This window comes from Microbulbifer agarilyticus (assembly GCF_020171345.1).
In the GTDB taxonomy this organism is placed as follows: Bacteria; Pseudomonadota; Gammaproteobacteria; order Pseudomonadales; family Cellvibrionaceae; genus Microbulbifer; species Microbulbifer agarilyticus_D.
Genome location: NZ_JAIUZM010000004.1, coordinates 286761 through 344431 on the forward strand (window position 1 = coordinate 286761; position 57671 = coordinate 344431).

The following is a 57671-nucleotide window of genomic DNA, read 5'->3' on the forward strand; positions in this document are numbered from 1 at the left end:
ACCTGCCAACCAAACCAGGCACCGATGGCAGCCAGAATCTTGAAGTCTCCGGCCCCCATACCTTCCTTGCCGGTAACCAGCTTGAAGACATGGAAAATACTCCACAGCACCAGATAGCCCGCAATCGCCCCGATCACCGCATCCTGCAACGGCGCAAACACACCCCATAGGTTGATCAGCAGGCCCGCCCATAACAGCGGCAGGGTGATACTGTCGGGCAGTAGCTGCTTGTCAAAATCAATCCCGGTTAATGCCACTAACGCCCAGGTGAACACTACCCCGGCCAGTGCCTGCCAGGTAAAGCCCAGCTGCCAAACCACGATCGCGGTCAAAATGCCGGTTGCCAGTTCTACTAGCGGGTAGCGCTTGGAGATCGCCGTGCCGCAATTGCCACATTTACCGCGCAGCAGCAGGTAGCTGATGATCGGGATGTTCTGCCAGGGTTTGATTTCCTGGTTGCAGCTGGGGCAGTGGGAGTGGGGGAGAACCAGATTGTAGTTCTGGCCCAGTAGCTGCTCTTCTGCCGCAGGTGGCGTCTTGTCAAAGTAAGCGTAGAAATCCCGCTGATATTCCCGCTCCATCATGATGGGCAGGCGGTGGATAACGACGTTCAGGAAACTGCCGATTAGCAGGCCTAAAATAAAAGCGCTGCTAATAAGCAGCGCTGGGTATGTTTCAAGATATGCTAGCACTTGGATTGTCGTTCTCGATTAAACCACTTGACCGATTTGGAATATTGGTAAGTACATCGCCACCATCAGGCCACCTACAAGAATACCGAGAACAGCCATAATCATGGGCTCCATCAGGGTGGTTAAGTTATCCACCATATTGTCTACAGCTTCTTCGTAGAAGTCCGCAGATTTGCCTAGCATTTCATCCAATGCACCCGACTCTTCGCCAATAGCGGTCATCTGCACCAGCATGATTGGGTATAGGCCTGAGCTGCGCATGGCGCCATTCAGTGGAATACCGGTCGCTACAGCATCTCGAATTTTTAGCGTTGCCTCTTGGTAAACCACATTGCCGGTTGCTCCAGATACCGATTTTAAGGCATCGATTAGTGGAACACCTGCCGCAAAGGTGGTTGCGAGTGTGCGTGCATAGCGGGCACAAATTGAGTTATAAGTAATTTGGCCCAATATTGGCAGTCTTAGCATCAATTTATCGAAGAAATTGGCTACATTCTTATTGCGTTTCTTCGCTTCCAGAACTCCGCCTATTCCTACGACGAGTACCAACAAAGCAATAAACCAGTTTTGTTGCATCCATTCAGAAATGCTCAGAACGAACAGGGTAAAGGCTGGCAGGTCAGCGCCAAAGCTGGAGAAAGTTTCAGCGAACTGGGGGACGACTTTGACGAGAAGAATGGCTGTTACAACCACCGCAACGACGATTACCGCAATTGGGTAGGTCATGGCCTTTTTAATTTTGGCCTTGAGCGATTCGGTTTTCTCTTTGTAGGTGGCGATACGGTCCAGCATTGTTTCCAGTGCACCGGACTGTTCTCCGGATGCCACGAGGTTACAGAACAGATCGTCAAAATGAAGGGGGTGTTTGCGCAATGCGTCGGCAAAAGCGGTACCGGAGGCGACGTCATCGCGGATCTTCAAAATGAGTTCTTTTAGGCCCTCGTTGTCGAGGCCATCAGCCACGATTTCAAAGCTCTGTACCAGCGGGACACCGGCCTTCATCATTGTCGCCATCTGGCGGGTGAAAATCGCAATGTCTCCGGGCTTAACTTTCTTTTTACCACCAAATAGCGGTTTGGGCTTTTTTTGCACCTTATTGGCAATAATGCCCTGACGGCGCAATTGTGCTTTGATCAGGGCCGGGTTGTTACCACTGATCTCACCTTCTACTTTATTTCCCTTGGCATCCACGCCCTTATAAAGGTAGGGGACTGCTGCTGCGGCGGCTTTGGCCATGGTGTTGTTCCCGAATTCTTATTGTCGATCGAAAAAATTAGTCTTTGGTGACCCGGTTGGCTTCTTCTAGGCTGGTTACTCCCATCACCACCTTGCGCAAGGCGGAGGTACGGAGATTGTTAAACCCTTCCTGCTTGGCCTGGTCGGCAATCTGAATAGAGTTGCCGCCTTCCATTATAATGCGCGAGATTCCGTCGGTAATGCGAACCACTTCATACACACCCACGCGTCCCTTGTAGCCTTTTGAGCAGTGTTCACAGCCTACCGGTTGGTAAATTTGCCATTCGGATTTAGGGATTGTGACCGCGTCAAAACCTTCGTCCTTTAAAACCTCTTCAGGCAGTTCCGCAGGTTTCTTACACTCACCACACAGGCGTCGTGCCAGTCGCTGGGCAATAATCACACTGACGGAGGTGGCGATGTTGAACGTGGGAACACCCATATTCATCAGTCGGGTCAGGGTTTCCGGTGCGGAGTTGGTATGCAGGGTGGACAATACCAGGTGGCCGGTCTGCGCGGCCTTGATGGCAATCTCTGCAGTTTCCAGGTCCCGGATCTCACCCACCATCACAATATCCGGGTCCTGACGCAGGAAGGAACGCAGCGCCTCAGCGAAATTCAGGCCGACCTTGTTAGAGACGTTTACCTGGTTGATGCCCTCGAGGTTGATTTCCACTGGGTCTTCCGCGGTGGAAATATTCCGCTCGGAGGTGTTAAGGATATTCAGGCCGGTGTATAGCGATACGGTTTTACCGGAGCCTGTAGGCCCGGTTACCAGAATCATGCCCTGAGGTTGCGCGAGGGCATCCAGGTAAATCTGTTTCTGCTCTTCTTCATAACCGAGCGCATCAATACCCAGTTTGGCCGAAGATGGATCGAGAATCCGCAATACGATTTTCTCACCCCACAGGGTGGGAAGGCTGTTCACGCGGAAATCGATGGCCTTGGTTTTGGACAGCTTCATCTTGATACGGCCGTCCTGTGGGACCCGACGCTCGGAAATGTCCATTTTGGACATGACCTTTAAACGTGCGGAAATTCTTGTGGCCAGCTGAATCGGTGGACGGGCGACTTCGTGCAGTACACCATCGGTGCGCAGGCGCACCCGGTAGGATTTTTCGTAAGGCTCAAAATGGATGTCGGAGGCCCCGGTGCGAATAGCGTCAAGTAACACCTTGTTTACAAAGCGCACAACCGGGGCTTCGTCACCGCCTACGTCGCCATCGTCTTCCCTGGCCTGATCTCCGCCTTCCACGTCTAGGCTATCGAGATCTTCGTCGTCCAGGCCAGCCAGTCCACCACCGATATCACCGCTATTGGAGAGATAGCTCTCGATGGCTTTGGCGAGCTTGTCTGTTTCAACCAGTACCGCCTCGGTATTCAGACCGGTATTGAAATTAATTTCGTCGAGGCCGGCGAGGTTAGTGGGGTCCGCTACCGCTACAAATAGCCGATTGCCTCGCTTGTAGAGCGGCAAGGCGAAGTGCTTGCTAACTAGCTTTTCACTGAGTACATCTTTGGGCAGCAGGTCAAAATTGTAGCTAGACAGGTCAAACAGTGGTGAACCGAATGCCTGACTGGCGATATTAGCCAGCTCTCGGCTTTTAACCAGTTTCGCTTCCACCGCGTGCTGGGCGAAACTCTGGCCTTCTCGCTTGGCGGCCTTCAAAGCGGATTGTGCGGTGGGCTCATCAATGGCCTTGTCGATGACCAGGCGCTTGGCCAGTCCGCTCAGGGGAATGCTGCTCATGAGAAATTATTCGCGTTTCGGGTGTACGTTTTTTGTTCTGATTGTGGCGGATTATTGGACTGATTACGCCAGTACACCAATATAGCGAATTCGCCGCTGACCGCCAATTGCTGAAAAGCTAATTACATCACAGTGTTAAGTCGGAAAGCTCAACGACTCTGTGAGCAAAAGTAAGGTGCTTTTATCCTGGTCAGTTCCTTTGATGTTGTTACAGTGACAATCTGTGTCACTAACGACTCAGGTTCGTTTAAAGTTTGTTCAACTTGTGCGTCTCGTGTTCACCGGGAGTCGGAAATATCTCTCATTACCGATGTTTTGCGGAGCTTTCCCTGTTGCGCGTTTTGCCACAATCCTTGTATGGTAACTGCCGACTTCCTCACGGGATTTCGTCCAAAGAACAACAGTCTGTATGGAGACGGTTACAATGAAAAAGCAACAGGGTTTTACTCTTATTGAATTGATGATCGTGGTTGCGATCATCGGTATTTTGGCTGCAATCGCGCTGCCTGCCTACCAGGATTACACCGCGCGTTCACAGGCTGCGGAAGCGCCGAAAGTTACCGCCGGGCTGGCGACTGACATTGCGGTTTACATCTCTGAAAATGGTGAGGCTGGCGTTGAAGCTGATGCGAATGTAATTGCATCCGCTGCGGCCCTTAATGGCAAATATATCACTGATGCTGCCGTAACTGTCGCAGTTGGTGGCATTATTAGCGTGCCGTTTGATGCTGGCGTTCTGGCTGGCCAAACCATGACTTTGTCGCCGACCATCAATGGCGGCCAGATTTCTCAGTGGACTTGTGCTGGTCTGGACAACCCTAACCACCTGCCTTCTGGTTGTACGCAGTAAGTTGTAGGTACTAGGCTTCAATCGAGTCGAAGATTTTTGATTGCTAGCCAGGTAAGAGCCCCACTGTGGTGGCAAAGTTTTCACTAAAGCTTGAATAGCCAAGTGCGGGCTGCAAAAAACCGGTTTCCCGAAAAGGAAACCGGTTTTTTTATGTGGGGATTCTTCTTCTTGGAGCTGGAGTGGATTGTCTCGTTTACGAGTAGCTGCTCGTTTTAAACACTGCTGGAAAAGGGGCTTAATTTGTCTACTTTAAGGTCTTCGGCATTTTCCCCCTCAGTAAGGTATGCGTTACTGGTGAGTAATTACTCCGACACTAGAATAAGGAAATGAGCCACCAAGAACGAGGAGTCAATGCCAATGGCTATCCCTTCCCACGTCCTCGAAACCGAGTTCCCCGACCTCGCCGACAGCATCCGCCACCTGGTCCAAGACAGTATCCAATACAAGAACGACCACGATAATTACCACAAGCTCGACAAGGCTATCCGAGGCCTGGAGGAGCGTGGGGTGGCGACGGATGACCACCACTTCAGAGAATTGAAAACCAAGCGCGCGCGACTAAAAGATCAGCTGTATTCGCAGGCCAAGAATTACCGCCCGCACTGAGGCTGGCTCGCGCTCTAGTCAAGGGAATGGGGGAGGCGAGTCTGCCGAGTCAGAATCGAGCCAGTTCGTCGCGCAGGTTCTGTTCCAGATCTTTTGGCTCGCTGATCCAGACGCTGTTGTCGGCGCCGGGAAAGACGCCGACTTCGATGCCGTCTTTGTCGAGTCCCGGTAGCCAGCGGTTGAGAAACTGGGGCAGGGGAATGCTCTTGGGCGTTAGTTCGTTGCTGTCTTCGGCACAGTCTTGGGAATAGTGCTCGGCGAAGTCGCTGCTGGGCCAGATGGGCAGGTATTCGAAGCCGCCGTCTTCCTCTCCATGCAGTTTCAGAAAGTGCTCGTCGCTATTGATCAGAATCCAGATCTCTCGCTCTTCACCCACGGCATCCAGAAAGTATTCAAAGCGTTCCTCGGCGGTCTGTGCCAATACGCTTTGCAGGTGATCGTTGCTCATTTTTTCTCTCACTTCTGTCCGTTCGCATGTCGGCGATACGGCTACTCGCCATTTACTTGATTCGCAGTTTACGGGTTTTACCGCTCAATTACTTCGCACTGTTTGTCCCGTATCAACTTCTTGGCATCGCACTCGCGGGCGTCTGCGGAAGATGGCGTGGCACTTGGTGCGACGCGCAGGAGCTTGAAGGTGGCTACAAGAGGTGGCCGGGTGCGTGTGCTTGTATGGGGAGCCCCGGAGCCTGACAAACTCTGATATACGATGCGGTGCGATGACCGGGGTGTGCATCGGGTGGCAGCCGCTCTTACCCGGCTTTTACGTCGCCGGAGGGTTGTAGCTGCTGGGCCACCAGTTCCGCGGTTTTGGTGGCGTTGTAATCCATGATCAGCTGCGGTTCATCGGTAAACACGCCGTCGGCGCCCATGGCGGCGACCAGGTTCAGGTCGTGTGGATGGTTTACCGTGAATACGTAGCTTTTCAGGCCGCGTTTGTGCCCGTCGGCGATAATCTCCGGGCACACAAAGTTCAGGCTGTGGTGCAGTGAATAGGCTTCCAGCGGCTCGGCGCAGGCGGCCAGGTCCAGTGGCACGCCATCAATGAGTACGCCTCTGCGTACCTGGGGAATCAACTGCAGGCATTGATAAACCTGGCGGTGGTCGAACGATGACAGGATGTACTGCTCGTAGCTGGCGCCGTTATCGTGGACGTAGGCTTCCAGTTCTTTTGCCGCCAGTGCTGCACAGTTGGGGCCCTTGAGTTCGATATTGAGCTGCGCGTTGTTGCCGATCAGCTCCAGCACCTCCCGCAGGGTGGGGACCTTCTCACCGCCGGGCAACAGCATTTTGCGCAGGGCGGCGGGGGCCATATCCGTCAGTAGCTCCTGGCCCGCGAGCAGGCGCCCCAGGCGACGGTCGTGTTTGACCATCAGCTCTCCCCCCACATTCCACACATCAATTTCCACACCGTCGATATCGAACTCCAGTGCGTGAGTGATAGCCTGCAGGGTATTTTCCGTGGCGCGCTTGGGGTAGCCACGGTGCGCAAAGCAAAAAAGAGTGTCGCTGGTTCGCATCTCGACGTCCACGATGGCGGAGGTCTCCCAAGGGTGTACCAGAAGTATGACCACGAGGTGACAGCGTGCCAAATACCCGAGGTAGAAAGTGCCGGAATTTTTTAGATCATTTAACGAAACACGAAGGCACGTTTATAACTGAACGGCTTTACGGTGGCTCGGAAGGGGGTGTTGTCGAGGTTTTACGAGGGGGAGGAGGAAAGCGGGCGCCGCGAAGCGCCCTGAGAGGGGCGGCCAGTTTACTGGCCGGCAAGTGCCCGGTATTGACCGCAGTGGAAGACCAGTGGCTCACCACCGGCGGCGGAAAATTCCACTACCTCGCCAAGCAGGATGGTGTGGTCGCCACCTTCAATGTTCTGCATGCGGCGGCAATGGAAGATGGCTGCGCAGTCATCTAGTTGCGGCACGCCATTGGCGTTCTTGTGCCATTTCACCTGGCCAAACTTGTCGGCGCCGCGGCCCGCAAACAGGTTGGATACGTTTTGCTGGTCGCCTTTCAATATGTGTACCGCGAAGTACTCACCTTCGGTGTAGGCCGCGTAGCTCATGCAACCGCGGTCGATGCTCCACAGGATCAATGCAGGGTCCAGGGACACGGAGTTAAAGCTGTTGACGGTCATGCCGACCGGCTCACCCTGCGCGTTCAGCGCGGTGATTACGGTCACGCCGGTGGCGAACTGCCCGAGGGTGTCGCGCAGGGCGCGGGCACGCTCGGCCTTGGCCTGAGCGTCTGCGGCAGGATTTGCTGATTCCCCGGAAGGGGTAGGTTGGGTGGATGCCGTCATACTTCGTTCAAATTGTGTACAAAAAATGTGCGGGCGGCCATTCTACGGGAAAAGTGCCGCCGGCGCGTGATTTTCTTTCGTTGCCCTACTGGAGTTCCTGGTTAGGAGTCCATCAATGGCACACAGCGCTTGCTCAGGTTGTCGCGCTGGGCAATGCCACTGCCGGTGAGGGCGAAGCCGAGCAGTTGGCCATCGTTGCTCAGGAATTCTGCGACGATGCCGTCTTCGAGTTCGGTGACCTTCCAGTCCGCGGTGCCTTCGACAAAACTGCCGGCACGCGGCGGGCACACTACCGTGGGGCGCAGGGTGGTTTTCACCGCTACTGGCAGAGTGCCGTATTGCACCTCGGTGTGGTTGCCGGCAAGGGTTTGTGCCAGCGCGCGTGCACTCTGGGTCAGGGGCGCGACAAAGAACAGGTTGTGGCCATCGACTTCGGCGCAGTCGCCGAGTGCGAAGATATCCGCGTCACTGGTTTGCAGCGCGCGATTGGTGGCGATCCCGCGTTTGATGGTGAGGCCGGCGCTTTCCGCCAGCCCCACGTTGGGCTTGAGGCCCAGGGCGGCCAGAGCCAGGTCCGCTTCGATGATACTGCCATTGGCCAATTGCGCGCGAATACCGCCTGCGTACTGCTCGAGCTTGGTGACGCCTGCGCCGAAATGGAAGCGCACGCCCGCCTGCTCAAGCGTATTCTGGATGTCGTGGCCCGCGGCTTCTGGCAGCAGGGTGGCTAGCGGCCATGCCTGTACATCTACCACATCCACCGAGTAGCCCGCCTGAATCAGGTCATTGGCGAATTCACAGCCAATCAGGCCCGCGCCGATCAGCAATACGCGCTTGCGGTTGGCCAGTGCGGTGCGGAAGCGGTGATAGTCGGAAAGGTTGTTGACGCGGAACAGGCGCGACATGCCGTTGCCTTCCATTGGCGGCAGCGGCGTGCAGTTGGCACCGGTGGCGAATACCAGGCGGCCATAAGGCAGCTCGGCGCTGATACCGCCGTCGGAAACCAGCGACAACAGTTTGGCATCGCGATCCAGATTGGTGACGTGGGTGTGCACCAGAATCTCCGCGTTCAGTTCCCGCGCCATGTCTTCGGCGCTGGCGGTCGCCAGCTGTTGCGGGGTCTTGCCATGGGCGAGCGAGGCGGACAATAGCGGCTTGGAGTAAAAGGTGCCATCGTCGCCGGTGATCAGGGTCAGCGGGGTGCGCTGGTCCAGTTTGCGGAACTCTTTTGCCAGGTGGTAGCCGGCGAGACCGGTGCCAATAATGACCGTTGGCAGGGTGTCGTCCAGAACGAGCGGTGCGGTTTCTGCCTGTGCCGCCGGGGCTGCTTCCGGCGCGGGCTGGCTAATCAGCACCATATCGAAATCTTCTTTACCCACGCCACATTCCGGGCAGGTCCAGTCATCGGGGATATCTTCCCAGCGGGTGCCCGGGGCAATGCCTTCTTCCGGCGCACCTTTGGATTCGTCGTAGATCCAGCCACATACCATGCACTCCCAGATGCGGTTGGCGGAGGTCTGTGCTGAGGCAGTTGGTGCGGGAGCGACGGCAGCTTGTGGGACGGTGCTCACTTCAGATTGCTGGGTGGGTGCATTGCCAACCACGGCCAACATTTCGAATTCATCTTTGCTGGCGCCGCACTCCGGGCAGGCCCAGTCGTCGGGCACGTCTTCCCAGCGGGTGCCCGGCGGGATGCCGTCATCCGGTGAGCCTTTGGCCTCGTCGTAAATCCAGCCACAAATCTGGCATTCCCACACGCGGAAGTTGGACATGGTTACCCCTGGAAACTGCTTTATTCATTAAGGTGACCAAGCACTGGTCAGACTTTCGTGGCAGAGGAGTGTAGGGAAAAACGGGGGGAAAGTTAAGGAAGCTGAGCCGGTGCTGGTGGAGTGCTTTAATCTTTGTCGCGCTGGGCGATGGTGGTCAGGGCCCGGTGGTAGATGTCATTGACTTGCTCGGGGCTTTCTATGGTCAGCTGCAGGTCTTTGATCAGCCCGTTGCTGAGGCGATATACCCAGCCGTGAACCGCGACTTTCTGCCCCCGATCCCAGGCATCCAGAACCGGGGGCGACTGGCACACGTGAATCACTTGCTCCAGTACATTCAGCTCACACAGTAGATCTCCACGCTGGTGCTGCGGGAACAGCTCGATCAGGGTGTGGTGCTTGTCGCGTACATCCTTGACGTGTCTTAGCCAGCTTTCGATGAGTCCCATGCGGGTATCTTCCAGCGCGGCATTGACCCCACCACAGCCGTAGTGCCCGACCACGAGGATGTGCTTAACCTGCAAAACTTCCACCGCGTACTGCAGTACGGAAAGGCAGTTTAGGTCGGAGGGTGCCACGACGTTGGCCACGTTGCGATGCACAAACAGTTCACCGGGCATCAGTCCAACGATCTGATTGGGCGTAACGCGGCTGTCCGCCGAGCCGATCCACAGGTAGTCGGGCGACTGCTGCGCGGAAAGGTCGCGGAAAAAGTCCGGCGCCTGCGTACGGGTAGTTTCCGACCAGTGGCGATTTTTCTCGATAAGGTCTTGCAGTTCAGGCAAGGCAATCAATCCGTTGGTTAGCGTCGTTTTGGCAGAATATCCTGTTTATGATCACTGGGGAATACGTTGAATTTCCAGCCGCGGATGCATCTATGCCCTCAGCGGCTAGCGGCCGCTTTATGCCTTCTGCTAACCTGCCTGCTTGCGCTTCAGGCAAAGGCTTTATCCAGCCGCGTATACCGGATCAACAAGGAGACCGAGCCATGGGGCTTCGCAGTGCCAAAATTCGCAGACCACGCCGCTTTAACCGACACAATGCAGTGCAGTCGCGGCGCCGAAAGAAAGTGCTTTGGCTCGCGGCCCAGCGGGCACGTATCCGCAATTACCGCCGCTTCTTCGCCGAGCAGGAGGAGATCGTGATCGAGGCCGAAGCCGGTCAGGTGGATCAGTAATTTATACGCCCGGAAGCACTCTGTTGAACCGCGTTTAAAAAACAACCATGCGACCGACTAAGGATGTGAGAATTGGGAAGTTCCGAGAATGATATTGTCACGGTGATCGCCGATTACCGTGACAGCAAACAGGGCGCTGATTTGCTGGCCCTGTTGAATGAATATGCTCTGGACCCCTGCGGTGGGGGTGAACCACTGCCAGAAATTTGTAACGAGCAGTTGCTGGCGCGTTTGGCCGAGTTTCCCGGAGCCTTTTCGATTCTGGCTTATCGCGGCGAGCAAGCCGTTGGCTTAACGAATTGTTTTATGGGGTTTTCCACCTTCGCGTGTAAGCCACTGGTGAACATTCACGATGTGGTGGTGAGTGCGTCGGCACGGGGTGCGGGGATATGCACCAAGATGTTCGAGCATGTGGTGGCAGAGGCCAAGGCGCGGGGGTGTACCAAGATCACCCTTGAGGTGCTGGAGAAAAACCTGCCGGCGCAGGCGGCGTATCGCAAGTGCGGGTTTAAACCCTATGCCCTGGATGAAGAGTTTGGCCAGGCGGAATTCTGGCAGCGCTACCTGTAACCCGCGATTGGGTCAGTGAGCGCCACCAGATTCACATTGAATTGATCAGCGGTTAAGCAGTCCTTTTACCGCATTCGGCAGGTCGGCCGGGAAGATAATGTTCTTGGCATTGTCAGAGGTCGACAGCCCTTCCAGCGCGTTGATATAGCGCTCACCCAACAAGTACATTACCGGCATTTCTTTTTCGCCGATCGCCTGGGTTACCCGCTCAATGGCCTCGCGGCTCGCATCGGCCAGTACTACCTGGGCTTTCGCGTCACGCTTGGAAGCTTCCAGACGGCCATCGGCCTCCAGGATCGCCGCCTGTTTTTCACCTTCCGCACGGGTTACCGTTGCCCGACGCTGGCGTTCCGCGGCAGCCTGTTCTTCCATTGCCTTCTGCATGGTCGCAGACGGGTTGATGTCCTGGATTTCTACCGTCTTGAGGTTGATACCCCAGTCGGCAATATCGTCGGAGATGGCCTCTTTCAGCTTCGCCTTGATCAGGTCGCGGGAGGACAGGGCGGAGTCGAGGGACATTTCACCGACAATGGAACGCAGTGCCGTTTGCACCAGGTTCTGGATCGCGATTTCGTAATCCTCTACCCCGTACACCGCCTTCTCCGGGGAGACGATATTGATGTACGCCACGGCGTTGGCAATGATGGTGGCGTTGTCGTGAGTAATCACTTCCTGTGAAGGAATGTCCAGCACGATGTCTTTGGTGGTTACCTTGTAGGGCACCTGGTCCACGTAGGGAATGATGATATTCATGCCCGGGTTCAAGGTGCTGTGGTATTTACCCAGGCGCTGCACGATGTGCTTGGAACCCTGTGGCACGATGCGGACGCCCATGCCGATGGTAATAATCACCAGCACAACCAGTGCCAGTACTACGGATAATCCTTCCATTTAATTTCCCCAGTTAGGTCTTGTTAGCTTCTTATTTGGTGTTGTGTTTTTGGACTTACAGTGGGCCGACAACCAGCGTGTTGCCGGAAATATTCAGCACCTTCACCCGTTCGCCCACAGCAATTTCATTGGTGCTCATAAACATCCATTCGTCCTCGCCCAAAATTGGTGCGGGAAAGCGCAGGCGCCCACGGGGTTTGCCAATATTGGTCTCAATTACCGAGCCCACCTGGCCGGTGAGCGCTTCCAGCGCCATGCCCGAGGTAGTGCGGTCTTTCCAGTTGGGCTTGATGAATTTTTGCCAGAGAAATACCAGCGCGATGGATAGTCCTGCCCAGATCACCAGTTGCGCGGTAATTGGCATGCCCACCGCCATCAGCAAAACGCCCATAAACAGTGCGGCCAGGCCGAACCAGAAAAGAACAAACCCGGAAACAAAAATTTCCGCGGTAACCAGCAATAAGCCCAGCACCAGCCAGTGCCAGTAGGCGATATGTGTATTGAGCCATTCCAGCATGATGGCCATCTCCTCGGTAATGCGTGAATTTCCTAACGCCCACAATGTGTGCGCATGCAAGCGGGAGATTATGCCCCAATCCAATGTGGCGCGCGCACTATTGCTCAAGGTAGCAAATTTTGTGATTACTTTTTCACCATAACTCAGGGCAGTATTTTTCGAATAGCAGCGAAGTCTGTCGAAAAATGACGAGCGAAAAGTTCGCGAAAACTTCATCAAAGCGCAGCAAAAGTGAGGGGGTGTGCAATACTTTCCGCAGACGACTCCAAGGACGGACTCCCGATGCGAATGACCGCTAACCTGGCCCAGGGCCGCTACCAATACAGTTGCGATGGCAGAACCATGCCGGTGCAGGATGACTGGCAATTGGGGCGCGATGCGCAGGGCCGCCAATTACTGATCAGCCGCCGTCTGGTGGGCGAGCAGGGCCACGGGATAGAGGTGCGCGCGCTGATGGATGCGGGTCTGGTTACCGAGTGCCGGGTTACCTGGAAAGACGAGATGGATGAGGTAAATGCTCACTACCGTCTCGTCCCTAGTGATGGCGAGGTTGCCTCTCTTGGCGATCCGATCGAAGTGGACTGGACCGGCCCTAACGGACCGCAACAGAAGTTGTTGGAAGGCGAGAACCGCCTGTTGTTCCCGCTGATGCGGATCTTTATGGGGCCGCTGCTGTTGCGCCTGTGCGATATGGAGTTCGGCTGTGAAGTGGTAGCGCCGGACATTGTGGACCCATCGCAGCGGGGCAAATTACTGGCACCCAAGGTAAGCCACCGGCGCGCGTCGGTTATGCCCGGCGATGCCAACATTCAGGGGGTGCACGATCTCGGCCCGGACGTCACGGTATTCTCCTATCAGGGGGACGAGGCCGAGCGCGATGCCCACTGCTTTGTGGATCAGCGCGGACTGCTCGTGGGCTACGACTGGCCCAGTAGTACTGGGCGCCTGTGGCAGGTGCGCTTGCGCGAACTGGAATGGTCCCCGGAGCTGGAAAGCCTCGTCTGAGCGGTCAGCAATAGCTGACTCAACAACGAATCTCGGTATCTATTCCGTGTACACTGGCGGCCTTACGGTCTTCAGGAGTACGTTCCTTGCCATTCTCCCGCTATCTTACTTCCCGTCTGCGGATTCGCCGCTTGTGGCCTCTGTTGTGTCTGCCCTTTGCGATTGCCGTTAAGGCGCAGGAGGCGCCACAGAAAGCTCGGGAGGCTGCAGAAGCGAACACGCTTATCCCTGAAGATGAGCAGACCGCAGCGCCCGCAGAGGGCGGTTTCATCGCACTGTGGCAGCTGGACGACAGTGGACAAAGTGCGGCCATTCGTCAGGATAACTGCCTGCGCGAGCAGTTAGTCACGGCACCGGCCAACATTACGCTCGAAGAAATGCGTATTCGCTGTGAGTTGCGGGTGCTGCGCGGTGACGAATATCAGGACGACACGCCCATTTTCGCGACCACGCCGGAAGCCATCGAATCACGGGATGACCCGCGGGTTAGCCAGCGGGCGCAGGCTATTCGCGACGCGGCAGAAAACCCTTTCACCCTGGCTTCGCATAAAACCAACTACCTGCTGCCCATCACCTATAACCCCTCTCCCAATAAGGGGGGGATTGCGGACTACGATCCGGACGGACTGATCGACCTGGACTCCATCGAGATTCAGTTTCAGCTGTCGGTACAGGTCCCCGTATGGCGCGGTTTTCTCGGCAAGGCGTCGTTTATGAGCTTCGCCTATACCAACCGTTCATTCTGGCAGGCCTACAACTCCGATGATTCCGCACCGTTTCGCGAGACCAATCACGAGCCGGAGTTGATTATGACCTGGCTGAATGACTGGACCCTGTTCGGTATGCAGAACGTGGCGAACCAGCTGGCGATTAATCACCAGTCCAACGGCCGTAGCGAGCCACTCTCGCGCAGTTGGAATCGCATTTATGCGAACTTTGTCTTTGAAAAGAATGACTACTATCTGGCGTTCAAGCCCTGGTATCGTATCAAGGAAGACCGGGAAGAAGATGACAACCCCGATCTTGAGCTTTATCTCGGTCACTTTGAGATGACCGGCGGGTTCGAAAAGGGCGCGCACAATGTGTCGCTGATGCTGCGCAATAACCTGCGGTCCGATAACAAGGGGGCTGCAGAGCTGCGCTGGAGCTTCCCCATGGGCCGCCGGGTACGCGGCTATGTAAAATACTTCAACGGCTTCGGTGAGAGCCTGATCGACTACGATGAATCTGTACAGACCTTGGGCATCGGTTTTGAACTGGCCCGCAGTACCGGAACTTGATTGAAACGACCTTGCACGGATCGATCCACGGATGGGATTTGACGACACTTACAAGCTGAGCGCCCACGCGGTGATCGCCAATGAGGCCGGTGAGGTACTCCAGCTGCGCGCTACCTATGCGGATAAAACCTGGGGCTTGCCTGGGGGCGCGCTGGACCTGGGGGAAACCATCCACGAGGCGCTGCGCCGCGAATGCCGGGAGGAGCTGGGTCGGGAAGTTGTTATCGATTATCTAAGTGGCGTCTATTATCACCGAGTGTACAATTCCCATGTGTTTATTTTCCGCGCCCACCTGAAGGGGCGAGGCGACATTGTCCTGTCGTCGGAGCATTCGGACTTCGACTATTTCAACCTCAAAGACCTGACGCCCGTCCAGCGCGTGCGTGTTCAGCACTGTTTGCAATTTAACGGCGAGGTTCAGAGTGCAAAATTCTGAAGCTGAGTAGCTAAACCACTTTTGATATCACACTTGTGCGAAATTTTGGTGGTAATTGCCAAATATAAATTCGCCGTCAAATTCGCTGTCCGCCTCATTTAGTATCCGCCTTTTATGCTGAACTATAAGAAGAAGTATTATGGGTGTGGAACTGACAATGCCTGACCTGGGCAACCTGAGTGAGCGGCGCCAGCCGCTGGAGTGTCGAGTCGCTCTGGTAAGCAATGATCGAGATCTCAGTCACAATTGGGTGAATGCCCTGAACACCACTGCCGCCCAGCACGAGAACCCCTTTGGCTTGTGTTTCGAGGCGGTAACGGTTGCTGCAATAGAGTCACGTTTACGCGAAGACGAGCGCCTGCAGGCGGTCATTATCGACGCCGGTTGTTGCCGCGATGAGCTGAAAAGCGCGGAAACGCTCTCCGATCATATGCACAAGCTGCGTTCCCAGTTGAATGTCTTTTTGGTGGCGCAAGATTCCTTCTTGAGCGAGGAAGGCGGGGCGCCGGCATCGGTGCGCAAGCGCTTTGACGAGTTGTTTGACCGGCGCGAAGGCAACTTCAACCAGATGTTCCGCCTGGTGCAGGCCTTTATCGCTCGCCGAGCCTCCACGCCGTTTGCCGACACCCTGAAAGAGTACGTATTTTCTGCCCGTGACGCATGGCATACCCCCGGCCACTCCGGCGGTGACAGCCTGCGCAACAGCCCCTGGGTCGGTGATTTTTACCGTTTTATGGGCGAGCACGTGTTCAACACCGACCTGTCGGTATCGGTACAGGTACTCGATAGCCTACTGGAGCCGCACTCGGTTATTCAGGAAGCCCAGGACCTGGCCGCGCAGGTGTTTGGTGCCCGTCATACCTTCTTCCTCACCAACGGTACTTCCACCGCCAACAAGGTGGTTATCCAGCAGATTCTTGGTGGCGGCGGCAAAATCATTGTGGACCAGGCCTGTCACAAGTCCGTGCATCACGCCATTGTGATGAACCGGATCGAACCGGTGTACCTGAAGTCTACCCTGCATCCACAATTTGGAATCTACGGCCCTGTTTGCCGCAAGGACATCGAGCTGGCGCTGGATGCACACCCGGATGCAGCCTTATTGGTGATTACCTCCTGTACCTACGATGGCCTGCGTTACGATTTGAAGCCGATTATCGACTACGCCCACGAGCGTGGCGTCAAGGTGCTGGTTGACGAAGCCTGGTACGCGCACGGTTATTTCCACAACGAATTGCGGCCAACCGCTCTGGAATGTGGCGCCGACTATGTGACCCAGAGCTCGCACAAAATGCTGTCTGCGTTTTCGCAGGCCAGCATGGTGCATGTGCAGGACCCGGACTTTGATGAGTTCCGCTTCCGTGAAAACCTCAATATGTATGCGTCCACCAGCCCGCAATACTCGATGATTGCGAGCCTGGATGTCGCGCGTAAGCAGATGTCGATGGAGGGCTTCGGGCGTCTGCGCAGCTGCTTGAAAATGGTAGAAACTTTGCGCCGTGAGGTCGACGCCACCGGCGTATTCCGTGCACTGACCTGTGACGATTTGATTCCTGCGCCTCTGGCCAAGGACAACATCAGCCTGGATCCAACCAAAGTCACCATTGATGTAACCGCCAGTGGTTATTCCGGTAAAGAAATCCAGGTGAAATTGTTCGACCAGTTTGGTATTCAGGTGGAGAAAACTACTTACAACACGGTGACCGTGCTGGTTACCCTGGGTAGTACCGAGAGTAAATTACTGCGCCTGGTACACGCGCTGAAACAGTTGGCAAAACACCCGCGCAAGCGCAGCCATGTGGGTACCGCACGTCAGTTGCCGGAGTTTACTCATCTGAATTGCCTGCCGGCAGACGCCTACTTTTCTGAAACGGAAGAGTTGCCGCTGATGGACAATGGTGTGGCAGCAGAGAAAAAGCTGGTAGGGCGAACCTGCGCAGACGAGATCGTGCCTTATCCGCCGGGTATCCCTGTGCTGGTACCAGGGCAGGAAATTTCCCCCCAGATTGTGCAGTTCTTGCAGCAACTCCTGCAGGGGCAAAATAGCACCGAGATCCACGGGCTTATCTTCCGCTCCGACGAGCCGATGATCCGAGTGATGAAAGAACCCGTGGCTTCTTCAGGCGAGGGTGCCGCAAAGTCCGGCAAGGCAAAAAAACGCAAGTAAGACCTTAGATCTAGATAAGGTCGAGGCAACAACTATGGCAGGGACGCCAGCGCTCGATACCAGTACTGAATCGCCGCAGTGCATTTTACTTGCCGGTGCCCATGGCGGTGTCGGCGCGGCGTTGGCGCAAACCTTGTGCGCGCGTTTCCCGCAGTCCACACTCCTGACTATCAGTCGCCACGACATTCCCCGTCTTTCGCCCGCCCATCAGCACCTGAAAAGCGAGCTGGAAAATCCGAGTAGCGTCTCTGCTATACAGGACTGGTTACTTCGCGGCCCATTGCCCAACTGGGTGGTGAGCTGTTGCGGCACCCTGCACTGGCAAGAGCATCGCCCCGAAAAAAGCCTGCGGGAATGCGACGACCGCGCCATGCTACACAGCTTCTCCATCAATGCCCTCACACATCTGCATCTGGCCCAGGCGCTAGACCCGCTCTTAAAACGCCGCTCGCCGCTTACCTGGGCGTCCCTCTCCGCGAAAGTCGGCAGTATCGAGGATAATCATCTGGGTGGTTGGTACAGCTACCGTATGAGCAAGGCCGCGCTGAATATGCTGATACGCAACCTGTCGATCGAGTGGGGGCGCAAAGTAGACAGCTGCAAGGTGGTGGCGATTCATCCGGGCACCACCGATACACCGCTGTCCAAACCCTTCCAGGCCAATCTGGCAGAGGGAAAACTCTTCTCCCCGGAGCTGAGTGCGTCACGGATTGCTGATGTGATTCAGAACCTGGCTGAGGATGATACCGGCAGGCTCCTGTTCTGGGACGGCTCGCCGATTCCCTGGTAATACAGGCTCGCTAATTACTATCGCCCAGGCGCGTTTCGAGCCAGATGCGCCAGTTTAAAAATGGATCGTGTGTAGACTACTGCCGTTACCTCGAACGGGTCGGGCAAAGTTTAGCCGGTGAGTGGGTTGCCGCGTTCAATCAGAATGTTCAGATCTGCACCCAGTGGGATAGTGCCAACGCTGTGGCTGTTGTGCCGGTGCAGCCGCGACTGGATAAACGCATCTGCCACCGGCGCTGGGCTGCCCTGAATCAACAGGTGGGCCTGCATGGTGAGTGCCAGTTGGTCGGCAATATCACGGGCGCGGTATTCCAGGTCATTATCTTTGCTGAGCTCTGCTTTCAGGTGAGTCAGTGCGCGGTCAAAACAGAGGTCTGAGCCGGAGCTCTGTGCCAGTTCATCGATCCAGCTATCGAGAATTTCTGGCTCCTTGTGTTTGGTGCGCAGAATATCCAGAGCCTGAATATTGCCCGAGCCCTCCCAGATGGCATTCACTGGGGCATCCCGGTATAGGCGTGCGGTAATGAAGTTTTCGATCAAACCGTTGCCGCCGAGACACTCCATGGCCTCGTAGTTATGGTGCGGTGTGCGTTTACAGATCCAGTACTTACCCACTGCCGCCCCCAACCGCAACAGGTGTCGCTGGTGTTCCTCATTCGGGTGGTCCAGTGCCTGGGCCATGCGCATGCTGAGTGCCAGTGAGCCTTCCACTTCCAGTTGCAGGTCTGCCAGCACATTTTGCATCAGCGGTTGGGCGGACAGCTTTTTGCCAAAGGCGCTGCGGTGTTGCGCGTGGTAGATGGCCTGCAGTGTTGCCTGTCGCTGGGCTGCGGCTGAACCGATCATGCAGTCGAAGCGGGTCAGGGCCACCATCTCGATAATGGTTTTTATCCCCGCGCCTTCATCGCCCACCAGCCAACCTACGGCATCGCGCAGCTCCACTTCCGAAGAAGCGTTGGCCACGTTACCGGCCTTATCTTTTAGCCGCTGGATCTCAATTGGGTTTTTACTTCCGTCTGGCCGCCAGCGCGGTACCAGAAAACAGCTCAGGCCTCCGGCGGTTTGTGCAAGCATCAGGAATCCATCGCACATGGGTGCCGACAGGAACCACTTGTGGCCACGGATTGTGTAGAGGCCTGCGGCCTCGCCCGGCGATGGCGTGGCTTGGCTGGTGTTGCTGCGCACATCGGAGCCCCCCTGCTTTTCAGTCATGCCCATGCCGATGGTCAGCGCCGGCTTTTCGAAATAGGGCCGATTGCTGTGGTCGTAGGCCTGTTCCGTGATTTTGGGCAGCCAGTTGGCGGCAACTGAGGGATTTTTCTGTAGCGCGGGCAGGCAGGCAAAGGTCATGGTTACCGGGCAGCAGTGTCCCGATTCCAGCTGACTGTGGAGGTAGTACTTGGCCGCGCGCACAATGTGTGCTCCCGGCTGCGGGCCTGTCCAGGGGGAGGAGTGCAGCCCTTCGCTTTTCGCTAGCTGCATCAGCTGATGATAGGCGGGATGATAGTTGACCTGGTCGATGCGGTTGCCCACGCGGTCGTGGGGCTCAAACTCCGGTTTGTGCGCGTTGGCTTGAAAACCGCGTTCGATCCATTCGGGCCGCCCGCAGATTTCACCATAGCGCTGCAGATCATCCTCGCCCCAGTGCCCGCCGTAGCGTATTACCGCTTCTTTGAGCGCGTTGTCTCCGGCGTAGAGATTATGACCCTGCAGAGGCTCAGGTTGGTTAAAGACCTGGTGCGTACCGGTTTGTGCTGGAGCGTTATTATTATTTTGCATAGTCGCTGGATCTGGCCGTTATTTGGAGCGCTCTCAAGGCGGTATGTAAGTCCTGAGAGCGGTAACGGATATCCTAGCGGTTTATCTAATGTGAGGCTTGCCTTCTGGCGCTGAAAGCATCGCGCCTGTGCAATGTTGCATGGAGTCAGATGCTGCGCTTGCCAGAAAGGTTCAGGGTGAGCTCCAGCAGGCCGGCCCAGGGGTCCATCTCCTTGCCGCCTTTGATGGCGTTATCCACGGCACGGGCACGCATTAGGAAGTTCTCCAGGTGGCGGGGGCGCAGGCGTTGGCAGGCGGCCTGGATAAGCGACTGACGCTTCTGGATGCGCACCAGGCGGCTGATTGGCTGGCCTTCTGATAGTTTCTGCTGGGTTTCCAGCAGGGTACGGATTTCCCGGGCGATGGCCCACAGAACGATGGGCGCTTCGACACCTTCGGCGCGCAGTCCCTGTAGGGTTCGGACGGCACCGGCGGCGTCGCCGGCCAGCGCCTTGTCGATCAGGCCAAACACATCGTAACGGGCAGAGCTGGCCACGGCGTTGTTCATGATGTCTGCGGTAACCACCGAGTCCTGCACCAGCAGTTTCAGCTTTTCGATTTCCTGACTGGCGGCCAGCAAATTACCTTCGACCCGTTCGGACAGAATCTGAATTGCTTCGGGCTCGGCATCCAACCCCGCGGCGCGCAGGCGCTGGTGAATCCAGCGCGGCATTTCCGCGGCTTCCACGGGCCAGACCTGCATCAGTACACCCTTGGCTTCGAGCGCTTTAACCCATTTGCTGTTGAGCTGGGAGCGGTCCAGTCGCGGCAACACCAGTAATAGCAGGGTGTCATCATTGGCGGTTGCGGCAAATTCCTGCAGGGCTTTACTGCCTTTGTCACCGGGCTTGCCGCCGGGCAGGCGCAGCTCGATGACTTTCTTGTCGGCAAACAGTGACATGCTGCCGGCGGCGGAGAGTAGCTGGCCCCAATCGAAATTATTCTCGCCGTGCAACAGGTCGCGTTCGTTAAACCCTTGCTTGCGTGCGGCTTCGCGGATGCTGTCGCAGCACTCCTGTACCAGCAGCGGTTCGTCGCCGGTAACCACGTAGATGGGGTAGAGGCCCTGTCGCAGGTTTTGCTTGAGCTGGCGAGGGTTGATACGCGGCATATCAGGGCTGCGCCGGGTTGTCGGTGATTGGGGTGCGGATGTCGATGCGGCGAAGGCGGTCGATAATTCGGCCGATCAGTTCGCGGCGCATTTCTTCGCGTTGCAGGCGTTCTTCTTCGCCTTTACTGACCACTTCGTTGTCGTCCCATTCCAGTGTGCGGTAGACGTCGGCTTTGGCCTGGGTGAGCAGGTCGCGACCGGTGTTGTTGTCCTGCACGCTGTATTCGGCGCTGGTGATCAGTTCGTATTCGGACGCGCGGCCCTTGGCATCCACAGAAACGGTACGTTTGGTTTCGGTTTCCTGGTGGATGGTAAGGGTAAAGTCAGCTTCACTGGGGTCTTCTGCCAGCGGCAGGCCACTGGTTTGCAGCAGGCGGGTGATACTGTCGGCCAGTTCGCTTCTTGGGTCTTGGGTGGTGATGTAGAGCTTGCTGCCCGGAGGGAAATTTTTCGGTGCGCCGCGGAGGTGCCAGCCACAGGCTGAGATGCTAACGGTCAGTATAAGTACCAGTGTGCGGAGCAGTGTAATTTTCATTAGGGTCCGTTGTGTTCTTGTTCTGGTTTCGTGGCGGCCCAGCACCGGGGGAAAGTTTTCAGAACCGCTGTGAATACATCCCTGTACGCTGCGTCGGCGACGTCCTTGTCGCCGACGCTCCTGAAAACTTTCCCCCGGTGCTGGGCCTTCGCGTTTGGCTCAATTTCTTCTTAGCGAAAGAGGTTTAGTTGGCGACGATGTTGACCAGTTTGCCCGGTACAACAATCACCTTGCGCACCGTTTTACCTTCGGTAAATTTCTGAACGTTCTCGTCCGCCAGCGCCATTTTTTCCAGAGATTCTTTGTCGGCATCGGCCGGCGCTTCCAGTTTCGCGCGCAGTTTCCCGTTCACCTGTACTACCAGAGTGATGGAAGAGCGTACCAGAGCTTTCTTATCCACCTGCGGCCATTGGGCGTCTACCAGCTCACCGCTGTTACCCAGTGCACGCCACAGTTCATGACTGATATGTGGGGTAACCGGGGCAAGCAGCAGTGTCGCGGCTTGCAGGGCTTCGCGCTCTACCGCAAGGCCGTTGGCGGAGTCGCGTTCGGCGACCTTGCCCACTTCGTTCAGCAGTTCCATTACCGCGGCAACGGCGGTGTTGAAGGTTTGGCGGCGGCCGTAGTCGTCGCTGACTTTCTGAATGGTTTCGTGGGTCTTGCGGCGCAGTTGCTGTTGCTTGTCGCTCAGGTTGTCTACGTCGATCGCAGCGCTGCCGTCGCCGGTGGCGATGTGGCTCTGCACGGTTTTCCAGAGCTTGCGCAGGAAGCGGCTGGCGCCCTCTACACCAGAATCGTGCCACTCGAGGGTTTGCTCGGGGGGCGCTGCGAACATGGTGAACAGGCGCACGGTGTCCGCACCGTACTGCTCCACCGCGGCGTGCGGGTCGATGCCGTTGTTCTTGGACTTGGACATTTTTACGACGCCGCCGGCAATCACTTCTTCACCGGTAGCACGCTCAACCGCGCGGATGGTTTTGCCTTTTTCGTCGCGCTCTACGTCGACGTCTGCAGGGTTCACCCAAATTTTGTGTGCACCTTCCACTTCTTTGTAGAAGGATTCGGCCAGCACCATGCCCTGGCACAGCAGCTGCTTGAAGGGCTCGTCGCTTTTCACCAGGCCTTCGTCGCGCATCAGCTTGTGGAAGAAGCGTGCGTACAGCAGGTGCAGGATGGCGTGTTCGATACCGCCCACATACTGATCCACCGGCAGCCAGTAATTGGCGCGGTCCGGGTCGAGCATGCCTTCTTCGAAGTCGGGGCAGGTGTAGCGCGCGTAGTACCAGCTGGACTCCATAAAGGTGTCGAAGGTATCGGTTTCGCGCTCCACGGCTTCACCGTTGTATTCGTCTTTACGCCACTCGGGGTCGGATTTGATCGGCGAGGTTACACCGTCCAGCTCCACTTCTTCTGGCAGCAGGATCGGCAGTTTTTCTGCGGGTACCGGAATCTCGCTGCCGTCCGCCAGATTGAACATGGGGATGGGCGCGCCCCAGTAGCGCTGACGGGATACACCCCAGTCGCGCAGGCGGTAGTTGGTGGTGACACGACCCTTGCCCGCGGCTTCCAGGCCATCGGCGATGGCATTGAAGGCGGCGTCGAAATCGAGACCGTCGAAGCCTCCGGAATTGACCAGTTTGCCCTTCTCAACAAAGGCTTCTTTGTCCAGATCGATCGCTTCGTCGTTGGCCGGTGCAATCACCTGTTTGATTGGCAGGTCGTATTTCTTGGCAAACTCCCAGTCGCGCTGGTCGTGGGCCGGTACTGCCATAACGGCGCCAGAGCCGTAATCCATCAGCACGTAGTTGGCGACCCATACCGGTACTTCTTCGCCGGTCAGTGGGTGGATGGCCTTGAGGCCGGTGTCCATGCCTTTCTTGTCCATGGTGGCCATATCGGCCTCGGACATGGACTGCTTTTTACACTCGGCGATAAATGCTTTGAGCTCGGGGTTGCTCTCGGCCAGCTCCAGCGCAATCGGGTGCTCGGCGGCCAGAGAGACGTAGGTCACGCCCATCAGGGTGTCCGGGCGGGTGGTGTATACGTCAAAGTGGTCGACACCGGCAATGGTCTGCGGCAGGGCGAAGCTCAGGTCGATGCCCTTGCTCTTGCCGATCCAGTTACGCTGCATGGTGCGCACCTGCTCCGGCCAGTGCGGCAACTTGTCCAGGTCCGCCAGCAGTTCCTCGGCGTAGTCGGTGATCTTGATGAACCACTGGGGTATTTCTTTGCGCTCTACCACGGCGCCGGAGCGCCAGCCGCGTCCGTCGATTACCTGCTCATTGGCGAGGACGGTGTGGTCCACCGGGTCCCAGTTGACCGTGGCCATCTTCTTGTACACCAGGCCTTTCTTGTACAGGCGGGTGAAGAACCACTGCTCCCAGCGATAGTAGGAGGGCTGGCAGGTGGCCAGTTCGCGGGACCAGTCGAAGCCAAAGCCCAGGGCCTTGAGCTGGCCTTTCATGTAGTCAATGTTGGAGTAGGTCCACTTGGCCGGCGCCGTCTTGTTCTGGATGGCGGCGTTTTCCGCCGGCAGGCCGAAGGCATCCCAGCCCATGGGATGCAGCACGTTCTTGCCCTGCATGCGCTGGTAGCGGGAGATCACGTCGGTGATGGTGTAGTTGCGCACGTGCCCCATGTGCAGCTTGCCGCTGGGGTAGGGGAACATGGACAGGCAGTAGAATTTTTCGCGGCTGGGGTCTTCCTTTACCTCGAAGCTCTTCTGCTCGGCCCAATGCTCCTGGGCGGCGGCTTCGACTGCGGAGGGGTTGTACTGCTCTTCCATCTGTGGGGAACCTATACTCTGTGATTCGATCTATTTGGCGATTCTGGCCGGGACACTAAGGCCGGCCGGAAAACGGCGAATTATAGGAGGGATAGGGTGAGTAAGAAACCTAAAGAGGCTGCGAATCCCGATCTGCCGGGCCAGGAAGGCAAGCTTTCCACCGAGGCCAGGCGTGAACTGGAAAAGTTGGTGGGCGAGGAGCTGGATGTCGAGCAGTTCACCGCGCGCAAGGCGGCCTTTCTGAATGCCTGGCTCAAGGACGACGTGCACCGTGCCGACGACTACCTGCGGGACCTGGGTGATGAGCTGATCACCCAGGAAGAGCGGGTTGGGGACTGGCTGTTGGATGCCGCAGACCCCACCAAGACCGTGTGGCCGGCGATTATGCGCTGTATCAAGCGCGGAGAGGCCTGGGCGCTGGCGGGGGAGGAAGCCGGGGAGGGCGAGGCTTTGCAGTGCCTCGGCTGCGGCTATCGGGCTCTGCCTCCTGCGGGCTCGGAGATCACGCCCTGCCACCGCTGTGGCTACGGGTGCTTCCGCCAGGTACTGCCCGGACAACCGTCAGAGGGTGCGAGCGAGGCCGAATAGCCGTATTCTCCGGGCCCTGAGCGAACAAGGACGACCGATCAGGCTGAAAATGGAACTGCAAACCGCACTCACCACTCTCGCCATGCCGCCATTTGCTCCCCTGGTTGGGATGCTGATGGCTCTCGCATTCTGGTTTTTCCCCGCGGGCTCCCCGCTCGCCAAATTGTCTGTGCCGCTGGCGGTTTTGTGCTTTGTCTCATTGTGGATCTGTGCGACCCCGGCTTTTGCCCAATGGCTTGGACAGCGCCTGGTGAATCAGCAGCCGACTGCACCGGAGGTGGAGCCTGCGGCCGTGGTGATTCTGGGTGGTGGTCGCTACCGGGACGAGGAGCAGGGGCGCGAGCGGTTGTCTGCGGCGAGTCTGGAACGGGTGGCCTGGGCTGTGCAGGAAGCGCCGGAAGGGATGCCGATTCTGGTTTCCGGCGGGCGTGTATTTGCGGGGGAAAAGCAGCCGGAGTCCGCCTTGATGGCCTCTGCCCTCGAGGATCTGTTTGGGCGTAATGTGACTTGGCGCGAGAATTGCAGTCGCACTACCGCGGAAAATGCCGCCAATTCCGCGGCACTTCTGCACGATGCGGGGGTCGAAAATGTACTCCTGGTTACCCACTGGTGGCATATGCCTCGCGCTGCGGACGTTTTCGCCCGTGCCGGGCTGCAGGTACGGCCCCTGGCGGTAGGTGGCCCCGGTGAATTGGTGCCCAGGGGGGAGAGTGGCTTGTTGCGCTGGTTGCCCAGTGGTGGCGCCTTGATACGGACTCAGGTCTATTGGCGCGAGCTATTGGGTATGCAGTGGTATCGGTGGCGCGCATTGCCGGCGCGCCGGCAGTGTTGAGTGTTTATGTCGCTGCGTTGTAGGTGTCCGGTGGTTGCCGTTAGTTTCGTATAAAACTAGTATGGCTAGCCCCATTGCTGACTGCCGTGGATTCGGATCGAATCACGGCAGGCGTTTTGCAGGGCGACCGAGCGAATAACAACAAAAAATATAGAGGTACGTACTGATGTCGGAGTTTCCCGCGTCGTTTTCACCCATTCAGCTACACAATCGTCTAAATCGCCCCGTCTGGGTCGGGTTCAAGCTGGCTCGCCGCGGCAGCCGGCACCTGGTGATGCTGTCCGCGGGTGCGGAAAGTGGCGCCAAATTCAGTAAAAATTTCGAAACCTTTGTTGGCCAGATCGTCCGTGAGTTCAAGCTGGACCCGGAACAAACTGACTTTGTCGAGCTGCGCCAAGATGGTGCAGAGGGTGCTGAAAGCTCCGACGGTATTGATGCCGCTGCCGAAGCGCACAACTGGTTCCGTTGGCACGCCCAGTGGGTTGGGTCTGCACCAATGGAGTGCAAGGCCGACCCGGTGACTTCGGAGGCCGCGCGCAATTACCTGGAAGAAGTGCTGACGCGCAGTAACGCGGCAGCGTAATCTCCATTCACTGCAAATCTGATGGGTCTTGCGGGCCTGAATAGCGTCTGTCGGCGAGTTGTTGGCAGTAAGTAACAGGTAGGTTACAGGCAGTAGAACCGCCGACGCCGCGCTAGTGTCCTCTGGGTGATACGTGGGTATTGCCCGCTCCCCCTTGCGGCGCAAGCAGGTCTGCCAGCGCCTTTTCCAGTGTCGGGTACTGAAAGCTGTACCCGCTATCCAGCGCTGTGCGGGGCTCCATGCGCTGGCTGGCCAGCAGTAATTCCTCCGCCATTTCCCCAAACAATATTTTGAGTAGCCACTCCGGCGTGCGGAGCAGGCAGGGCCGGTGCAGCTGTTTCGCCAGCAGGCGGGAGAAACTGCTGTTGGTCACCGGTTCCGGGGCGCACGCGTTGAACGGGACGCACAGGTGACGGTCGATGGCGTGCAGAATCAGGCCGACAATATCCGCCTCGTGAATCCAGCTCATCCACTGCTCACCGGAGCCCATTGGGCCACCCAGTCCCGCCTTGAAGGCCGGGAGCATTTCCTTGAGGGCACCGCCGTCCGGCGACAAGACGATGGAAGTGCGCATGATGCCGACACAGATGCCGGCCTGCTGCAGAGGCAGGGTAGCGGCTTCCCAGTCCCGGCACAGTTGCGCCGCAAATCCGCCTCCGGGCCCGCTGGTTTCCTTGAGCAGGTCACCGCCCCGGTCTCCATAGAAGCCCACGGCAGAGCCAGACAGGACGTATTTGGGGCGCTGTGGTTGCGCGAGTATCCAGCGCACAAGATCGTTGGTGGTTTCGATGCGCGAACGCCGAATTTCTGCCTTGCGCGCCTCGCTCCAGCGTTTGGAAATGGTTTCTCCGGCAAGGTTAACCACGATGTCGACGGGCCGATCTATCTGACCGAGGTCATTGACCGCGGTAGCGGACTCGCCACAAAGCCGGCGGACTTTCTCTGGCGAGCGGCTGAGTACGGTCAGGCTATTTCCCCGCTCCAGCCATTTTGAACAGAATTGGCGGCCGATCAATCCGGTGCCGCCGGTGATTAAGCAATGCATAAATCTGGCATCCATGCCGCACGCTTTCCGCCACTGCAACCCGGTTGGCGCTGCATCGAATGTGGAAGGGTGCGGTTTACATTAAACCACTTGTTCCCAAATGTACGCCGTAAAAACACGTTCGGCTTGTTCGGGATAGACGTTCCTGTCTGCACAAGTTGCGCCGGCTGATGGGAGGGGCGTTTGCGTTGCGGTAACGCGCCGGATAATCCTGCACGCAGGTTTATCCGCTGCCGGGCAAATATCTCACGATAATAGCAGCCGCAAGACCGCTTGCGATGGAATGTGAAACAAATTTGGGCGCGCTGGGTGAAACCGGACGGCAAAGCGGGGCAACAGCCGCCCGGATTTTTCTATTCGAAACGCTTGTACCAAAAAGGCCTCAAAAAGACCTTAGTCGGGCGCTCCCGTTAGCGCGCCGTCAGTGACTGTTTCCGGGCGCTTTTGCAGGATCACTGCGGCCAGCAGCATCAGGGTCGCGAGTGCCACCAGCCCCCAAATGCCAATCACCATAAACGGGGTCAGTCCGCTGCGCGCCTGTACCTGCCCAACCAGTGTGGCCTGCTCGAACTGCGGCAGTTGCTCGGTGATAACACCATCCGGAGAAACAATAGCGGTGACGCCGGTATTGGTACCGCGTACCAGGTAGCGCCGGGTTTCCAGTGCGCGCATTTGGGCCATCTGCATATGTTGCAGCGGGCCGATGGAGTCTCCGAACCAGGCGTCATTACTCAGCGTCAGTAGCACCTGTGCATCGCCGCTACTCTCCGCGACCAGCTGTGGGTAGACAATCTCATAGCAAATGAGCGGCGCCCAGCTCAGGCCGCCGGCTGTCAGTGGCTGCTGACCTTCTGGCCCGGGGCGAATAAAAGAGGTGGGTAAGTTGAAGAATTCGATGGTGCCGCGAATCCAGTCTTCCAACGGCACATATTCACCGAAGGGCACCAGGTGGCGCTTGTGGTAAAGCTGCTGCTCACTGCCAAAGACCGCCGCAGAATTATGTACCACACGACGGTGATCGCGCTCGGTATCGTAGAGGATGCCGGTGATCAGATCCTTTTGTGTATTCAGTGCGTTGTCTTGCAGTGCTTCAATCAGGTTGGGAGCTTGATGGTAGAGCAGGGGGAGTGCTGCTTCCGGCCAGATAATGACATCGACTCCCTGGGAGTGGAGATCTTGGGTGGCGCTCTGGTAGCGTCGAATGGTCTCGCCGCGAAACTCGGGGAGCCACTTTTTTTCCTGCGGGATGTTCGCTTGTACCAAGCCGATGGTGCGTGTGTCGTCGCTGGCTTCGGTCCATTGAATATTGTTCAGCAGCAAGCCCAGAGGCCAGGCCAGCAGCGCAGTGGCGGCAAGTGCTATGGCGCTGGGGGACTTCCACGATTCGAACATACGGCGCGCAAAGAGTGCCATTACCGCCGCGGTAAACGCCAGCAAAAGGCCGATACCGTACACGCTGATGATTGGTGCCCAGCCCGCCAGCCAGGTGTGGATGTGTCCGTAGCCCGCAAACAGCCAGGGGAAACCGGTAAACACCCAAGTGCGCAACCACTCGCTGAAAAACCACAGCGCGGCAAAGGCGAGGGCGAAGGAAATCGGGTTGGTGCGAAAGCGTGCGATCAATACAAATGGCAGTGCCAACAGCGCAGCCAGGATGCCGACGAAGGCGCCGGTAAGAATGACGCCGAGCAGTGGCGACGAGTTGCCAAAGTCGGTAATGGATACATATACCCAGGAACCGCCGGTGGCAAACAGGCCCACCCCGTAACACAGCGCTAGCCAGAAGGTGTTTTTGCCTGAGAGCTTTGGCGCTTTGGGGCCCGGCGCCAGTAGCCAGGCAAACAGCCCGAGTGACAGCAGGCTGCACCACCATAGATTGTATGGGGCAAAGGAAAGGGTCATCAGGCCGCCGGCAATCGCGGCGGCCACGGCGGGCAGGGGTTTACGCATCAGCCATCTTCTTCTGCGGGCTTGTCGAACCGACTCACGCGCAGCAGATGGATCTGCCGGTTGTCGGCGTAAAGGACGCGGAACTGGAAATCCCCGAGCTTGGTGATTTCATCCCGTCCTGGCAGGTGGCCAAAGGACTGCATGATCAGGCCGCCCACGGTATCAAACTCCTCGTCGCTGAATTCGCAGGCGAAGAACTCATTAAATTCCTCAATCGGGGTGAGGGCTTTAACGACATAGTCGTTGTCGCTCACCTTGCGGATGAAGCTATCTTCCTCTTCCTCGTCCGTCTCGTCTTCGATTTCGCCGACGATTTCTTCGAGGATATCTTCAATAGTCACCACGCCCGAGACACCACCGTACTCGTCGATGACCACCGCCATGTGATAGCGGTTCTCGCGGAATTCCTTCAGCAGGATATTCAGGCGCTTACTTTCGGGGATGATGTTGGCGGGGCGGATATGGTCTTCCAGGCGGAAATCGTCCACACCCTTCAATACCAGCGGCAGCAGGTCTTTGGCCAGTAGGATACCGCGGATGTCGTCGATACTTTCGCCCACAACCGGGAAGCGGGAGTGGCCGGATTCGATGATCTTGGGAAGGAAGTCTTTGGGGCTGTCCTCGATACTGACGACCACCATCTGCGAGCGCGGAATCATGATTTCCCGCACCTGCTGGCTGGAAACGTCCAGCGCACCCTCGATGATGGATAATGCCTCGGCGTCTACCACCTTGTTTTCGGCGGCGTCCTTGATAATGTCGAGTAGCTCATCTCGGGATTTGGGCTCTTGTGAAAAGGCGCCCAGTATTTTTTCCAACCAGTTTTTCTCCCCCGACCGAGGGCGGTTGGAAGAGGAGCTACTTGGGGGTTCGTCGGTGGTCATGGATGTGGCCATACTCCGCTTTACTCGTCGATTCCGTTTGTCATTTGTCTATTTGTACGCCCTGTGTGGGCGCTTGAATTGGCTGGTAGGGATCGTCGATCCCAAGCCTTGCCAGTATCTGGGTTTCGAGATTTTCCATGATCTCGGCGTCATCGTCCTCGATATGGTCGTAACCCAATAGATGCAGTGTGCCATGGACCACCATGTGTGCCCAGTGGGCTGAACACGCTTTGTGCTGCTGTTCCGCTTCTCGCGCCACTACCTGGGCGCAAATTACCAGGTCGCCCAGCAGGGGCAGGCCGAGTTCCGGCGGGATCTCGGCCGGGAACGAGAGCACATTGGTGGGTTTGTCTTTGCCGCGGTACTGGCTGTTGAGTGCCTGGCTCTCATCTTCATCGACGATGCGCAGGGATATCTCAGCTTCAGCGCGGTGCGTGCCCACAGCGGCGGCGGCCCAGAGGGCAAGATCCTCATCGCTGGGTAGGGCGGTAAGTGTGGCGGCCCGCTGAACATCGAGCTGGATGTCCGCGGGCGAGGCCGACTGGCTCTCAGATGGGCTGGTGTTCATGGGCGCGGCCTCAGGCCGCATCTTCTCCAGCGCGGCCAGCGGCTTCGAGCGCGGCGGCTTTACGCGCGGCGCGTTCAGCCTGTTGCTCGGCCTCCACTTCCGCCTCGTGCACGTCGTAGGCTTCAACGATGCGCTGTACCAGCGGGTGGCGAACCACGTCTTTGGCGCCGAAATGGGTGAAGCTGATGCCGTTGACCTTGCCCAGCACCTCAATGGCATGGCGCAGGCCGGAGGCCTGTCCGCGGGGTAGGTCGATCTGGCTGGGGTCGCCGGTGATCACCGCGGTAGAGCCAAACCCGATACGGGTCAGGAACATTTTCATCTGCTCGCGGGTGGTGTTCTGGCTTTCGTCGAGAATGACGAAGGCGTTGTTCAGGGTACGACCGCGCATATACGCGAGTGGTGCCACTTCAATCACGTTGCGCTCGATCAGCTTGTCGACGGTTTCGAAGCCGAGCATTTCGTAGAGTGCGTCGTACAGGGGGCGCAGATAGGGGTCTACCTTCTGGCTCAGGTCGCCGGGCAGGAAGCCCAGTTTTTCGCCGGCTTCTACCGCCGGGCGTACCAGCAGGATGCGCTCGACCTGGTCCTTGAGCAGTGCTTCTACCGCACAGGCTACGGCCAGGTAGGTTTTACCGGTACCGGCGGGGCCGATACCGAAGTTGATATCGTTGCTCTGCACCGCACGCACGTATTTGCGCTGGTTGACCCCGCGCGGGCGTACGGAACATTTCTTGGTGCGAATCAAGACTACTTGGTCGCCTTCACCTTCAGCGGCCTTCTGACCACCGTTCATCAGCTCTTCGACCCCGGACTGCTGCAGGGCGAGATGGATCTCGTCTGGTGTCAGGCTGTCTTTGCCACCGGTTTCCTTATACAGGTTGCTGATGATCTCACCGGCTGCGCGTGCGGACTTGGCGTCACCGTAGAACGCAAACTGATTGCCGCGATTGCGGATTTCAATATCCAGTCGCTGTTCAATCTGGCGCAGGTGTTGATCAAATTGGCCACAGAGGTTGGCCAGGCGGCGGGCGTCGTTGGGCTCAAGGGTGATGCTGTGAGCGAGGGCTTGTGTTTCCAAATTGGTTTCCATGCACCTTTTGTCTGAGGGTTCAGTCTGTAGGTTATACCCATTTCGGCACAATGGGAAAGGGCGCTTTGTGACGAATGGGTTCTAAACAGTTCCGTGGCTTATAACACTGGAGTATGAAGGTTTTTCGCTCGTGACCGGTTTGGTGACTTTGTTACTTCGTAGCTTCTTAGGTGGCGGCGCTGCTGCCGGGATTCGTTTCCGGGACACGCTACAAGCACATCCCTGTGCGCTCGGACGCGGCCATCCTTGGCCGCGTACGGTCCCGGAAACGAATCCCGGCATCAGCGCCTTAGCTTTAGGCCTCGAAAACTAGACCTCTCGCAGGCTATTAAGTGGTTTTCAGTTCAAAGTTAAGGCGCTGTCACCGATAGTTCTTTGCGAGACCTTCCGCGAGAGGGACCTCGCGGAAGAGCCCCCAGGGATGGGTTCACGGCGTGTCTCGCAAAGAACTATCGGTGGCAGTGCCACCGGGAGCTTGACGAGTGGGGACCACCAAATCAGTTCAGAGGGCCATCCAGCTCCGAAGCTACCAAAGTTCCGCGCAGAGAATTAGGCAGCGCTTCCTCGACCAACACGTCAGCAAACTTACCGATCAGCTCCAGCTGGTCACAGCGGAAGTTGACCACGCGGTTGTTCTCGGTGCGGCCCTGCAGCTGGCCCGGGTCCTTCTTGGATACACCGCTGACCAGAACGCGCTCCACATTCCCAACCATGCGGCGGGCGATCTCCGCAGCCTGCTGGTTAATGCGGTGCTGCAGTAGCTGCAGGCGCTGTTTCTTGATCTCTTCCGGCGTGTCGTCCGGAAGGTCTGCGGCCGGGGTGCCCGGACGGGGGGAGTAAATAAAGCTGAACGAGATATCGAAGCCCACGTCCTGAATTAGCTTCATGGTGGCTTCAAAGTCGCGCTCGGTCTCACCCGGGAAACCGATAATAAAGTCGGAGGACAGGCAGATATCCGGGCGAATCGCCTTCAGGCGGCGGATCTTGGACTTGTATTCCAGTGCTGTGTGGCCGCGCTTCATCGCCATCAGAATACGGTCGGAGCCACTCTGTACCGGCAGGTGCAGGTGGTTTACCAGCTCTGGTACTTCCGCGTACACGTCGATTAGCGCATCGGAGAACTCTACCGGGTGCGAAGTGGTGTAGCGGATGCGGTCGATACCGTCGATCGTTGCCACGTAGGTGATCAGCTCGGCGAAGTCTACGATCTGGCCATCTTCACCCGGTGCACGGTACGCATTTACGTTCTGGCCCAGCAGGTTTACTTCGCGCACGCCCTGGTCCGCCAGGTGCGCGACCTCTTCCAATACGTCTGCTACCGGGCGGCTCACTTCTTCACCGCGGGTATAGGGCACTACACAGAAGGTGCAGTACTTGGAGCAACCTTCCATGATGGAGACGAAAGCGCTCACGCCGTCGGCTTCTGGCTGGGGCAGGCGGTCGAACTTTTCGATTTCCGGGAAGGACACATCAACCACGATCGCGCCGCTTTCCTGCTTCTTGGTTTCCATCATCTCCGGCAGGCGGTGCAGGGTCTGCGGGCCAAATACCAGGTCCACATAAGGGGCACGCTTGGCGATGGCTTCGCCTTCCTGGCTGGCCACGCAGCCGCCGACGCCGATCACCAGTTCGGGGTTCTTTTCCTTCAGGTGCTTCCAGCGGCCGAGCTGGTGGAACAATTTTTCCTGTGCCTTCTCGCGGATAGAACAGGTGTTTACCAGCAGTACGTCCGCTTCTTCGGGATCGTCGGTGGGCACCATCTGGTGGGATTCCCCCAGCAGGTCCCGCATACGGGCAGAGTCGTACTCGTTCATCTGACAGCCGTGGGTCTTGATGAAGAGCTTTTTCACCGGTTTTTCGGATAATTCGGAGGACTTCTCGGTGGACATGTTGCGCCTGGTTAAAAACTGGTCAATTCAAAAGGTCGGGCATTATACCGACCCCTCTGGAGGCTGCATAGACGGGGGCAGGCGAGAGTGATAATCTTCCGCGCTTTTCGCGGGTCAGCCCGCCTGCACACTAGTATTCATGGGGCATCCGCATAAGCCCCGGCATTGAGCAATCTATGGCAAACCCAATCTACAAAGTCATTTTTCACAACCAGAACCAGGTGTTCGAGCTTTACGCGCGCGCCATCTACCAAAGCGAGATGTATGGCTTCGTTGAAGTGGAAGAGTTCGTGTTCGGGGAAAAGTCTCAGCTGGTGGTCGACCCCAGTGAAGAGAAGCTGAAAACCGAGTTCTCCTCGGTGAAGCGCTCCTATATTCCCATGCACAGCATTGTGCGGATTGACGAGGTGGAGAAAGAGGGCGTTGGCAAGGTCCACGACGTGAAAGGCGACAAGGTGGCCCAGTTCCCATTCCCCGCGCCGATGCGCCACCCTACCGACTCGGAGTAGGGCATTGTCCCTGTTCACCAGAAAAACGGGCCCAGTGGCTCGTTTTTTTATACCCGCAAACTGAGTGCGCCAATTTGGCAGTCCTGTCGGCTGGCACCACTAATTTGTATATTTCCGCGACAATGTGGTGTGCATATGGCGCCTGAAGCGTTAAATGTGCGCTATTTGTCGCATTGCCGGTATGCGCGCGTGGCGGCGGTCTATTCTGAGAGAGGGATGGATAAAATCCCGACAACCTAAAATGTAGTGGAAGTTTTTAGGTGATCTCATGACCTCAATTCCGGCCACCAAAGCCGCTATCTCCGCCCTGAAAATTGAGCAGCGCGTCGAACGCGATGTGAAAGCGGGCATCCCCGAAGTCGACCGACGTAATCATACCGACAGCGAAGAGAGTATGCGCTCTTATGTGGTGCGGGAAATCATCGGCCGTGTCCACGAGAACCGCCAGAGTGAGCTCGACAAGGAGCTTGCGGATCGCAGTGACGTGGATATTCGTCAGCTCTACCAGGAAATGAAAAACACCGAGTCGCTGGTGGAAAAAACCATCGCTGCGCGCCTCGCCAATCTGGTGAGTGGCATCAAGCAGCGTGCGCAGGAGTATTCCGCGTTACGCATGGACTTGGAAATGTTCCGGGAACGCAACGGACTTACCCGTGAAGCGGTGTATCGCGAGTCCAAGCTGCTGCATTTTTCCATTGTGTTTTTCATCGTCATTCTCGAGACGGTGTTGAATGCCTTTTTCTTGTCGAAAGGCAGTGCACTTGGACTGGTCGGCGGTTTTTTTCAGGCGTTTATCATTTCCATGATTAATCTGGGGTTTGCTGCCTTTCTGGCTTTTTCCCTGCGACATTGTTTTCACTTAAACCCACTGAGAAAATTCGGTGCTGGCGTTTTGTTCGGCACAGTGCTGGTTATTTCGGTGGTGTTTGTACTCGGAGTGGGGCATTACCGGGAGGCACTGGAGGCGGATCCATTTACCGCGTCGCAGGTGGCAATGAGCACGCTGCAGTCGGAGCCGCTGGGCATCCAGGATTTCAACTCGTGGATCATGGTGGTAGTCAGTGGCATTGCCCTGGTGTTACTGACAGCAAAATTCTTTGTGGTGGATGACCGTTACCCTGGATACACGGCGATTACCCGACGTGTGAAATCACAGCATACGGCGTGGCGCGATGCCCACGAAGATGCGATTGAAAGTGTTAACCTGATGGCGGAAGAAATGCAGGATGGCATTTCTGATACGGAAAAAACCATCCGCGCGCAGTTTATCCAGTTCAAGGCGAGTATTGAGCGCAGTGAAGAAATTCATCGGCACTATCACGAGGATATTATCAAAGCGCAGGGATTACTGGATGAGCTCGTTCGCTACTATCAATCCTATTCCGCGCGCATGATGAACCGGCGCTCCGCTTACTTTGGCGAACTCCTTCGCTTTGAATTGGAAAAATTGCCGCGTCTCAATACCACGGGGCTGGAGCAGCATAAACAGGATCTGGCGACTTTCGAGCAGGTGATGGATGAGCTCGATCACACCTATACCGGTGCGATCGATGTTGTGAACCGCCGCTGCGAGGCGATCCAGGCCGCCCTTGCCGAGCTTGTGGATAAGCTTGAATTGGATCACGGTCTGCGGAGAGGGTGATGGCAGGAGTGCGTCGAACAAAGCTCCGCAGTAGTCGCCGCGGAAGGTTTTCCAGCGAAGACAAAAAGGGTGTGCTGGTTTTTGCCTTGGGTGTAATCATCTTGTTGGCACTGGCGGTGTTTGCATTGAAGGTGGTGCGCTCACCGGCACGGGATTTCGATGCGGTGACTCTGTGCAATCCGCACCTGCCGCGCTTCGCCCAGCATTTGGTGGTGATTGATGCGTCGGACACCCTTTCTGCGCACCAGGTGCACTTCCTCAAAACACATATTTCCGATTTGCTTGTGTCCGCCGCGGTCAATGACCGGTTTTCGATTTTCGTACTGGATGACCACTACAATGGGCTTTCCGAACCGGTGATCGATTTGTGCAAGCCGCATTCGGGGGAAGAGGTCAGTGCGCTCACGGCCAATCAGCAGTTTGTGGATGCGCTGTACAAGCAGCGTTTTGCCCAGCCTCTGGATCGCGCGATCGCTCGTGCGGTGACGGGGGAAGCACAGCCTGTGTCGCCAATCTATGAGGCGCTATCGGATGTCGCCGCGCTCAATCACCTGGATCCCGCAGCGCAAAATGTGCATCTGACCATCGTCAGCGACATGGTGCAGAACTCCCGCGCCGGTTCAGTGTTTAAGCGGGGTTCGGCGGCCATTGATCAGTTGCCGATGATTGATTTACGTCGTGTGCGCACGCGGGTCTACTGGCTGGACCGTGAAAAATATCAGCGCTTCCAGACAGCGGAACTGGAGGCCAGCTGGGAGGACTATTTGGGCAGTATTTCTCGGCTGGAAAGGATTCAGCGGGTACGCAATTAAAAATTTATTGTTTCGCAGTATGGATTTCGTCACTTCGCGCCTTTGACCACATATCCGTAACCGGCGCCCTTTTCCCTGTGTGCTGTCGTAGTTCTGTTACCCTTGTGGTTTCTGATCTTTCGCACCCGGGATAACAGCTATGGAACAGTGGTGTCGGAAAGCGCTTTTCATCCTTTCCATGTTGTTTTTTGCGCAAGCCTCCGCGTTTGCACAGGAAGTGGAGAGTGTAGAGAGTGCAAATAGTACAGAGAGTGCCGCGGCCGATGCGGCAAAACCTCACATTGCACAGCTCACCATCGATGGTCCCATCGGGCCCGCAACAACAGACTATCTGATCCGCACTAGTGACAAGGCACGCGAAAATGGCGCGCGCCTGATTATCATCGATATGGATACGCCTGGAGGGTTGGATGCCGCCACCCGGGACATCATCCAGCACATCCTCGCGTCAGAAGTTCCATACGTTACCTATGTGACACCGGCCGGTGCCCGTGCTGCCAGTGCCGGTACCTATATTTTGTATGCGAGTCATGTGGCTGCGATGACACCGTCGACGACCCTGGGTGCGGCAACACCGGTGCAAATGGGTGGTATGCCGGGGCAGCAGGAATCACCCGGTCAGCCGCCGAGAGAAGTTGCAGAGCAGCCTTCCAAGGATACAGGAGATGACACTGCGGATACCTCGCAGAGCGATGACGCGGATAAGAGTCCGGACCGCTCTGGAAGCACGATGGAACGCAAGGTGATTAACGACTCGGTGGCATACATTCGCGGGCTAGCACAGCGCCATGGCCGCAACGCGGATTGGGCGGAAAAAGCGGTGCGTGATGCCGCGACGCTCACCGCCCAGGAAGCGCTGAAAGAGAATGTGATCGATGTGGTTGCCGACAATCAACAGGGTTTGCTGGAGCAACTGTCAGACCGGGAGATTGTGTTACTGGGCGAAAAGCGAAAGATCACCGCGGATGTGGCAGAGCTACCCGTAGTGGCTTACGCCCCCGATTGGCGCAACGAGCTGCTGTCCCTGATTACCAACCCTCAGATCGCTTATATCCTGCTGTTGATCGGCATCTATGGATTGATTTTCGAGGGCTACAGCCCGGGAGCTATTGTGCCCGGCGTAGTTGGCGTTATTTGCTTGTTACTGGCGTTTTACGCGTTACAGGTATTGCCAATTAGTTACGCTGGATTGGCACTGATTGTCGTAGGTGCACTGCTAATAGCGGCGGAGTTTTTTGTGCCGAGTTTCGGTGCCCTCGGTATTGGTGGTGTGATCGCGCTGGTGATCGGTTCGGTAATGCTGATCGATAGTGATGTGCCGGGAATGCGCGTTTCCAAGACCTTGATCGGATCCATTGCTGCGGTCAGTGGTCTGGCATTGCTAGGGATCATGTATGCCATCGGCCACAGCTTGCGCAAACCTAAGGTGCCGGCAAATCAGGCGATGGTCGGGCGCACCGCCATTGTTGACGAAGTGCGGCCGGAGCTACTGGTAAAAGTCGGTGGTGAGATCTGGCGTGCTCGCTGTGATGAGCCGCTAAGCGAAGGGCAGACAGTGCGGGTGACGTCTGAACAGGGTTTGATGTTGCAGGTGGAACCACAGTAATCAGTTTCAACAGAAGTTGTCTGAAATAAGCAATTTAATTAAATAGTCAGGGAGAGATGTCTATGGTCAGTTACTTTGCCAGTCTGCTGATACTGGCGGTTGTCCTGGTAATCATGTACGCCATTCGTATTCTGCGAGAATACGAACGTGCGGTGGTGTTTTTTCTGGGACGTTTTCAGGCGGTGAAGGGACCGGGTCTGATCATCATCATTCCGGTACTGCAGACGATGGAACGTGTGGACTTGCGTACAGTGGTAATGGATGTGCCGACGCAGGATGTGATTAGCCGGGATAACGTGTCGGTAAAAGTGAACGCGGTTGTGTATTACCGGGTAATTGATCCACAGTCTGCCATCATCAATGTGGAAAACTATCATGAGGCGGTAAGCCAGCTCTCGCAAACTACGTTACGGTCGGTGCTGGGTAAGCACGAGCTGGACGAGATGTTATCCGAGCGGGATAAGCTCAATGTGGATATCCAGAAGATTCTCGATGAGCAGACCGATGCCTGGGGTGTGAAAGTCACCAATGTGGAAATCAAGCATATCGACCTGGATGAGAGCATGATCCGCGCGATTGCCCAGCAGGCCGAAGCGGAGCGTTCACGTCGTGCCAAGGTAATTCACGCAGAGGGTGAGGCGCAGGCTGCACTGAAACTGACTGAGGCTGCCGATCAGCTATCCAAGAATTCGAATGCGATCACGCTGCGGTATATGCAGACGTTGATTGATATTGCCGGAGAACAGAATTCGACGATTGTGTTCCCGCTGCCTATGGACTTGATTAAGCCGCTTTTGGATCAGCGTTCTGTGAAAACTAGCTAACCCAGTGGAACCAACTAAATTAATTCGGTGGCGGCGAAGTACTGGGTAAATCTTTTCGAAACCGCTGTGAATACGTCCATGTACGCTGCGTCGGCGACGTCCCTGTCGCCGACGCTTTCGAAAAGATTTACCCAGCACCCCGCCTTCAGTCCAAAGCTGAGCAGCTTTTTAAAAGTAAGAGGTTGTCAGTGTCACGAATAAAGCGTTGTAGTCGATGAGAAGTTAAAGTGCCGGGGAAGGGTTTTTGGGAGCGTCGCAAACAGGATGTTTGCGCCGCAGCGCCCAGGGATGGGTTTACAGCGGTCCCGAAAACCCTTCCCCGGTGCTTTAACGCCCGTGACTCTCCTAAGTGGAGTCCCGGGAGTAATATCACTTAAGAAGCTTTTTAAGCAGCAAAGCAGTAGACCCATCCCAATCCTCAGGGGCCTCTCCATCGATGGCCGCATGCACGCCATTGCCAAGCACCTTGCCCAGTTCCACACCCCACTGATCAAACGGGTTGATATCCAGCAGGCAGCCAAAGGCAAATACCTTGTGCTCGTAGAGTGCCAGCAGGCTACCAAGATGGAACGGGTCCAGCTTCTCCACAATCAGCGTATTGCTCGGGCGGTTGCCGGGAACCACCTTGTGTGGTGCCAGCTGGTGTACTTCTTTATGCGTGTGGCCGGAAGCTTCTAGCTCGCGACGTGCTTCAGCCAGCGATTTACCGCGCAGCAGAGCCTGGCTCTGGCTCAGGCAGCAGGACAGCAGCCACTGATGCTGTTCTTTCAGCTCCGAGGTGGGTTCTTTGATGGCAACAAAATCCGCAGGGATCATGTCGGTGCCCTGATGCAACAGCTGGTGGAAAGAGTGCTGCCCATTACTACCCTCCGCGCCCCAAATCACCGCACCACTCGGGTAGGGCAGAGGCTGGCCGTCGCGGGTGACACTCTTGCCCAAACTCTCCATATCCAATTGCTGCAGCCACGCCGGGAATTTAGCTAGGCGCTGCGCATAGGGAAGAACCGCAAGGCTGCCCGCGCCCCAGCACTGGCGGTACCAGAAATGAATCAGCGCCATCAGCACCGGTAAATTCTGGCTGAACTCCGCTTCCGCGAAATGCGTGTCCATCGCGTTCGCGCCTTTCAGCAGGTCGCTGTACACGTCAAATCCGCAGGCCAGCGCAATCGGCAACCCAATTGCTGACCACAGGGAGTAGCGGCCACCCACCCAATCCCACATCGGGAAAATATTTTGAGCCGCGATACCGAAGTCCTGGGCGGCAACGATATTGCTGCTCACTGCAACAAAGTGCTTCTCCAGATCAGATTCATTACATCCAGCATCAAGTACCCACTGACGCGCTGAGAGGGCGTTCTGGCGGGTTTCCAGGGTTGAGAAGGACTTGGAGGCAACGATAAATAACGTTTCGTCAGCGGGCAGAGAGGCGAGGGTATCGCTGAGGTCGGCGCCGTCGATGTTCGCTACAAAGTGGGCGGTCAGGTTCTGCATGTGCCAGGGGCGCAGGGCTTCCCATACCATACGCGGGCCGAGATCCGATCCGCCAATGCCGATGTTGACCACGTGGCGAATACGCTTGCCGTTAAAACCGATCCAGGCGCCACTGTGTACCTGCTCAACAAACTGGGCCATTTGTGCCCGGCAATCCGCTACCGCCTGCTCGTGCTCGGTTTTGGGTTTTCCCTGGAAGCGCAGGGCGGTATGCAAGGCCGGGCGGTGCTCGGTGTTGTTGATGTTGGCACCGGCAAATAGCGCCTCGATACTGCTTTTAAGGTGTGCGGTATCGGTGTAGTCCAGCAGTTTCTGCAGCGTATCGGCGTTGAGCAGGTTCTTACTGTAATCGAGATACAGGCCGGCAGCTTCGGCACTATAGGTCTGCGCGCGGTCAGGGTTTGAGGCAAACAGGTCGCGCAGGGACCAGCGCTGCTGATCTTTGTGTTGCTGGAGAGCGGCAATTGCGGCGGACAGGGGGAGAGCATCCATGGTCAAAACTTCTTCGCTGAAAATAGATAAGTGTTCGGCTGGAACGCTGCTGATATTAGCGACAAACGGCCAGTGCGGCCAGTTTAGCGACACAGTTACAGGTAGGTGCAAATAGGGTGCAATTGGCGCGAACTTTCTTTCTGTGTTGGATGGGGTGTGGGGGAGTGTGGTGCGAGTCGTTGGTGGACATGCACGTGTAATTTAATTGATGCTGGCTTGCGTCTGGCCCGGATCTTCATTCGGTGTATGGGAAACTGGAGTTTTCTACGCACAAATTTGCAGACCCAGAAATGCAAAATGCCGCTTCGAGAAGCGGCATTTGCACGACCCTGTTATGAGAGAGGTTACTTAACCACTTTCATACAGCGCACGTTATCGGATGCCATCCAGCAATCCGCGTCCGCAGGACAGGCCATGGAAGTCGGAATTTGTTCTGAGCCCGGTGGGCAGGCGGCCGGCATCGGAGCCGGTGCACAGCAACCTGCGAGGACCAGTGCACAAATAATTCCGGTTAAGTACTTGGCTGGAGTGAAATTCATCCCCTAACTCCTTTCCGTTGATGTTAGTCAATAGCATAGACAATAAAACGTCACCTGTTTGGTGTGCTTTGTAAAAATCTTTTCTACAAACATACCGCCCAATGGAGTGTAATAGGCGCGCGGTTAAAATAGCCGCCACACATTAATTCAGGATAAAAACACCGCCAGTTTGTCGTCCCTGAGGGCCTGAATTTAAAGGGTTAAACGCCATTTTGCGCTCAACCTTTACTCCGCGACGCCGCAGAGTGAGGAATATTTTTTTTCATTAAAGTGAAAATGTAATTTTTTTCTTTGTTGGTGGGGAAGTCCTGCAGAAATTGACGCCAGAAAATTGAATTTTTTTGTTTCTTTGAGTTGTGCTTGGTCGAGGCAAGATGTTTGTCGCGCTGGATTTCGCGTTTCGGCAAACAGGTGGGGACGGAAAAAATAAACGGCAGGGCGATTCGGGCCATTGGGCTGGCCCGGGTCGATTTAGGTGCCTGACTGCAGGAAACGGCCAAACGCGACTGCGACGGATTCCTGCCGCTGTGGGTCTCGCAAAACCCCGAGCAGGACATTGCGCAACTCTGGCAAAAACAGGAGGTCTGTAAGCAGCAGGTTGAATGTGTCTTGAGACTGGCTATCGCTAAGTCGCTCCAGCCAGGCTTTGGCGATCTCCGAATCTACCAGATCTTCGTTACAGCGGCTGCCGATGGCCGCGAGTACTTCCGACTGGTTGGCGGCCCCGGCGGGGTTCTCCGTGAGCAACCAATTGAGAAACTGCTGTCGCATGCCCGTTGCGGGGCTGAGCGATATCCCACGTATCACGGCGGTGACAAGGTTGAAGTCCACCGCATCCGAGGTCAGGTTTTGTGTGGCACGAGCGATCAGTGGCTCTGCGAGCTGGTGGTCAATGGCTTCACTCTCCAGGCACTGGCAAAGAGAAATCAGTGCGGGGGTGGCAAAACGCGACAGGTTTGCGATCAGATTATCGCGCTCCTTTTCCCAGTCCACCGCCAGGTCGGCAAGCCCCTGAAGCGCTAGCTGCTCCCAGGGGAATGCAGCCGGGTCCTTGGCGTAGGCCTTGGCGGCGGGGAAGTGGTCGCTGGTCGCCCATCGCAGGACTTTTGCCGCCTTGGCGTGGAATACGGCGCGCTTGTCCGCAGCGGGTGTGAACATCAGGCCGCTGTCTTCCAGCGCCTGTTGCAGTGCTTTGGCCGGATCATGGCCATTTCCGGGCTTGTGGTGGGCTGGGTCCAGAGCCTTCTGCACACCACCGAGAAAACGATCGCGAATAGGCAGGATCAGTTTTCCCTGTTCATCCAGAGGAAGACGCAGGAACCAAACAGCGGGTTCTGCTGCGCCATTTTCTTCTGCCGCCTTGGGTGGTGACAGCAACAGGCCGCACCAGGCCTGACGCAGGTATGGGTAGGGCCAGGGTGCCGCACCGTCTTCAAACGCGCGTGCGGCTTTGGCTGATATTGGGCGCACCCGGCGCCCAAGGTCGAACCAGCGAAGATCAAAATCGGCTGAAGCAATCAGGTCGCTCAGGGTATTGGCCATGGATGAACTCAAGCCTTTTCTGCATCTTGCAGCGGTTGTTGGGTGCCCAGCGGCATCTGTTTAAAGTGCAGCCAGCCGTAGGCAATGGCCAGCAGCGGACACAGGATATTGAACAGTGCGAAAGGCGCATAGCTGAAGGTGGCAACGCCCAGTGTGGCTGCCATGTAGGCACCACAGGTGTTCCAGGGGATCAACACAGAGGTGATGGTGCCGGAATCTTCCAGGGTTCGAGACAGGTTCAATCCGTGCAGGCCCTTGCCTTCAAAGGCTTCGCGGAACATACGGCCGGGGATGATGATGGCCATGTACTGGTCACCGGCTGCCGCATTCATGCCGAAACAAGTAAATACGGTAGATGTGATCAGGCCGCCAACGGTTTTAACCCCGGAAAGCGCCCAGCGCACGATGCGCTCGAGGAAGCCAGCGCGCTCCATCACGCCGCCAAAGGCCATTGCCGAGATAATCAGCCAGATGGTGTTGAGCATGCTGCTCATACCGCCTTTGGACAGTAGTGACGCCACGGCTTCGTTGCTGGAGGTCGACTTGTAGCCGTCGAAGAGGCTGTGCCACGCACCTTTCAGCAGGCTCAGTGGACCCTCACCGCCGGCCAGCTGGCGGGTGGCGTTGGGTTCGAAAATCATGGCAATCACACAACCCACCAGGGCGCCGATAATCAGGGTCGGGTAGGCCGGGATTCTTCGCCACGCCATAAACAGCAGAAGTGCCAGTGGCAGCAGGCTGACGATGGAAATACTGAACTCTTCCTGCAGCGCGGCCAGCAGTTGCTGGATATCTTCTGCGGAAGCCTGACCGGTGTCAGCCATCAGGCCGATCGCCGCGAAGACGATCAGGGCGATGGTGAACGCGGGGATCGTTGTCCACAGCATGTGGCGAATATGCAGGAACAGGTCGTTCGAGGTTACCGCTGCGGCAACGTTGGTAGTGTCCGACAGGGGAGACATCTTGTCGCCGAAGTAGGCGCCAGAGATCACCGCACCGGCGGTAATGGCCGGGTTCAGGCCGAGCGCGCCCGCGATTCCCATCAGTGCCACACCCAGGGTACCGGCAGTAGTCCAGCTGGAGCCGATACTGAGGCCGACAACGGCGCAGATCACGCAGCTCGCGGCGTAGAACCATTGCGGGGACAGCATCTGCACCCCGTAATAGATCATCGAGGGTACGGTGCCAGCGAGAATCCAGCTGCCAATCAGCGCGCCGACCGCGAGCAGGATCAGGATGGCGCCAAATACCAGGCTCATGCCGTGCAGCATGCCGCCTTCCATTTCTTTCCAGGTGAAGCCGTTCTTCATCCCTACCAGGGCGGCAACGCCGGCACATAGCAGCAGGGCAATCTGGTTCGGGCCGTAAGAGGAGTCGGCACCGTAGAAGTACACGGAAAGCGAAAGTAGGCCAATGAGGATAAGGAGGGGGATCAGCGCATCCAGCAGGCTGGGATTGCGAGAGTCTTGCGGAGACTCGCTGGAAATGGTGTGACTCAAAGTGAACTCCTAGTGGCTGACAGCAACTTGGCTCGCCCGCTTGTGGCCGGCAGCCTGGTCAGTTTCTTGTTATAAAGCGGCCTATTCTCGTGGCCGGGTCCGGATATGTCTAGAGCGGGGTCTGGGGCGTCACTGGTCAGCGCGGTAGATGGCTGTGGCGCCGCAGAGGTGGGTGAATCGGCCAGTGTTACTCCCGGGTCGGGGTTGATACTGGTAGTTCGCGGCCGCTTCCGGTATGTTCTGCGCCGGTTTCGCCCGGCAATTCACCTGGTATTCGATCAGTCCGTGTACGCTGGGCCACAATAAGAATGAGCCAGAGCGCGGCGGGCGCGAACCCTCGGCGCGCTGAAGTTGGCAGGTAGCACTAGTCCATGAATGCGAGAAATATTGATCCCAGTGAATTCGAAGACATCCGCCCTTACCGGGATGACGAGGTGCGCGCAGTCCTGCGCCGTCTGATAGAAGACCCGGAAATGTCGCGGGTGGTTGCACACTTCCTGCTTCCCGGCGCTGCCAGCAAGCTGGAGCGCCCTCTTGCGTGGTTGGTGCGTCAACTAGTGCGCTTTGAATTCCGCAAAGCCAAGAATGTTCGCGGCGTACAGGAAGTCATCGCCAAGTACCTGGATAAAGCGGTCAACCGCACCAGCTGTGGCCTTTCGATCTCCGGGCTCGACACCCTGCCGCGCAACCGCGCCTGCCTGTTTGTGAGCAACCACCGGGATATCGCCATGGACCCGGCGCTGGCAATTCTCTCCATGTACAAGGAGGGGCACGAGACTTCCCGTATCGCGATTGGTGACAACCTGCTGTCGAAGCAATTTGCCACCGATATCATGAAGCTGAATAAGTGCTTCGTGGTGAAGCGCAGCTCGGGCAGCCGTCGCGAGAAGCTGATGGCGGCCACCAAACTCTCCAGTTACATCCATCACTCCATCGTCAACGACAACGAGCATGTCTGGATCGCCCAGCGCGCCGGGCGGGCAAAAGATGGCCTGGATCGCACCAACCCCGCGCTGGCGGCCATGTTTGCCATGGCGAAACCCAAGGACCAGCCCTTCGCGGACTTCTGGCGTGAGCTGCATATCGTGCCGCTGACAATCTCCTACGAGTGGGACCCCTGCGACCGCCACAAGGCGCGTGAGCTGTACATCAAGGAACACAAGGACGAGTACCAGAAGCAGGCCCACGAAGACCTGGGTAGTATTGCCAAGGGCGTGGTGGGCCAGAAAGGCCATATCCACGCGGCATTTGGTACCCCGATTGAGGGTGATTTCAACGATGTTGGCGCCCTCGCGGACGAGATTGATCGGCAGATCATCGGTAACTATGTGCTACATCCCACCAATATGATCGCTTACGAAAAGATCTACGGTGAGGCGCCTGCGCTGCCCGTGGGCTACCCGCCCAAGCCCTGGAACCCCGAAGAGCACCAGGAGATCCGGGAGAAGTTCGAACAGCGTATGGCGCGGATTGATGAGCGCTGGCGCGACAAGGCCATTCTGGGCTACGCCAATCCCGTGGTATCGCGCCTCGCGTTCGAACAGTAATCGCACGCCACAATGGCGCAAGCCTGAGCAAGCGTGGATAATGGCCGGCTGATATAACCCCTGTGTAAATACAGCCCCAGTGCAAAATCAGCCGGTCCCCAGTGCTTAGCGATAAAGACAAAGAATCCATCCAAAACGCCTATCGTCAGTTCCTCAACGGCCGCGAGCTCAAAGCCCGCTATGGTCAGAAACTGATGATTGCGGCCATCGCCCGCGCTCTGGGCGGCATCCAACGCAACGGCGCCGGCGAGCGCGACCACGGCAAGACCGACGGTGAGCATATCTGTGTGGTGGAAGCCGGCACTGGTACCGGCAAAACCGTTTCCTACCTGCTGGCGGCGATCCCCATGGCGATCGCCCACGACAAAACCCTGGTGGTCTCCACCGCGACTGTGGCCCTGCAGGAGCAGATTATCCTCAAGGATCTGCCGGAACTGGTGCGCCACTCAGGGCTCAAGTTTGATGTCGCCCTGGCCAAGGGGCGCGGCCGCTACCTGTGCCTTTCCAAACTCGATCAGTTACTCACTGAACTCACCTCCAGCGGTGTGGGAGGCTCCCTCGCCCTGTATGAAGATGAGAAGCCGCAAGTGGATGAAGCCGGGGTCAAACTGTACCGGGAAATGGCCGACGAACTGGCCAGTGGGCGCTGGGACGGCGATCGCGATAATTGGAAAGATACCCTCGAAGGCGAAGACTGGAGCCGGGTAACCACCGATCATCGGCAGTGCAGTGGCCGTCGCTGCCCGCATGTGAGCAGCTGCAGTTTCTTCCGCGCCCGCGAAAGCCTGGGTAAAAGCCGCGTGATTGTGGCGAACCACGATTTGCTGCTGGCAGACCTCGCGCTCGGTGGTGGGGCCATTTTGCCCCCGCCGGAGGAAACCATTTATGTGCTGGACGAGGCCCACCACCTGCCGGATAAGGCGCTGAACCACTTCGCCCACCACAGTCGCGTCGGTGCGACCACCGGCTGGCTGGACCAGGCGAATAAAAACCTCAGTCAGATGCTGGGTGAAATTGGCGATGGTGCCGAGCTGGACCGCGCCGGCGAAGAGTTGCCCGCACTGTTTACCTCCGCCAAACAAAAGCTCGAGATGGCCTGGCCACTGATCGAAGACCTGTGCGAATTTGAGGAAGAGCGCGGTCGCGGCGGCAATCAGCAGTCGCGGAGCGCCCGCTACCGCTTCGAGGGCGGTGTGGTACCGGAATCCATGATGCAGCTTGCCGATCAGCTGCGCGAGGACTTCGATGAAATGGAAGCCCTGCTGGGCAAAATGGTGCAGTCCGCCCAGCGCATGATGGAAGACGCCCACAGCCCGGTGCCGATTGTCGATCTGGAACGGTGGTACCCGATTCTGGGGGGCTGGCATGGCCGCGCCGAGGCCAACCTCGAACTCTGGGCCAACTATTCCCGAGAGGATCAGGGGGCGGTGCCGCAGGCCCGCTGGGTAACTCTGGTGGACTGGGGTGGCTCGTTTGATTTTGAGGTGTGCAGCTCACCAATCCTCGCGGGCAAGACCCTGGAATACAGTCTGTGGCGGCGCTGCTATGGTGCCGTACTCACCTCTGCCACATTGACCGCGCTGGGGCGCTTCGATCGCCTCAAAATGCGCGCCGGCACCCCGGATAACGCCAGTTATGAGGTTGTACCGAGTCCATTTGATTTCTCCCGCGCGGAGTTGAGTGTGCCCAAAGATGCAGTGGAAGCGAATAACGCCGACCTGCACACCAATGCGGTGATCGAAGCGCTGCCGGACCTGCTGGATACCCACGGGGAAGAGGGCGGCTCCCTGGTGCTATTTGCTTCGCGCAGGCAGATGGAAACGGTCTATGAATCGCTGCCCGGTACCTGGCGCAACCGGATCCTGATGCAGGGGCAGCAGTCCCGCCAGCAGCTGCTGGATAGCCACAAGAAGAGCGTCGACAAGGGTGGGCGCAGCGTCTTGTTCGGGCTTGCCAGCTTTGCCGAGGGCCTCGATTTACCGGGCAATTATTGCCGGCATGTGATTATCGCCAAGCTGCCGTTTGCGGTGCCCGATGACCCAATCGAGGCGGCGCTTGCCGAATGGATTGAGGCCAAGGGCGGCAACCCGTTTATGCAAATCACCGTGCCGGATGCAGCGCTCAAACTGGTGCAGGCCTGTGGTCGCCTGCTGCGTACCGAACAGGATGAAGGAACTATCTCGCTATTGGATCGTCGTATCGTGACGAAGCGCTACGGCCGTGCCATGCTGGATTCATTACCGCCGTTCCGGCGCGCTATTAACTGACGATTTACCCAATATGAAGTCCATTTACCCGGATATTGCTACGCTGTTGTTGGAACTGGAAGCCGAACTGCGGCTCCTTGGGCTATGGGATGAAACCCCGCCCAGCCCCGAGGCGCTGGCGAGCACCCAGCCGTTCTGTGTGGATACCTTGACCTTTCCTCAGTGGCTGCAGTTTGTATTTTTACCGCGCATGAGTCACCTGGTGGAGCTGGAACAGCCTTTGCCGGAAAAATGCGGTATTGCGCCCATGGCAGAAGAGTATTTTCGTGGGGGTATTCTGCAGGGGCCCGCCCTGGTGGCAAAACTGGCAGAGATTGACGAGCGGTTGGCGCAGGGTTGACGTTGCTTGTCGTTTGATTCATTGTGACCGATTGGTGCCATTCTGGTCCGGCTGTCACGAAAAGTAATATTTCTGCCATTGTGGCAGCGTATCTCACCGCGAATTCCATACCCGAGAAGCGTGGGTATCGGTGCTGTGCAGATGTTCAGCGGATAAGGTAGTATCCGGACTTTGCAAAAATCGGGTAGCAAGGAGCCCTCCCGATCACATACCGCCAGGATTACTTAATAACAGTACACAGGGCCGTCATGCGCGCCCTAAGGTAGTAATAAAGCAGATGCGGTTTTTGCCCTTAATTTCCCTTTTGCTGATGGGCCAGGTGCTCGTCGGCTGCGAATCGCTGTATTCCCGCGCGCCGGCGGCTGTGCCGGAGACAGTGAATGTATTCGAAGACACCCCGTCAGCCGCTGATGCGGCAGCCCTGCCTGGCCAGTGCCCACCGGTCCAGGCCGTGGTGTGTGCCGAGCCTGAAGTCAAAGTGGTAGAGCGGGTGATCGAGCGCAAGTTTGAGACCATCGTGGAAGTGCCTGTGGCCAAGGACAAGCTGGTTCTTGGGTCTGAGGAGTATGCGACGGTTGAACCCGGCGATCTGCGTTTGAAAGCACAAATTGACACTGGCGTGGCCACCAGCTCCCTCCATGTCGAGGAACTCACACGATTTGAGCGGGATGGCAGTGACTGGGTGCGATTTAATGTATCCAATGGCGATGCGACCGAGGCGGTAAAGATTGAATTGCCCATCGAGCGGCACGTGCGAGTGTTGCGTCCGGGCTTTGATCGCCAGCGCCGCCCTATTGTGAATATGAGCCTTACCATTGGCGATGTTACCCATATGGTCGAGGTGAACCTGGTGCAGCGCGGTGATTTTGACTTCCCGCTGCAGGTAGGGCGCAATTTCCTCAAGGATTCCGCCGTAGTGGATGTGGGTCGCAAGTTTGTTCAGGGCAACGGTCAACTGCCCATCGTTAGTAAATAGCCCAAAGGAATCACACTAATCCCGATAAATGTGTCGCGTTTAATGGCAGAATGAATGGCATTCGGCAGAATACGCCGCTAAATTCTGCAAATTATCTTGATACGGGGAATGGCGAATGTCGCCACGGGCTCAGGTCTATATTCTGGCTGCGCTGCTCACACTGATGGGCGCCGGCCTTACCATCTATAAAAACGTCGAACTGGGCTTTCCACTGCTGCCCGGTGAATACCGCACCGTCTGGACCATTGAAGCCAAGGTCGGGTTTACCGCAGACGGCGGCCCGGCCAAGGCCGCGCTCACCCTGCCAAGGGAGCAGCGCAATATGGAAGTGCTGGGGGAAACCTTCAGCTCGTCCGGCTACGGTTTCAATATCATTCAGGAAGACGACGAGTATCGCGCGGTCTGGGCCAAGCGCGAGGCCAGTGGCCCCCAGTCTCTTTTCTATCAGCTCGATGTGCATCAGACGCCGGGCGCGGCACTTGAGCAGCCCCTGGATATGAGCACCAAAGTGGTGAAGCCACTGCTGGCCGCTCGCGAACAGGAGGCGGTGCGCCAGGCGATTTACTCGCTGGTAGACACGGCCCGCCAGCGTTCGTCCGACACGCAAACCTTTACCACAGAACTGCTGACCGCCCTGGCTGACCGCCGCAACCAGGACGGCAACATGATTTTTGGTTACTACAAAGATCGCTCCTTCGTCGATGTGGCACTGTTGGTGCTGGCGGCCGCAGACGTTCCTGCACACCGTATCCGCGGCCTTTATCTGGAGGATGATCGTCGACGCATGTCGCCGGAGGACCTGCTGGAGATCTACGACGGCAAGCGCTGGGTGGTGTTTGAGCCGCAGACCGGCTCCCCGGGGGTGCCGAAAAACTTCTTTATCTGGCAGCGTGGAGGCAAAAGCCTGCTGGACGTAGAAGGCGGCTACAACTCCCGAGTGACCTTCTCTGTTATCTCCAACGACGTGCCGGCACGGGACGTCGCCATGTTGAGTACCAGCCAGGAAAAAGAAGCGCTGGTGGATTTCTCCATTTATAGCCTGCCGATCGAGCAACAGAGTATTTTCAAGCTGATTCTGCTGGTGCCGGTTGGCGCACTGGTGGTGGTGCTGCTGCGGGTATTTGTTGGCCTGCGCACCTCCGGTACCTTTATGCCGGTACTGCTGGCGATTGCGTTTATTGAAACCCAGCTGCTTACCGGCCTGTCGATTTTTGTCCTGATCCTGATCCTCGGCCTGTGGATTCGTTTCTATTTAAGCAGGTTGAACCTGCTCCTTGTGGCGAGGATCGCCGCCGTCGTGGTGACGGTGGTGATCCTGATGGGCGCAATCAGTGTGATCAGTTACAAGCTGGGCATTGAACAGGCGCTGACGGTCACCTTCTTCCCGATGATTATTCTGGCCTGGACCATCGAGCGGATGTCGATTGTGTGGGAAGAAGATGGCCCTTATGAGGTACTGATTCAGGCGGGCGGCAGTCTGCTGGTGGCGGTGATTGCCTGGTGGGTGATGACCAACCGCTATATCGAGCACTGGACGTTTAACTTCCCTGAACTGCTGCTGGTACTGCTGGGCGTGATTATGATCGTCGGCAACTACACCGGTTTCAGGCTGGCTGAACTGGCGCGCTTCCGCCAGCTGGTGCGCTAATGCATCTGTCCTATCTGTTCCGTGGTGGACTGGTCTCGCCTTTCGCACTGAACCGGCGTGGCGTGCTCGGTATGAATGCGCGCAATGTAAATTACATTGCGCGTTACAACGACCGCGATAAATACCCCATTGTTGATGACAAGCTCAATACCAAGCGCCAGGCCAAGCGTTACCGCATTCCCGTCCCGGAATTGATTGCTGCGTTTGAAACACAGCCAAGCCGCAGAAGGGTAATGGGGGTGATCGAGCCGCTGGACAAGTTTGTGATCAAGCCAGCGCGGGGCTCTGGTGGCAAGGGTATTCTGGTGATTGTCGGGCGCGACGGCGACGATTATCTGAAACCCTCGGGGGCCAAAGTTACTGCGCTGGATATTCAGCGCCACGTGAGCAATATCCACAGCGGCCTATACAGTCTGGGCGGTAAGCCGGACCGAGTGATGATCGAAGCGCTGGTGGATTTCGATCCGGTGTTCGACAAGTATTCCTATGAGGGCGTGCCGGATATCCGCGTGATTGTGTTTCGCGGTTATCCGGTAATGGCCATGTTGCGCTGCTCCACACACGTCTCCGATGGCAAGGCGAACCTGCACCAGGGGGCCGTGGGTGTGGGGGTGGATCTGGCGACGGGTAAATCCTGCCATGCGGTGCAGCACGGTGTTCGAATCGACCAGCACCCGGACACGGAAATGCGTTTTTCGGATCTGGAAGTGCCGGACTGGAAGGAGCTGGTGCGCCTCGCAGCCAGTTGTTATGAGATGACCGGGCTCGGCTATCTCGGCTGCGACATTGTGTTGGACCGCCGGCGTGGGCCGCTGCTGTTGGAAGCCAATGCGCGCCCCGGCCTCGCGATCCAGATTGCCAATGGTGTTGGCTTGCGCACGCGCCTGGAACATATCGAGAAGATGGATCTGGAGCAGTTGGAAAAGGGTGTGGATGAGCGATTGGCCTACTCAATGGATTACTTCGCGGCAGAGCCGATGGATTAATTGGATACACGGTCGAGTAACCGAATCGACTTAACCAGTAAATAAAAATGAATCAATAAAAAAGGCGAGCCAAATGGCTCGCCTTTTTTTGTCCACAAGAACCGGAAACGTTACAGGTTCTTGAGGGACTCCAGCTGTTCCGCAAAGCGCGCGCGCGCACTTTCCAGGTCGGCCAGTCTTTCCTTTTCCTTGTTGACCACCACTTCCGGTGCCTTGTTCACAAAGTTCGGGTTTTTCAGCTTGCCGGCAACACTGGCGAGGTCCTTGTCCAGCTTGTCGAGCTCCTTCTGAACCCGCGCGCTTTCCGCTTCCACATCGATCAGTCCTGCCATCGGTACCAGCAGTTCCAGCTCGCCCACGAGTGCAGTGGAGGAGGCTGGCGCTTCCGCACCGGCTTCCAGAGATTCGATGGATTCCAGGCTTGCCAGTTTGGTCAGCAGGCTACGGGTCTGCTGCAGCAGTGCTTCGTCGCGTTCGGAGCCATTGCGCAAGATCAGCGGGATTTTCTTCGCCGGGGAAATGTTCATTTCACCGCGAATATTACGCACGCCTTCGATCACGCCCTTAAGCCAAGCGATCGCCGCTTCGGCATTTTCGTCGATGCGGTACTCATTGGCTTCCGGGTAGGGCTGCAACATGATGGTGTCGCCGGCTTTACCAGCCAGTTCTTTTACGCGCTGCCAGATTTCCTCGGTGATGTACGGCATCAGCGGGTGCGCCATACGCAGAATGGTTTCCAGCACGCGGATCAGTGTGCGGCGGGTACCTTTTTTCACCGCGTCGCTGGCGTTGTCGTCCCACAGTACCGGCTTGGAAAGTTCCAGATACCAGCTGCAGTACTCACCCCACACGAAGTCGTACAGAGCCTGGGAGGCCAGGTCGAAACGGTAGGTGTCGATGGCTTCCTTCACCGCCAGCTCGGTACGCTGCAGCAGCGAGATAATCCAGCGGTCGGCAATGCTCAGTTCGAAGTCTTCACTGCCGTCCTGCCCACAGTCGTGGCCGTCGCAGTTTTGCAGCACATAACGCGACGCATTCCAGATCTTGTTGCAGAAGTTGCGGAAGCCTTCGATACGGCCCACATCAAACTTGATGTCACGGCCGGTGGAGGCCAGCGAGTAGTAGGTGTAGCGCAGGGCATCGGTGCCGTAGGCGGCGAGGCCTTCGGGGAATTCCTTGCGGGTCTGCTTTTCAATTTTCTCGCGCAGGTGCGGCACCTGCATGCCCGCGGTGCGTTTGGTCACCAGACTTTCCAGATCGATACCATCGATTAGGTCGATCGGGTCCAGTACATTGCCCTTGGACTTGGACATCTTCTGGCCCTGGCCGTCGCGCACCAAGCCGTGCACGTATACGGTTTTAAACGGCACTTCCTTCTTGAAGTAGAGGGTTAGCATCATCATGCGCGCAACCCAGAAGAAGATGATGTCGAAGCCGGTGACCAGCACGCTGGTGGGGTGGAACATTTCCAGTTCCGGTGTTTCTTCCGGCCAGCCCAGGGTGCCGAAGGTCCACAGGCCAGAGGAGAACCAGGTATCGAGAACGTCGTCGTCCTGGCGCAGTTCGATATCGCCGAGATTGTGCTTTTTACGCACGTCTTCTTCACTGCGGCCAACGTACACATTGCCGTCGTTGTCGTACCACGCGGGGATGCGGTGGCCCCACCACAGCTGGCGGGAAATACACCAGTCCTGAATGTCGCGCATCCAGGAAAAGTACATGTTCTCGTAGTTTTTCGGCACGAATTCAACGCGGCCGTCCTCGACCACCTTGATGGCCTCATCCGCCAGCGGCTGGGTTTTTACGTACCACTGGTCGGTGAGCCAAGGCTCAATCACCACGCCGCTGCGGTCGCCGCGCGGAACCTTCAAGGTGTGCGGCTCGATTTTTTCCAGCAGGCCCAGCGCATCCAGGTCATCTACTACTTGTGTGCGCGCAGCAAAACGCTCCATGCCGCGGTATTTTTCCGGCACGTTGTCGTTTAGGTTGGCGTCCTGGTCCAGGATGTTGATCATTTCCAGATCGTGGCGCTGGCCCATCTCGTAGTCGTTGAAGTCGTGGGCCGGGGTGATCTTCACGCAGCCGGTACCGAACTCCAGGTCAACATAGTCGTCGGCGATGATCGGGATCTCACGGTCCGCCAGCGGCAGCTTGATGGTCTTGCCGATCAGGTGCTTGTAACGCTCGTCTTCCGGGTGCACGGCAACCGCGGTATCGCCCAGCATGGTTTCCGGACGGGTAGTGGCGACCACAAGGTGGCCGGAACCGTCAGACAACGGGTAGCGGAAGTGCCACAAGCTGCCTTGCTCTTCTTCGTTCAGCACTTCCAGGTCGGAAATCGCGGTGTGCAGTTTCGGATCCCAGTTCACCAGGCGCTTGCCGCGGTAAATCAGATCGTCTTCATACAGGCGAATGAAGACTTCCTGTACCGCCTTGTAGAAGCCGTCGTCCATGGTGAAACGTTCGCGGGACCAGTCCGGGCTGGCTCCCAAGCGACGCAGCTGGCGGGTGATGTTACCGCCGGATTCTTCCTTCCATTCCCACACTTTCTCGATGAACTTGTCGCGGCCCAGCTCATGACGATTCTTGCCATCGGCGGCCAGCAGGCGCTCCACCACCATCTGAGTGGCGATACCTGCGTGGTCGGTGCCCACTTGCCACAGGGTGTTGTCGCCCTTCATGCGGTGGTAGCGAATCAGCGCATCCATGATGGATTCCTGGAAGCCGTGGCCCATGTGCAGGCTGCCGGTGACGTTCGGCGGCGGAATCATGATGCTGTAGGGGGTGGCTTCGGTATCACCGGAAGGCTTGAAGTAGCCGTTTTCTTCCCAGGTCTTGTACCACTGTTGTTCGATGGCGTTGGGCTGGTATGTCTTGTCCATGCGCGGGGGAGTGCCTTGCGTTGTATGGGCTGGCTGCCGGGTCACAATTTCCCGGGCCATTAAAATTAGAGAATAGAGAAAAAGGGGCGGAATTATACCGCTGGGCCGGGGAGGGGCAAATGTTGTGCGCGCTTGGGAGCCGCTTAATCCTGCTCCGGGTAAATCTCGTCTACCAGGGCCGTGATATTTGCGCGTAGCTGCCGCTCCAGTTCCGGAAGCTGTTCGGCCATCAGCTGCTCGATCAACTTATCCCGTGCACTGGGTTCTTTTGGCTCACTGGTGCTTTCTGGGACTGAAGGCTCTGCGGCGGCTTGCTGTTTAGCCTTTACCTGTTCTGCGGCAGGCTGGGCTTCGGGTGTGGCGGTCTTTGCTTTGGGGGAGGAGGGGGCCTGATTCTCTGGCCGCGGTACCCGCCCGCCCGTCAGGCGTGCGCGAATATGCGCTGGCAAGAATGGATTCTCAGCGCCAGTTCCTTGGGGGGCGGGCTGAGCTCTAGTTGTCTGTGCCTGGTCTGGCTTTGCGTTATCGGCTTGGCTTTCCGATTTGACTGCTGGAACATCAGCCGAAGCCTGTGCGTTTTTCTCTGCAGGCTCAGCTGTCGGCGCGGACTTTTGAGGTGCCGGGTTCGCCGCGGTTTTTGCCTGTTTTTGTGGCGAGTCGAACAGCCCCGGTTGAAACTCTCTGCGGGAGGCGGACTTAGTACCTGTGCCCGCCTCAGCTTCTTTCGGGGAATGCGGCGCCGGGCGCTGCTGTTTTGGCGTCTCAGGCTGGATAGTATCGCCTGAAGCTGCGCGCGGAAGGTCTTGCAGGGGACGCAGTAGCGCACGGTCTGCATCACTCAGTATCGGAGCGTACTCATCGTCCAACTCTTCATCGATCGGGCTGAACAGAATCGGCAGGTCCGCCTCCTCCAGTGGGCGTGGCTGAGCCTTGGGGGCGCGGGCTGCCGCTGCGGGTTTGGCTGGTGCGGTTTGCTGGGGCTTCGCGGTGTTGCCAGCGGAAGTGGGGGCGGCTACCTGATCCAGCAGGGGAATATCCGCTTCCATGTCACTGCCCAGCAGCTCGTGCAGCGAACTCAGCTCGTTCAGCAGTTCGTGCGGCGGCTGGCCGTGGCGGTGCTTTCTGTTTTTCTTGCGGCCGGACATGGAATTAGGTTCGGGTTCTGATCAGTTGCCAATTTTATGGGATTGTAACGGATATCCGCGGTCGCGGAAGTGACTGTATCGAGTTCTTGACCGCGCCAGAGAGTCGGGATGCTGGCAGACGATCTCGGCCAGTCGGTCGAATTGGCTGAACCAGCCGGGGATATCCTCACACAGGTTGATCAGTAGACCGTGATGCTGGCCAGGATCTTCGCCGCTGTTGACCTCAATGGCGGCCTGTTGGTCGAGGTTCTGGGGCGCGTGCGGCAGAAAGCTGTCCTCACGGAATGTCCACAGCAGCTCGTCTAGTTGCTTGGCTTGCTCTCCGTTATCCACAGCGATCAATACCCTGAGGCCGTTGCGGAATGCTTTTTCCGCAAGACGACAGGCAAAGTTCTGAATCTCATCCGGATTCTCAGAAGCCAAAACGTAGAAGTCGATACGGGTCATCGGCGTTCGCTTTCAATACACAAATGGTCATTGCGAAGGCGCCGCTGCCCGGTGCAGCTTTGTGAAACCTTCCGCGAGAGGGACCTCGCGGAAGAGCCCCCAGGGATGGGTTTACGGCGTGTTTCACAAAGCTGTACCGGGTGGCGACGCCGCCCCGGGGGTTGTTCAGAGCGTTGTAGCTCTTGTAGTGGCGGTGAAGGCAGCGGTGACAATTCGCGAGACACGCCGTAAACCCATCCATGGGGGCTCGGACGCGGCCATCCAGGCCGCGTACGGTCTCGCAAATTGTCCCCGCCACCTCCACCTTCGCTTAAGCAGCCTTACTTCGTCGTGAACAACTCGAGCTGAGTTTATTTTTTGTTCAGGATGTACTGCAGCAGCAGTGGTACCGGGCGGCCGGTTGCACCTTTGGCGGCGCCGGACTTCCACGCACTACCTGCGATATCCAGGTGCGCCCAGTTGTAGTCTTCGGCAAAGCGGGCCAGGAAGCACGCTGCCGTTACAGAGCCGGCCTCGCGACCACCAATGTTTTGCATGTCAGCAAAGTTGGAGTTCAGCATGGGCTGGTACTCGTCCCACAACGGCATGCGCCAGGCGCGGTCACCACTGGTCTCACCGGCGGCGATTAGGTCGTTAGCCAGCTTGTCCTGGTTGGCGTACAGGCCAGTGGCATGGTGGCCAAGGGCGATTACGCAGGCGCCGGTCAGGGTGGCCACGTCGATCACCACGCTCGGCTTGAATTTGCCCGCCCAGGTC

The 57671-nt window shown here is 57.2% G+C and carries 53 protein-coding genes (2 of these 53 cut by a window edge); 24 read left to right on the top strand and 29 right to left on the bottom strand.

The window, feature by feature from the left end:
- The 3 genes in view from LCM31_RS14065 to pilB are tightly spaced (at most 37 nt apart) and all read right to left on the bottom strand, a layout consistent with a single transcriptional unit that may run on beyond the window.
- A protein-coding gene (locus LCM31_RS14065; RefSeq protein ID WP_404804555.1) for a prepilin peptidase crosses the window boundary here: on the bottom strand, positions 1-698 show its 5' portion. Its footprint begins 193 nt before the window's first position; only the first 698 of its 891 coding nucleotides appear in the window; the start codon lies at positions 696-698; its stop codon lies beyond the left edge, outside the window.
- Between the two features lie 12 nt (positions 699-710).
- Entirely contained in the window at positions 711-1928 is a 1218-nt protein-coding gene (locus tag LCM31_RS14070; protein WP_224871088.1) for a type II secretion system F family protein, read from the bottom strand.
- A gap of 37 nt (positions 1929-1965) precedes the next feature.
- On the bottom strand, positions 1966-3678 hold the full coding sequence (pilB, locus tag LCM31_RS14075) for a type IV-A pilus assembly ATPase PilB (RefSeq protein WP_224871090.1): 1713 nt from the start codon (positions 3676-3678) through the stop codon (positions 1966-1968).
- Between the two features lie 424 nt (positions 3679-4102).
- Here pilB and LCM31_RS14085 point away from each other — a divergent pair, with 424 nt between their 5' ends.
- Positions 4103-4528 (top strand): pilin, encoded by a 426-nt coding sequence (locus LCM31_RS14085; protein WP_318247451.1) that lies wholly within the window; start codon positions 4103-4105, stop codon positions 4526-4528.
- A gap of 357 nt (positions 4529-4885) precedes the next feature.
- Positions 4886-5134, top strand: coding sequence for a YdcH family protein (locus LCM31_RS14090; protein ID WP_222250290.1), 249 nt, complete (start codon positions 4886-4888; stop codon positions 5132-5134).
- A gap of 49 nt (positions 5135-5183) precedes the next feature.
- On the opposite strand, the gene LCM31_RS14095 is transcribed toward LCM31_RS14090, so the two are convergent.
- The 5 genes from LCM31_RS14095 to can form a co-directional block, all read right to left on the bottom strand.
- Entirely contained in the window at positions 5184-5582 is a 399-nt protein-coding gene (locus LCM31_RS14095) for a DUF2750 domain-containing protein (RefSeq protein WP_224871092.1), read from the bottom strand.
- A gap of 304 nt (positions 5583-5886) precedes the next feature.
- Positions 5887-6708 carry a glycerophosphodiester phosphodiesterase gene (locus LCM31_RS14100; RefSeq protein ID WP_224871094.1) on the bottom strand — a complete coding sequence of 274 codons (822 nt, stop codon included), beginning with the start codon at positions 6706-6708 and terminating at the stop codon, positions 5887-5889.
- A gap of 185 nt (positions 6709-6893) precedes the next feature.
- Positions 6894-7439 carry a flavin reductase family protein gene (locus LCM31_RS14105; RefSeq protein WP_224871097.1) on the bottom strand — a complete coding sequence of 182 codons (546 nt, stop codon included), beginning with the start codon at positions 7437-7439 and terminating at the stop codon, positions 6894-6896.
- Between the two features lie 101 nt (positions 7440-7540).
- Positions 7541-9211: an FAD-dependent oxidoreductase gene (locus LCM31_RS14110; protein ID WP_224871099.1), complete on the bottom strand. Its 1671-nt coding sequence runs from the start codon at positions 9209-9211 to the stop codon at positions 7541-7543.
- A gap of 125 nt (positions 9212-9336) precedes the next feature.
- Positions 9337-9993: a carbonate dehydratase gene (gene can, locus LCM31_RS14115; protein ID WP_222250302.1), complete on the bottom strand. Its 657-nt coding sequence runs from the start codon at positions 9991-9993 to the stop codon at positions 9337-9339.
- Positions 9994-10196: 203 nt separating this feature from the next.
- Between can and LCM31_RS14120 the strand changes: the two genes are divergently transcribed.
- Positions 10197-10385: a hypothetical protein gene (locus LCM31_RS14120; protein WP_222231881.1), complete on the top strand. Its 189-nt coding sequence runs from the start codon at positions 10197-10199 to the stop codon at positions 10383-10385.
- 72 nt (positions 10386-10457) lie between these two features.
- Complete coding sequence (locus tag LCM31_RS14125; protein ID WP_224871101.1) at positions 10458-10955, top strand: GNAT family N-acetyltransferase; 498 nt, start codon at positions 10458-10460, stop codon at positions 10953-10955.
- A 45-nt stretch (positions 10956-11000) separates the two neighbouring features.
- On the opposite strand, the gene LCM31_RS14130 is transcribed toward LCM31_RS14125, so the two are convergent.
- On the bottom strand, positions 11001-11846 hold the full coding sequence (locus LCM31_RS14130; protein WP_010132598.1) for an SPFH domain-containing protein: 846 nt from the start codon (positions 11844-11846) through the stop codon (positions 11001-11003).
- A 55-nt stretch (positions 11847-11901) separates the two neighbouring features.
- On the bottom strand, positions 11902-12363 hold the full coding sequence (locus tag LCM31_RS14135) for an NfeD family protein (protein WP_224871103.1): 462 nt from the start codon (positions 12361-12363) through the stop codon (positions 11902-11904).
- A 282-nt stretch (positions 12364-12645) separates the two neighbouring features.
- On the opposite strand from LCM31_RS14135, the gene LCM31_RS14140 reads away from it, so the two are divergent.
- From LCM31_RS14140 to LCM31_RS14160, 5 genes are all read left to right on the top strand, one after another.
- Entirely contained in the window at positions 12646-13368 is a 723-nt protein-coding gene (locus tag LCM31_RS14140) for a hypothetical protein (RefSeq protein WP_224871105.1), read from the top strand.
- Between the two features lie 86 nt (positions 13369-13454).
- On the top strand, positions 13455-14648 hold the full coding sequence (locus LCM31_RS14145; RefSeq protein WP_224871107.1) for a phospholipase A: 1194 nt from the start codon (positions 13455-13457) through the stop codon (positions 14646-14648).
- 31 nt (positions 14649-14679) lie between these two features.
- Positions 14680-15084: an NUDIX hydrolase gene (locus LCM31_RS14150; protein ID WP_224871110.1), complete on the top strand. Its 405-nt coding sequence runs from the start codon at positions 14680-14682 to the stop codon at positions 15082-15084.
- A 157-nt stretch (positions 15085-15241) separates the two neighbouring features.
- On the top strand, positions 15242-17251 hold the full coding sequence (locus LCM31_RS14155) for an aminotransferase class I/II-fold pyridoxal phosphate-dependent enzyme (protein WP_224871112.1): 2010 nt from the start codon (positions 15242-15244) through the stop codon (positions 17249-17251).
- Positions 17252-17285: 34 nt separating this feature from the next.
- On the top strand, positions 17286-18041 hold the full coding sequence (locus LCM31_RS14160) for an SDR family oxidoreductase (RefSeq protein ID WP_224871114.1): 756 nt from the start codon (positions 17286-17288) through the stop codon (positions 18039-18041).
- A gap of 110 nt (positions 18042-18151) precedes the next feature.
- Here the strand turns inward: LCM31_RS14160 and LCM31_RS14165 are convergent, their stop codons facing one another.
- The 4 genes from LCM31_RS14165 to leuS form a co-directional block, all read right to left on the bottom strand.
- Positions 18152-19819 (bottom strand): acyl-CoA dehydrogenase family protein, encoded by a 1668-nt coding sequence (locus tag LCM31_RS14165; RefSeq protein WP_224871116.1) that lies wholly within the window; start codon positions 19817-19819, stop codon positions 18152-18154.
- Between the two features lie 145 nt (positions 19820-19964).
- A complete protein-coding gene (gene holA, locus LCM31_RS14170; RefSeq protein WP_224871118.1) occupies positions 19965-20969 on the bottom strand; it encodes a DNA polymerase III subunit delta in 1005 nt (334 codons plus the stop codon).
- Position 20970: 1 nt separating this feature from the next.
- Complete coding sequence (locus LCM31_RS14175; protein WP_224871120.1) at positions 20971-21504, bottom strand: LPS-assembly lipoprotein LptE; 534 nt, start codon at positions 21502-21504, stop codon at positions 20971-20973.
- Between the two features lie 184 nt (positions 21505-21688).
- Entirely contained in the window at positions 21689-24289 is a 2601-nt protein-coding gene (gene leuS / locus LCM31_RS14180; RefSeq protein WP_224871121.1) for a leucine--tRNA ligase, read from the bottom strand.
- A gap of 96 nt (positions 24290-24385) precedes the next feature.
- Between leuS and LCM31_RS14185 the strand changes: the two genes are divergently transcribed.
- The 3 genes from LCM31_RS14185 (at position 24386) to LCM31_RS14195 (ending at position 26292) form a co-directional block, all read left to right on the top strand.
- Positions 24386-24877: a zinc ribbon-containing protein gene (locus tag LCM31_RS14185; protein WP_224871123.1), complete on the top strand. Its 492-nt coding sequence runs from the start codon at positions 24386-24388 to the stop codon at positions 24875-24877.
- Positions 24878-24926: 49 nt separating this feature from the next.
- Positions 24927-25709 (top strand): YdcF family protein, encoded by a 783-nt coding sequence (locus LCM31_RS14190; RefSeq protein ID WP_224871125.1) that lies wholly within the window; start codon positions 24927-24929, stop codon positions 25707-25709.
- Between the two features lie 166 nt (positions 25710-25875).
- On the top strand, positions 25876-26292 hold the full coding sequence (locus LCM31_RS14195; protein ID WP_222231850.1) for a hypothetical protein: 417 nt from the start codon (positions 25876-25878) through the stop codon (positions 26290-26292).
- 112 nt (positions 26293-26404) lie between these two features.
- On the opposite strand, the gene LCM31_RS14200 is transcribed toward LCM31_RS14195, so the two are convergent.
- The 6 genes from LCM31_RS14200 to miaB form a co-directional block, all read right to left on the bottom strand.
- Positions 26405-27352: a TIGR01777 family oxidoreductase gene (locus LCM31_RS14200; RefSeq protein WP_224871127.1), complete on the bottom strand. Its 948-nt coding sequence runs from the start codon at positions 27350-27352 to the stop codon at positions 26405-26407.
- A 378-nt stretch (positions 27353-27730) separates the two neighbouring features.
- Positions 27731-29287, bottom strand: coding sequence for an apolipoprotein N-acyltransferase (gene lnt / locus LCM31_RS14205; RefSeq protein ID WP_224871129.1), 1557 nt, complete (start codon positions 29285-29287; stop codon positions 27731-27733).
- Complete coding sequence (locus LCM31_RS14210; protein WP_224871132.1) at positions 29287-30183, bottom strand: HlyC/CorC family transporter; 897 nt, start codon at positions 30181-30183, stop codon at positions 29287-29289. The genes lnt and LCM31_RS14210 overlap by 1 nt, the downstream gene beginning before the upstream one ends.
- A 28-nt stretch (positions 30184-30211) precedes the next feature.
- Positions 30212-30739, bottom strand: a complete 528-nt coding sequence (ybeY, locus tag LCM31_RS14215; protein WP_224871134.1) for an rRNA maturation RNase YbeY — start codon at positions 30737-30739, stop codon at positions 30212-30214.
- 10 nt (positions 30740-30749) lie between these two features.
- Positions 30750-31832: a PhoH family protein gene (locus LCM31_RS14220; RefSeq protein ID WP_224871136.1), complete on the bottom strand. Its 1083-nt coding sequence runs from the start codon at positions 31830-31832 to the stop codon at positions 30750-30752.
- 497 nt (positions 31833-32329) lie between these two features.
- Positions 32330-33721 (bottom strand): tRNA (N6-isopentenyl adenosine(37)-C2)-methylthiotransferase MiaB, encoded by a 1392-nt coding sequence (miaB, locus tag LCM31_RS14225; RefSeq protein ID WP_224871138.1) that lies wholly within the window; start codon positions 33719-33721, stop codon positions 32330-32332.
- 176 nt (positions 33722-33897) lie between these two features.
- Here miaB and LCM31_RS14230 point away from each other — a divergent pair, with 176 nt between their 5' ends.
- The 5 genes from LCM31_RS14230 to LCM31_RS14250 all read left to right on the top strand — a co-directional run bounded on the left by LCM31_RS14230 (position 33898) and on the right by LCM31_RS14250 (position 39114).
- Positions 33898-34230, top strand: a complete 333-nt coding sequence (locus LCM31_RS14230; protein ID WP_224871140.1) for a DUF1820 family protein — start codon at positions 33898-33900, stop codon at positions 34228-34230.
- Between the two features lie 268 nt (positions 34231-34498).
- Positions 34499-35872 (top strand): ABC transporter permease, encoded by a 1374-nt coding sequence (locus LCM31_RS14235; protein WP_224871142.1) that lies wholly within the window; start codon positions 34499-34501, stop codon positions 35870-35872.
- Positions 35872-36684, top strand: coding sequence for a hypothetical protein (locus LCM31_RS14240; protein WP_224871145.1), 813 nt, complete (start codon positions 35872-35874; stop codon positions 36682-36684). The genes LCM31_RS14235 and LCM31_RS14240 overlap by 1 nt, the downstream gene beginning before the upstream one ends.
- A gap of 139 nt (positions 36685-36823) precedes the next feature.
- Entirely contained in the window at positions 36824-38290 is a 1467-nt protein-coding gene (locus LCM31_RS14245; protein ID WP_224871146.1) for an NfeD family protein, read from the top strand.
- 62 nt (positions 38291-38352) lie between these two features.
- Positions 38353-39114, top strand: a complete 762-nt coding sequence (locus tag LCM31_RS14250; RefSeq protein ID WP_224871148.1) for a slipin family protein — start codon at positions 38353-38355, stop codon at positions 39112-39114.
- 369 nt (positions 39115-39483) lie between these two features.
- Here LCM31_RS14250 and pgi read toward each other — a convergent pair whose 3' ends face one another.
- From pgi to nhaC, 5 genes are all read right to left on the bottom strand, one after another.
- Entirely contained in the window at positions 39484-41097 is a 1614-nt protein-coding gene (gene pgi / locus LCM31_RS14255) for a glucose-6-phosphate isomerase (protein ID WP_224871150.1), read from the bottom strand.
- 344 nt (positions 41098-41441) lie between these two features.
- A complete protein-coding gene (locus tag LCM31_RS14260; RefSeq protein ID WP_157520377.1) occupies positions 41442-41636 on the bottom strand; it encodes a hypothetical protein in 195 nt (64 codons plus the stop codon).
- A gap of 218 nt (positions 41637-41854) precedes the next feature.
- The gene (locus LCM31_RS14265; protein WP_224871152.1) at positions 41855-42088 is read right to left on the bottom strand and encodes a hypothetical protein; all 234 of its coding nucleotides are present in this window, start codon (positions 42086-42088) and stop codon (positions 41855-41857) included.
- Between the two features lie 19 nt (positions 42089-42107).
- On the bottom strand, positions 42108-43178 hold the full coding sequence (locus LCM31_RS14270; RefSeq protein ID WP_224871154.1) for a DUF3549 family protein: 1071 nt from the start codon (positions 43176-43178) through the stop codon (positions 42108-42110).
- Positions 43179-43186: 8 nt separating this feature from the next.
- Positions 43187-44677: a Na+/H+ antiporter NhaC gene (gene nhaC / locus LCM31_RS14275; protein ID WP_224871156.1), complete on the bottom strand. Its 1491-nt coding sequence runs from the start codon at positions 44675-44677 to the stop codon at positions 43187-43189.
- 105 nt (positions 44678-44782) lie between these two features.
- Between nhaC and LCM31_RS14280 the strand changes: the two genes are divergently transcribed.
- The 7 genes from LCM31_RS14280 (at position 44783) to LCM31_RS14310 (ending at position 52441) form a co-directional block, all read left to right on the top strand.
- Complete coding sequence (locus LCM31_RS14280) at positions 44783-44983, top strand: hypothetical protein (protein WP_224871158.1); 201 nt, start codon at positions 44783-44785, stop codon at positions 44981-44983.
- 65 nt (positions 44984-45048) lie between these two features.
- Positions 45049-46224: a 1-acyl-sn-glycerol-3-phosphate acyltransferase gene (locus LCM31_RS14285; protein ID WP_224871160.1), complete on the top strand. Its 1176-nt coding sequence runs from the start codon at positions 45049-45051 to the stop codon at positions 46222-46224.
- Positions 46225-46325: 101 nt separating this feature from the next.
- Positions 46326-48491: an ATP-dependent DNA helicase DinG gene (dinG, locus tag LCM31_RS14290; protein WP_224871162.1), complete on the top strand. Its 2166-nt coding sequence runs from the start codon at positions 46326-46328 to the stop codon at positions 48489-48491.
- Between the two features lie 13 nt (positions 48492-48504).
- A complete protein-coding gene (locus LCM31_RS14295) occupies positions 48505-48831 on the top strand; it encodes a YqcC family protein (RefSeq protein WP_224871163.1) in 327 nt (108 codons plus the stop codon).
- A 277-nt stretch (positions 48832-49108) separates the two neighbouring features.
- Positions 49109-49807: an ATP-dependent zinc protease family protein gene (locus LCM31_RS14300; protein ID WP_224871166.1), complete on the top strand. Its 699-nt coding sequence runs from the start codon at positions 49109-49111 to the stop codon at positions 49805-49807.
- 115 nt (positions 49808-49922) lie between these two features.
- The gene (locus LCM31_RS14305) at positions 49923-51455 is read left to right on the top strand and encodes an inactive transglutaminase family protein (RefSeq protein WP_224871168.1); all 1533 of its coding nucleotides are present in this window, start codon (positions 49923-49925) and stop codon (positions 51453-51455) included.
- The gene (locus LCM31_RS14310; RefSeq protein WP_224871170.1) at positions 51455-52441 is read left to right on the top strand and encodes an alpha-L-glutamate ligase-like protein; all 987 of its coding nucleotides are present in this window, start codon (positions 51455-51457) and stop codon (positions 52439-52441) included. Before LCM31_RS14305 ends, LCM31_RS14310 begins: the two co-directional genes overlap by 1 nt.
- Before the next feature lie 110 nt (positions 52442-52551).
- Here LCM31_RS14310 and LCM31_RS14315 read toward each other — a convergent pair whose 3' ends face one another.
- From LCM31_RS14315 to LCM31_RS14330, 4 genes are all read right to left on the bottom strand, one after another.
- The gene (locus tag LCM31_RS14315; protein ID WP_224871172.1) at positions 52552-55323 is read right to left on the bottom strand and encodes a valine--tRNA ligase; all 2772 of its coding nucleotides are present in this window, start codon (positions 55321-55323) and stop codon (positions 52552-52554) included.
- 143 nt (positions 55324-55466) lie between these two features.
- Positions 55467-56468 (bottom strand): hypothetical protein, encoded by a 1002-nt coding sequence (locus LCM31_RS14320; protein WP_224871174.1) that lies wholly within the window; start codon positions 56466-56468, stop codon positions 55467-55469.
- Between the two features lie 21 nt (positions 56469-56489).
- Positions 56490-56915, bottom strand: a complete 426-nt coding sequence (locus LCM31_RS14325; RefSeq protein ID WP_224871175.1) for a DNA polymerase III subunit chi — start codon at positions 56913-56915, stop codon at positions 56490-56492.
- 350 nt (positions 56916-57265) lie between these two features.
- Positions 57266-57671 carry the 3' end of a leucyl aminopeptidase gene (locus tag LCM31_RS14330; protein WP_224871177.1) on the bottom strand. The gene runs 1064 nt beyond the window's last position, so the window shows 406 of its 1470 coding nt (coding positions 1065-1470); the start codon falls outside the window, past its right edge; it ends in the stop codon at positions 57266-57268.

Excerpts from the sequence above, each read along its gene's own strand:
- LCM31_RS14070 (WP_224871088.1), bottom strand. The coding sequence starts at position 1,928 with ATGGCCAAAGCCGCCGCAGCAGCAGTCCCCTACCTTTATAAGGGCGTG.
- pilB (WP_224871090.1), bottom strand. The coding sequence starts at position 3,678 with ATGAGCAGCATTCCCCTGAGCGGACTGGCCAAGCGCCTGGTCATCGAC.
- LCM31_RS14085 (WP_318247451.1), top strand. The coding sequence starts at position 4,103 with ATGAAAAAGCAACAGGGTTTTACTCTTATTGAATTGATGATCGTGGTT.
- LCM31_RS14090 (WP_222250290.1), top strand. The coding sequence starts at position 4,886 with ATGGCTATCCCTTCCCACGTCCTCGAAACCGAGTTCCCCGACCTCGCC.
- LCM31_RS14095 (WP_224871092.1), bottom strand. The coding sequence starts at position 5,582 with ATGAGCAACGATCACCTGCAAAGCGTATTGGCACAGACCGCCGAGGAA.
- LCM31_RS14105 (WP_224871097.1), bottom strand. The coding sequence starts at position 7,439 with ATGACGGCATCCACCCAACCTACCCCTTCCGGGGAATCAGCAAATCCT.
- LCM31_RS14110 (WP_224871099.1), bottom strand. The coding sequence starts at position 9,211 with ATGTCCAACTTCCGCGTGTGGGAATGCCAGATTTGTGGCTGGATTTAC.
- LCM31_RS14120 (WP_222231881.1), top strand. The coding sequence starts at position 10,197 with ATGGGGCTTCGCAGTGCCAAAATTCGCAGACCACGCCGCTTTAACCGA.
- LCM31_RS14130 (WP_010132598.1), bottom strand. The coding sequence starts at position 11,846 with ATGGAAGGATTATCCGTAGTACTGGCACTGGTTGTGCTGGTGATTATT.
- LCM31_RS14135 (WP_224871103.1), bottom strand. The coding sequence starts at position 12,363 with ATGCTGGAATGGCTCAATACACATATCGCCTACTGGCACTGGCTGGTG.
- LCM31_RS14140 (WP_224871105.1), top strand. The coding sequence starts at position 12,646 with ATGCGAATGACCGCTAACCTGGCCCAGGGCCGCTACCAATACAGTTGC.
- LCM31_RS14150 (WP_224871110.1), top strand. The coding sequence starts at position 14,680 with ATGGGATTTGACGACACTTACAAGCTGAGCGCCCACGCGGTGATCGCC.
- LCM31_RS14155 (WP_224871112.1), top strand. The coding sequence starts at position 15,242 with ATGCCTGACCTGGGCAACCTGAGTGAGCGGCGCCAGCCGCTGGAGTGT.
- LCM31_RS14160 (WP_224871114.1), top strand. The coding sequence starts at position 17,286 with ATGGCAGGGACGCCAGCGCTCGATACCAGTACTGAATCGCCGCAGTGC.
- LCM31_RS14165 (WP_224871116.1), bottom strand. The coding sequence starts at position 19,819 with ATGCAAAATAATAATAACGCTCCAGCACAAACCGGTACGCACCAGGTC.
- holA (WP_224871118.1), bottom strand. The coding sequence starts at position 20,969 with ATGCCGCGTATCAACCCTCGCCAGCTCAAGCAAAACCTGCGACAGGGC.
- LCM31_RS14175 (WP_224871120.1), bottom strand. The coding sequence starts at position 21,504 with ATGAAAATTACACTGCTCCGCACACTGGTACTTATACTGACCGTTAGC.
- leuS (WP_224871121.1), bottom strand. The coding sequence starts at position 24,289 with ATGGAAGAGCAGTACAACCCCTCCGCAGTCGAAGCCGCCGCCCAGGAG.
- LCM31_RS14190 (WP_224871125.1), top strand. The coding sequence starts at position 24,927 with ATGGAACTGCAAACCGCACTCACCACTCTCGCCATGCCGCCATTTGCT.
- LCM31_RS14195 (WP_222231850.1), top strand. The coding sequence starts at position 25,876 with ATGTCGGAGTTTCCCGCGTCGTTTTCACCCATTCAGCTACACAATCGT.
- LCM31_RS14200 (WP_224871127.1), bottom strand. The coding sequence starts at position 27,352 with ATGGATGCCAGATTTATGCATTGCTTAATCACCGGCGGCACCGGATTG.
- lnt (WP_224871129.1), bottom strand. The coding sequence starts at position 29,287 with ATGCGTAAACCCCTGCCCGCCGTGGCCGCCGCGATTGCCGGCGGCCTG.
- LCM31_RS14210 (WP_224871132.1), bottom strand. The coding sequence starts at position 30,183 with ATGGCCACATCCATGACCACCGACGAACCCCCAAGTAGCTCCTCTTCC.
- ybeY (WP_224871134.1), bottom strand. The coding sequence starts at position 30,739 with ATGAACACCAGCCCATCTGAGAGCCAGTCGGCCTCGCCCGCGGACATC.
- LCM31_RS14220 (WP_224871136.1), bottom strand. The coding sequence starts at position 31,832 with ATGGAAACCAATTTGGAAACACAAGCCCTCGCTCACAGCATCACCCTT.
- miaB (WP_224871138.1), bottom strand. The coding sequence starts at position 33,721 with ATGTCCACCGAGAAGTCCTCCGAATTATCCGAAAAACCGGTGAAAAAG.
- LCM31_RS14230 (WP_224871140.1), top strand. The coding sequence starts at position 33,898 with ATGGCAAACCCAATCTACAAAGTCATTTTTCACAACCAGAACCAGGTG.
- LCM31_RS14235 (WP_224871142.1), top strand. The coding sequence starts at position 34,499 with ATGACCTCAATTCCGGCCACCAAAGCCGCTATCTCCGCCCTGAAAATT.
- LCM31_RS14240 (WP_224871145.1), top strand. The coding sequence starts at position 35,872 with ATGGCAGGAGTGCGTCGAACAAAGCTCCGCAGTAGTCGCCGCGGAAGG.
- LCM31_RS14245 (WP_224871146.1), top strand. The coding sequence starts at position 36,824 with ATGGAACAGTGGTGTCGGAAAGCGCTTTTCATCCTTTCCATGTTGTTT.
- LCM31_RS14250 (WP_224871148.1), top strand. The coding sequence starts at position 38,353 with ATGGTCAGTTACTTTGCCAGTCTGCTGATACTGGCGGTTGTCCTGGTA.
- pgi (WP_224871150.1), bottom strand. The coding sequence starts at position 41,097 with ATGGATGCTCTCCCCCTGTCCGCCGCAATTGCCGCTCTCCAGCAACAC.
- LCM31_RS14260 (WP_157520377.1), bottom strand. The coding sequence starts at position 41,636 with ATGAATTTCACTCCAGCCAAGTACTTAACCGGAATTATTTGTGCACTG.
- LCM31_RS14265 (WP_224871152.1), bottom strand. The coding sequence starts at position 42,088 with ATGGCCCGAATCGCCCTGCCGTTTATTTTTTCCGTCCCCACCTGTTTG.
- LCM31_RS14270 (WP_224871154.1), bottom strand. The coding sequence starts at position 43,178 with ATGGCCAATACCCTGAGCGACCTGATTGCTTCAGCCGATTTTGATCTT.
- LCM31_RS14280 (WP_224871158.1), top strand. The coding sequence starts at position 44,783 with ATGTCTAGAGCGGGGTCTGGGGCGTCACTGGTCAGCGCGGTAGATGGC.
- LCM31_RS14285 (WP_224871160.1), top strand. The coding sequence starts at position 45,049 with ATGAATGCGAGAAATATTGATCCCAGTGAATTCGAAGACATCCGCCCT.
- LCM31_RS14295 (WP_224871163.1), top strand. The coding sequence starts at position 48,505 with ATGAAGTCCATTTACCCGGATATTGCTACGCTGTTGTTGGAACTGGAA.
- LCM31_RS14300 (WP_224871166.1), top strand. The coding sequence starts at position 49,109 with ATGCGGTTTTTGCCCTTAATTTCCCTTTTGCTGATGGGCCAGGTGCTC.
- LCM31_RS14305 (WP_224871168.1), top strand. The coding sequence starts at position 49,923 with ATGTCGCCACGGGCTCAGGTCTATATTCTGGCTGCGCTGCTCACACTG.
- LCM31_RS14310 (WP_224871170.1), top strand. The coding sequence starts at position 51,455 with ATGCATCTGTCCTATCTGTTCCGTGGTGGACTGGTCTCGCCTTTCGCA.
- LCM31_RS14315 (WP_224871172.1), bottom strand. The coding sequence starts at position 55,323 with ATGGACAAGACATACCAGCCCAACGCCATCGAACAACAGTGGTACAAG.
- LCM31_RS14320 (WP_224871174.1), bottom strand. The coding sequence starts at position 56,468 with ATGTCCGGCCGCAAGAAAAACAGAAAGCACCGCCACGGCCAGCCGCCG.
- LCM31_RS14325 (WP_224871175.1), bottom strand. The coding sequence starts at position 56,915 with ATGACCCGTATCGACTTCTACGTTTTGGCTTCTGAGAATCCGGATGAG.